This is a genomic window from Vibrio sp. 2132-1 (assembly GCF_033344315.1).
In genome coordinates, this window is sequence record NZ_JAWPON010000011.1 from 57,672 (window position 1) to 115,342 (window position 57,671).

General features: G+C 46.2%; 54 protein-coding genes (2 of these 54 cut by a window edge). 24 read left to right on the forward strand and 30 right to left on the reverse strand.

The features are described from left to right. Positions 1 to 589, forward strand: the 3' portion of a protein-coding gene (locus tag R8N47_RS13875; RefSeq protein ID WP_047103771.1) for a YicC/YloC family endoribonuclease. It extends 278 nt beyond the left edge of the window; only the last 589 of its 867 coding nucleotides appear in the window; its start codon lies beyond the left edge, outside the window; its stop codon occupies positions 587 to 589. Between the two features lie 55 nt (positions 590 to 644). Here R8N47_RS13875 and R8N47_RS13880 read toward each other — a convergent pair whose 3' ends face one another. The 6 genes from R8N47_RS13880 to R8N47_RS13905 all read right to left on the reverse strand — a co-directional run bounded on the left by R8N47_RS13880 (position 645) and on the right by R8N47_RS13905 (position 6,916). Next, positions 645 to 1,070 carry a phosphate-starvation-inducible protein PsiE gene (locus tag R8N47_RS13880; RefSeq protein WP_025768316.1) on the reverse strand — a complete coding sequence of 142 codons (426 nt, stop codon included), beginning with the start codon at positions 1,068 to 1,070 and terminating at the stop codon, positions 645 to 647. 168 nt (positions 1,071 to 1,238) lie between these two features. Beyond that, positions 1,239 to 2,078 carry an ABC transporter ATP-binding protein gene (locus tag R8N47_RS13885; RefSeq protein WP_104975751.1) on the reverse strand — a complete coding sequence of 280 codons (840 nt, stop codon included), beginning with the start codon at positions 2,076 to 2,078 and terminating at the stop codon, positions 1,239 to 1,241. Positions 2,079 to 2,113: 35 nt separating this feature from the next. Next, entirely contained in the window at positions 2,114 to 2,971 is an 858-nt protein-coding gene (locus tag R8N47_RS13890; RefSeq protein ID WP_005379371.1) for an ABC transporter ATP-binding protein, read from the reverse strand. A 9-nt stretch (positions 2,972 to 2,980) separates the two neighbouring features. Continuing rightward, positions 2,981 to 4,807: an extracellular solute-binding protein gene (locus tag R8N47_RS13895; protein WP_017634997.1), complete on the reverse strand. Its 1,827-nt coding sequence runs from the start codon at positions 4,805 to 4,807 to the stop codon at positions 2,981 to 2,983. 38 nt (positions 4,808 to 4,845) lie between these two features. Further along, complete coding sequence (locus tag R8N47_RS13900; RefSeq protein ID WP_005379369.1) at positions 4,846 to 5,889, reverse strand: ABC transporter permease; 1,044 nt, start codon at positions 5,887 to 5,889, stop codon at positions 4,846 to 4,848. A gap of 1 nt (position 5,890) precedes the next feature. Beyond that, a complete protein-coding gene (locus tag R8N47_RS13905) occupies positions 5,891 to 6,916 on the reverse strand; it encodes an ABC transporter permease subunit (RefSeq protein WP_005384771.1) in 1,026 nt (341 codons plus the stop codon). A gap of 820 nt (positions 6,917 to 7,736) precedes the next feature. On the opposite strand from R8N47_RS13905, the gene R8N47_RS13910 reads away from it, so the two are divergent. The 13 genes from R8N47_RS13910 (at position 7,737) to R8N47_RS13970 (ending at position 23,750) form a co-directional block, all read left to right on the forward strand. Continuing rightward, positions 7,737 to 10,337, forward strand: a complete 2,601-nt coding sequence (locus tag R8N47_RS13910) for a TonB-dependent receptor plug domain-containing protein (RefSeq protein WP_017634998.1) — start codon at positions 7,737 to 7,739, stop codon at positions 10,335 to 10,337. Positions 10,338 to 10,402: 65 nt separating this feature from the next. Continuing rightward, positions 10,403 to 11,167: a DUF3450 domain-containing protein gene (locus R8N47_RS13915; protein WP_005379365.1), complete on the forward strand. Its 765-nt coding sequence runs from the start codon at positions 10,403 to 10,405 to the stop codon at positions 11,165 to 11,167. Positions 11,168 to 11,170: 3 nt separating this feature from the next. After that, positions 11,171 to 12,532 (forward strand): MotA/TolQ/ExbB proton channel family protein, encoded by a 1,362-nt coding sequence (locus R8N47_RS13920; RefSeq protein ID WP_017634999.1) that lies wholly within the window; start codon positions 11,171 to 11,173, stop codon positions 12,530 to 12,532. A 9-nt stretch (positions 12,533 to 12,541) separates the two neighbouring features. Further along, entirely contained in the window at positions 12,542 to 13,069 is a 528-nt protein-coding gene (locus R8N47_RS13925) for a MotA/TolQ/ExbB proton channel family protein (RefSeq protein WP_005379363.1), read from the forward strand. 25 nt (positions 13,070 to 13,094) lie between these two features. Then, a complete protein-coding gene (locus R8N47_RS13930) occupies positions 13,095 to 13,502 on the forward strand; it encodes an ExbD/TolR family protein (RefSeq protein ID WP_005379359.1) in 408 nt (135 codons plus the stop codon). Between the two features lie 4 nt (positions 13,503 to 13,506). Then, complete coding sequence (locus R8N47_RS13935) at positions 13,507 to 14,139, forward strand: energy transducer TonB (RefSeq protein WP_005379353.1); 633 nt, start codon at positions 13,507 to 13,509, stop codon at positions 14,137 to 14,139. A 9-nt stretch (positions 14,140 to 14,148) separates the two neighbouring features. Next, the gene (locus R8N47_RS13940) at positions 14,149 to 15,372 is read left to right on the forward strand and encodes a tetratricopeptide repeat protein (RefSeq protein ID WP_064376868.1); all 1,224 of its coding nucleotides are present in this window, start codon (positions 14,149 to 14,151) and stop codon (positions 15,370 to 15,372) included. A 448-nt stretch (positions 15,373 to 15,820) separates the two neighbouring features. Beyond that, positions 15,821 to 16,444, forward strand: coding sequence for a guanylate kinase (gene gmk, locus R8N47_RS13945; RefSeq protein WP_005379347.1), 624 nt, complete (start codon positions 15,821 to 15,823; stop codon positions 16,442 to 16,444). 181 nt (positions 16,445 to 16,625) lie between these two features. Beyond that, complete coding sequence (rpoZ, locus tag R8N47_RS13950) at positions 16,626 to 16,898, forward strand: DNA-directed RNA polymerase subunit omega (RefSeq protein ID WP_005379346.1); 273 nt, start codon at positions 16,626 to 16,628, stop codon at positions 16,896 to 16,898. Between the two features lie 39 nt (positions 16,899 to 16,937). Beyond that, positions 16,938 to 19,058, forward strand: coding sequence for a bifunctional GTP diphosphokinase/guanosine-3',5'-bis pyrophosphate 3'-pyrophosphohydrolase (gene spoT / locus R8N47_RS13955; protein ID WP_225452384.1), 2,121 nt, complete (start codon positions 16,938 to 16,940; stop codon positions 19,056 to 19,058). 52 nt (positions 19,059 to 19,110) lie between these two features. Continuing rightward, complete coding sequence (trmH, locus tag R8N47_RS13960; protein WP_017820702.1) at positions 19,111 to 19,794, forward strand: tRNA (guanosine(18)-2'-O)-methyltransferase TrmH; 684 nt, start codon at positions 19,111 to 19,113, stop codon at positions 19,792 to 19,794. Positions 19,795 to 20,047: 253 nt separating this feature from the next. Continuing rightward, the gene (gene recG / locus R8N47_RS13965) at positions 20,048 to 22,129 is read left to right on the forward strand and encodes an ATP-dependent DNA helicase RecG (RefSeq protein ID WP_225452383.1); all 2,082 of its coding nucleotides are present in this window, start codon (positions 20,048 to 20,050) and stop codon (positions 22,127 to 22,129) included. A gap of 232 nt (positions 22,130 to 22,361) precedes the next feature. After that, the gene (locus R8N47_RS13970) at positions 22,362 to 23,750 is read left to right on the forward strand and encodes a uracil-xanthine permease family protein (RefSeq protein WP_318070298.1); all 1,389 of its coding nucleotides are present in this window, start codon (positions 22,362 to 22,364) and stop codon (positions 23,748 to 23,750) included. Between the two features lie 71 nt (positions 23,751 to 23,821). Here the strand turns inward: R8N47_RS13970 and envZ are convergent, their stop codons facing one another. The 5 genes from envZ to R8N47_RS13995 form a co-directional block, all read right to left on the reverse strand. After that, a complete protein-coding gene (envZ, locus tag R8N47_RS13975; protein ID WP_017820700.1) occupies positions 23,822 to 25,114 on the reverse strand; it encodes a two-component system sensor histidine kinase EnvZ in 1,293 nt (430 codons plus the stop codon). Positions 25,115 to 25,216: 102 nt separating this feature from the next. Next, positions 25,217 to 25,936 carry a two-component system response regulator OmpR gene (ompR, locus tag R8N47_RS13980; RefSeq protein WP_005379333.1) on the reverse strand — a complete coding sequence of 240 codons (720 nt, stop codon included), beginning with the start codon at positions 25,934 to 25,936 and terminating at the stop codon, positions 25,217 to 25,219. A gap of 129 nt (positions 25,937 to 26,065) precedes the next feature. Continuing rightward, positions 26,066 to 26,461 carry a DUF1090 domain-containing protein gene (locus R8N47_RS13985; protein WP_017635004.1) on the reverse strand — a complete coding sequence of 132 codons (396 nt, stop codon included), beginning with the start codon at positions 26,459 to 26,461 and terminating at the stop codon, positions 26,066 to 26,068. A gap of 105 nt (positions 26,462 to 26,566) precedes the next feature. Continuing rightward, positions 26,567 to 27,058, reverse strand: coding sequence for a transcription elongation factor GreB (gene greB, locus R8N47_RS13990; protein ID WP_053307281.1), 492 nt, complete (start codon positions 27,056 to 27,058; stop codon positions 26,567 to 26,569). A 117-nt stretch (positions 27,059 to 27,175) separates the two neighbouring features. After that, a complete protein-coding gene (locus R8N47_RS13995; RefSeq protein ID WP_115385662.1) occupies positions 27,176 to 29,056 on the reverse strand; it encodes a RimK/LysX family protein in 1,881 nt (626 codons plus the stop codon). Positions 29,057 to 29,285: 229 nt separating this feature from the next. Between R8N47_RS13995 and R8N47_RS14000 the strand changes: the two genes are divergently transcribed. Next, positions 29,286 to 31,607, forward strand: coding sequence for a Tex family protein (locus R8N47_RS14000; protein WP_064353523.1), 2,322 nt, complete (start codon positions 29,286 to 29,288; stop codon positions 31,605 to 31,607). A 104-nt stretch (positions 31,608 to 31,711) separates the two neighbouring features. On the opposite strand, the gene R8N47_RS14005 is transcribed toward R8N47_RS14000, so the two are convergent. Beyond that, on the reverse strand, positions 31,712 to 32,176 hold the full coding sequence (locus tag R8N47_RS14005) for a hypothetical protein (protein WP_005379316.1): 465 nt from the start codon (positions 32,174 to 32,176) through the stop codon (positions 31,712 to 31,714). 124 nt (positions 32,177 to 32,300) lie between these two features. Further along, the gene (bioH, locus tag R8N47_RS14010) at positions 32,301 to 33,068 is read right to left on the reverse strand and encodes a pimeloyl-ACP methyl ester esterase BioH (protein WP_213913878.1); all 768 of its coding nucleotides are present in this window, start codon (positions 33,066 to 33,068) and stop codon (positions 32,301 to 32,303) included. 84 nt (positions 33,069 to 33,152) lie between these two features. On the opposite strand from bioH, the gene R8N47_RS14015 reads away from it, so the two are divergent. The 4 genes from R8N47_RS14015 to cysQ all read left to right on the forward strand — a co-directional run bounded on the left by R8N47_RS14015 (position 33,153) and on the right by cysQ (position 36,178). Further along, complete coding sequence (locus R8N47_RS14015; RefSeq protein ID WP_054729114.1) at positions 33,153 to 33,878, forward strand: amidophosphoribosyltransferase; 726 nt, start codon at positions 33,153 to 33,155, stop codon at positions 33,876 to 33,878. 97 nt (positions 33,879 to 33,975) lie between these two features. Beyond that, positions 33,976 to 34,560, forward strand: coding sequence for a Fe-S biogenesis protein NfuA (nfuA, locus tag R8N47_RS14020; RefSeq protein WP_005379313.1), 585 nt, complete (start codon positions 33,976 to 33,978; stop codon positions 34,558 to 34,560). Between the two features lie 176 nt (positions 34,561 to 34,736). Beyond that, complete coding sequence (gene nudE, locus R8N47_RS14025) at positions 34,737 to 35,306, forward strand: ADP compounds hydrolase NudE (protein WP_005379309.1); 570 nt, start codon at positions 34,737 to 34,739, stop codon at positions 35,304 to 35,306. A 44-nt stretch (positions 35,307 to 35,350) separates the two neighbouring features. Next, positions 35,351 to 36,178: a 3'(2'),5'-bisphosphate nucleotidase CysQ gene (gene cysQ / locus R8N47_RS14030; RefSeq protein ID WP_064353522.1), complete on the forward strand. Its 828-nt coding sequence runs from the start codon at positions 35,351 to 35,353 to the stop codon at positions 36,176 to 36,178. A gap of 292 nt (positions 36,179 to 36,470) precedes the next feature. Here the strand turns inward: cysQ and R8N47_RS14035 are convergent, their stop codons facing one another. The 12 genes from R8N47_RS14035 to gspC are packed head-to-tail and all read right to left on the reverse strand — an operon-like array spanning position 36,471 to position 47,779. Next, positions 36,471 to 37,232: a type II secretion system protein N gene (locus R8N47_RS14035; protein WP_062730773.1), complete on the reverse strand. Its 762-nt coding sequence runs from the start codon at positions 37,230 to 37,232 to the stop codon at positions 36,471 to 36,473. 1 nt (position 37,233) lies between these two features. Further along, entirely contained in the window at positions 37,234 to 37,725 is a 492-nt protein-coding gene (locus R8N47_RS14040) for a type II secretion system protein M (protein ID WP_005383002.1), read from the reverse strand. 7 nt (positions 37,726 to 37,732) lie between these two features. Next, positions 37,733 to 38,935: a type II secretion system protein GspL gene (gspL, locus tag R8N47_RS14045; RefSeq protein WP_064353521.1), complete on the reverse strand. Its 1,203-nt coding sequence runs from the start codon at positions 38,933 to 38,935 to the stop codon at positions 37,733 to 37,735. Continuing rightward, positions 38,904 to 39,914, reverse strand: coding sequence for a type II secretion system minor pseudopilin GspK (gspK, locus tag R8N47_RS14050; protein WP_005379302.1), 1,011 nt, complete (start codon positions 39,912 to 39,914; stop codon positions 38,904 to 38,906). The genes gspL and gspK overlap by 32 nt, the downstream gene beginning before the upstream one ends. Then, positions 39,907 to 40,584, reverse strand: coding sequence for a type II secretion system minor pseudopilin GspJ (gspJ, locus tag R8N47_RS14055; RefSeq protein WP_005379301.1), 678 nt, complete (start codon positions 40,582 to 40,584; stop codon positions 39,907 to 39,909). Before gspJ ends, gspK begins: the two co-directional genes overlap by 8 nt. Next, on the reverse strand, positions 40,571 to 40,960 hold the full coding sequence (gene gspI / locus R8N47_RS14060; RefSeq protein WP_005379300.1) for a type II secretion system minor pseudopilin GspI: 390 nt from the start codon (positions 40,958 to 40,960) through the stop codon (positions 40,571 to 40,573). Before gspI ends, gspJ begins: the two co-directional genes overlap by 14 nt. After that, the gene (locus tag R8N47_RS14065) at positions 40,947 to 41,546 is read right to left on the reverse strand and encodes a prepilin-type N-terminal cleavage/methylation domain-containing protein (RefSeq protein ID WP_031779019.1); all 600 of its coding nucleotides are present in this window, start codon (positions 41,544 to 41,546) and stop codon (positions 40,947 to 40,949) included. Before R8N47_RS14065 ends, gspI begins: the two co-directional genes overlap by 14 nt. 29 nt (positions 41,547 to 41,575) lie before the next feature. After that, positions 41,576 to 42,019, reverse strand: coding sequence for a type II secretion system major pseudopilin GspG (gspG, locus tag R8N47_RS14070; protein ID WP_054579411.1), 444 nt, complete (start codon positions 42,017 to 42,019; stop codon positions 41,576 to 41,578). Between the two features lie 59 nt (positions 42,020 to 42,078). Further along, on the reverse strand, positions 42,079 to 43,296 hold the full coding sequence (gspF, locus tag R8N47_RS14075; protein WP_005382993.1) for a type II secretion system inner membrane protein GspF: 1,218 nt from the start codon (positions 43,294 to 43,296) through the stop codon (positions 42,079 to 42,081). Then, complete coding sequence (gene gspE, locus R8N47_RS14080; RefSeq protein ID WP_005379296.1) at positions 43,296 to 44,798, reverse strand: type II secretion system ATPase GspE; 1,503 nt, start codon at positions 44,796 to 44,798, stop codon at positions 43,296 to 43,298. Before gspE ends, gspF begins: the two co-directional genes overlap by 1 nt. Beyond that, positions 44,798 to 46,816, reverse strand: a complete 2,019-nt coding sequence (gene gspD / locus R8N47_RS14085; RefSeq protein WP_005379295.1) for a type II secretion system secretin GspD — start codon at positions 46,814 to 46,816, stop codon at positions 44,798 to 44,800. Before gspD ends, gspE begins: the two co-directional genes overlap by 1 nt. Positions 46,817 to 46,852: 36 nt before the next feature. Beyond that, complete coding sequence (gspC, locus tag R8N47_RS14090) at positions 46,853 to 47,779, reverse strand: type II secretion system protein GspC (RefSeq protein ID WP_064353520.1); 927 nt, start codon at positions 47,777 to 47,779, stop codon at positions 46,853 to 46,855. 253 nt (positions 47,780 to 48,032) lie between these two features. Here gspC and hslR point away from each other — a divergent pair, with 253 nt between their 5' ends. From hslR to R8N47_RS14110, 4 genes are all read left to right on the forward strand, one after another. Further along, a complete protein-coding gene (hslR, locus tag R8N47_RS14095; RefSeq protein WP_005379292.1) occupies positions 48,033 to 48,419 on the forward strand; it encodes a ribosome-associated heat shock protein Hsp15 in 387 nt (128 codons plus the stop codon). Positions 48,420 to 48,450: 31 nt separating this feature from the next. After that, positions 48,451 to 49,326 carry an Hsp33 family molecular chaperone HslO gene (hslO, locus tag R8N47_RS14100; protein ID WP_005379290.1) on the forward strand — a complete coding sequence of 292 codons (876 nt, stop codon included), beginning with the start codon at positions 48,451 to 48,453 and terminating at the stop codon, positions 49,324 to 49,326. Between the two features lie 336 nt (positions 49,327 to 49,662). Further along, positions 49,663 to 51,291 carry a phosphoenolpyruvate carboxykinase (ATP) gene (gene pckA / locus R8N47_RS14105; RefSeq protein WP_005379288.1) on the forward strand — a complete coding sequence of 543 codons (1,629 nt, stop codon included), beginning with the start codon at positions 49,663 to 49,665 and terminating at the stop codon, positions 51,289 to 51,291. Between the two features lie 190 nt (positions 51,292 to 51,481). After that, positions 51,482 to 53,602 carry an AsmA family protein gene (locus R8N47_RS14110; RefSeq protein WP_064353519.1) on the forward strand — a complete coding sequence of 707 codons (2,121 nt, stop codon included), beginning with the start codon at positions 51,482 to 51,484 and terminating at the stop codon, positions 53,600 to 53,602. Here the strand turns inward: R8N47_RS14110 and R8N47_RS14115 are convergent. The 3 genes from R8N47_RS14115 to R8N47_RS14125 all read right to left on the reverse strand — a co-directional run bounded on the left by R8N47_RS14115 (position 53,588) and on the right by R8N47_RS14125 (position 55,962). Beyond that, positions 53,588 to 54,505, reverse strand: a complete 918-nt coding sequence (locus R8N47_RS14115; RefSeq protein ID WP_005379283.1) for a bifunctional GNAT family N-acetyltransferase/hotdog fold thioesterase — start codon at positions 54,503 to 54,505, stop codon at positions 53,588 to 53,590. The genes R8N47_RS14110 and R8N47_RS14115 overlap by 15 nt on opposite strands. A 106-nt stretch (positions 54,506 to 54,611) precedes the next feature. Further along, complete coding sequence (gene dtd / locus R8N47_RS14120) at positions 54,612 to 55,046, reverse strand: D-aminoacyl-tRNA deacylase (RefSeq protein WP_005379282.1); 435 nt, start codon at positions 55,044 to 55,046, stop codon at positions 54,612 to 54,614. Continuing rightward, positions 55,018 to 55,962 carry a virulence factor BrkB family protein gene (locus R8N47_RS14125; protein WP_005379281.1) on the reverse strand — a complete coding sequence of 315 codons (945 nt, stop codon included), beginning with the start codon at positions 55,960 to 55,962 and terminating at the stop codon, positions 55,018 to 55,020. Before R8N47_RS14125 ends, dtd begins: the two co-directional genes overlap by 29 nt. Positions 55,963 to 55,996: 34 nt before the next feature. Between R8N47_RS14125 and R8N47_RS14130 the strand changes: the two genes are divergently transcribed. Beyond that, complete coding sequence (locus R8N47_RS14130; protein ID WP_005382972.1) at positions 55,997 to 56,638, forward strand: DUF2959 domain-containing protein; 642 nt, start codon at positions 55,997 to 55,999, stop codon at positions 56,636 to 56,638. Positions 56,639 to 56,669: 31 nt separating this feature from the next. Here the strand turns inward: R8N47_RS14130 and R8N47_RS14135 are convergent, their stop codons facing one another. Together R8N47_RS14135 and typA are read right to left on the reverse strand one after the other, a co-directional pair. Continuing rightward, positions 56,670 to 57,212 carry an AAA family ATPase gene (locus R8N47_RS14135; RefSeq protein ID WP_005382971.1) on the reverse strand — a complete coding sequence of 181 codons (543 nt, stop codon included), beginning with the start codon at positions 57,210 to 57,212 and terminating at the stop codon, positions 56,670 to 56,672. Between the two features lie 72 nt (positions 57,213 to 57,284). Continuing rightward, positions 57,285 to 57,671, reverse strand: partial view of a translational GTPase TypA gene (gene typA / locus R8N47_RS14140; protein ID WP_005379276.1) — the 3' portion only. 1,443 nt of this gene lie beyond the right edge of the window; 387 of the gene's 1,830 nt are visible here — the last part of the coding sequence; the start codon falls outside the window, past its right edge; the stop codon is at positions 57,285 to 57,287.

Below are 57,671 nucleotides of genomic sequence, written 5' to 3' on the forward strand. Positions count from 1 at the left end.
ACAAGTCATGCACATGACTGGTGAACTGAGCCGAATCAATCCATTTCAAGTCATGCAATGGCCGGGGGTAATGGAAACGCCAGAGCAAGACATGGATGCGGTAAATAAAGTGCTACTAGAAGCGTTTGATGGCGCAATGGATGAATTTATTGAAGCGCGCGCTCGTGAAGGCGAGAACATGAAGGCGCTGATTGAACAGCGTTTGAACGCCATTTCTGCAGAAGTCGTAAAAGTGCGTGCGCGCATGCCAGAAATTTTAGAATGGCAACGTGAGCGTCTGTTCTCTAAATTTGAAGATGCGAAAGTAGAGCTAGACCCATCTCGCGTTGAGCAAGAGCTTATCCTTCTGGCACAGAAATCAGACGTAGCAGAAGAGCTAGACCGTCTTGATTCTCACGTAAAAGAAACCACAAACATTCTGAAAAAAGGTGGCGCAGTCGGTCGTCGTCTGGACTTCATGATGCAAGAGTTCAACCGTGAATCGAACACGCTAGCGTCAAAATCCATCAGCACCGACATCACCGCATCGGGCGTTGAACTGAAAGTTCTAATTGAACAGATGCGTGAGCAGATCCAAAACATTGAATGATCTAAAAGTCATCGAGTATTGAAACAAAAAAGCCCCGCTAATACGGGGCTTTCTTTTATTCGTCTTTTTCCAAGGTACTGTTATCAACGTAGGGCCAATAATGATGTCCAATTCTGATCAGCAAAGTAGCCGCAGCCAAAATAAACGCAGCCAGAGATAACCACACAACCAAAACTGCATCCAGCTCTTTCATTCCGAGAGTGATATAGCGGGCGATCGCCATCATCGCGATGTAGATAGGATAGCGTACCGGAATTTTACCGTTCATCACGAACTGCTGCACCATGGCGAGCACTTCCAGATAGATAAACATCAAAAGAATATCTGTGAGTAAGACACGCTTCTCTACAAATACGTGCACAAACTCTTGCATCATGGCGTACAACGTCGCCAAGGTAATAGAGACTAATAACACCGCCTCCAAAATATGGAAGATTTTCAGGAAAGGTCGACTAAAGGATTTCGGTAAATTCGACGGCATGGTCCATTATCCAAACAAAGAAAATAGGCCTTGAGTTTAGCATGCAACGATCTTCAATCAATCAGAATAAACATCAGTGCGAATCGACTCCAAGTCCTGGCATTTGCTTATAAAAACGCTCCGCTTATTTGTCGGAGCGCTTTTGTGTTATAGGACCTGTGGCATCACTTACGCCACTTGCTGCTTTTTTTCAGCTACGCGCTTTTTCTTCCGATATTTAGGGTGAGTGATCGGAATCGCAGATAGGAGTTTTTTGGTGTATTCGTTTTGCGGGTTTGCATAAATTTCTTTAGCGCTGCCTGCTTCTACCACTTTACCAAAATACATCACGGCAACTTTGTCAGAGACATGTTTCACCACAGAGAGATCGTGAGAGATAAATATGATCGCCAAGTTCATTTCTTGTTGCAGTTGTAGCAATAGGTTCAAGATTTGCGCCTGTACCGATACATCTAACGCAGATACCGATTCATCACAAATCAGCAGTTTAGGCTTCAATGCAATCGCGCGAGCGATACCGATACGCTGCCGTTGTCCGCCTGAAAATTCATGTGGATAACGGTTTACTGCCGTTTCTGGTAATCCCACTTTGATTAAAAGCTCTTTTACCCACTGTTTACGCTCTGTTGGCGTGCCAATTTTATGAATAACAAACGGTTCTTCCAGAATCATACCGATGGTATGACGCTGATTGAGTGACTCCATTGGGTCTTGAAAGACGATTTGCATGTCTTTACGCAGCGAGCGCATCTCTTTAACAGACAGTTTAGTGATGTCTTTACCTTCAAAGAAAATCTTACCTTCTGTTGGCTCGTATAACTTTAAGATCGTGCGACCAAGGGTGCTTTTACCACAACCTGACTCACCAACTAGCCCCAGTGTTTCACCTTCAGAAACAGACAGTGAAACCCCGTCTACCGCTTTGATGGTGTAGCCTTTCTTGAACAGCCCTTTACCAGAAACAAAGTGCTGCTTAAGATTTTCAACTCTTAATACTTCTTTTGCCATAACATCCTCTTTTATGACTGGTTCACTTTGCCCAGTTAACTGGCAAACATACTGGCATCAATAGGCTTGATATCGATCATCTGCTTCGGCTCATTATCTAAGCTCGGCATCAATCCCATTAAACGCTCTGTGTAGGGGTGCTGCGGGTTATCAAACAACTCAAAAATTTCTGCTTTTTCGACAATACGCCCACCATACATCACGGCAACATCATCACACACTTCTGCCACAACTCCGAGGTCGTGAGTGATGAAGATCATTGCCATGCCTGTTTCTTCCTGAAGCTCATTCATCAGTTCAAGGATAGACGCCTGAACCGTAACATCCAACGCTGTAGTCGGTTCATCACAAATCAGAATATCCGGCTTACAGGCCAATGCCATCGCGATCATGACACGCTGGCGCATACCACCAGATAGGTTATGGGGATACTCATTCAATCGCTTCTCTGGCATTGGAATTTTTACTTTTGCCAGCATCTCAATCGAGTACGCCTCCCGCTCCTTTTTGTCGAGCTCAGGTCGATGGAGCTCAAGCACTTCACATATTTGACGACCAATGGTGTGCACTGGGTTGAGCGCCGTCATCGGGTCTTGGAAGATGATCGAAATACGATCGCCACGCATGGCGTACATCTCTTCCGCAGGCAAATCAACTAGGTTGGTGCCGCGATAATTCACTTCACCTTTAATGATGTTGCCATATGGCTTAGGTAATAGCCCCATGATCGACATTGAAGTTACGCTCTTGCCACTACCTGACTCTCCCACCAGGCCGAGTGTACGTCCAGCTCTCACATCAAAGTTCACACCATGCAGAACCTTCACTGGCCCATCATCGGTGGTAAATTCAACTTCGAGATCTTTAACACTTAGGATTACATCGTTTTCCATAACCAATCCTTACAGCTTATAAGTGTCATCTACGACAACAACAGGTTCAAAAGCTTTGCCTGATTTCATCGCTTGTTTCGTTTCTTTTTTGATATCACTATCAATCCAGTAAGTGCCATCGCCTATGATTGCACCACTGAACAGCGCCTCTGTCATGCGATTCATTGGCTTATCTGGAAACTTTAACCAGCGCCAGTGACCATAGCGGACATAAGGAACCATGTAGCCTGGGACGATAACGTGAGCATCAATGATGTCACGCTGAATCTCATGACCTAGCTGGATCTTTTTATCCATATCCATGCCAAAACGATACTCGATGATCTTTTCATCCAGTTCAGGCGTGCTGTAGTTTGTGAAAGAGTTAGTTTGCGGCTTGTTCGCATTGACTGAATGGAAGTACTCCCAATACGTTGGGATCTCAGACGTACCCATATCTAAGAAAGCCAAATCGTGCTTTTTCTCACGTACGTATTTGAACATGGATGAGCCATCAACTAACTTGAGCTCAATATCCAGCCCTGCTAGCTTGGCTTGCTCACGCAAAAAGGCAATACGAGGAGTATGAACAGGTGTTCCGTAGGTCAGCTCGAAGCTTAAGCGCTCACCTTTATCATTGACACGAATACCATCAGAACCAATTTTGTTAAAGCCTGCGGCTTCGAATGCCTCGGCCGCTTTTGCGGGATCAAACTTCGGTGCCTTAGCATCTGGTAGGGTGTATTTACCATGACCATAACCGGTCGGGTTCGGTTTACGGGAGTAGTCGCCACGCATGACATTCTCTATCATGCCATCAAAGTCAATCGCGTAAGTAATGCCCTTGCGAATGTTTAAATCATCCAGCAAAGGCATCGCGGTGTTCATCCATACACCACCAGCCCCAACTGGGAATTGGTTGTAACCCCAGAACTTTTGAATGTATCCCTTTTGGTAAGGTTCCGTATTCGATTTATCATGCCACAAGCTTGGTAAAACAAGACCAAATGCGTCCAGCTTCCCTTTCTCAAAGTGCTTCATCGCGATATCACTGTCGCGAATCACTGTGATGCGGATTTTGTCGACATTATAGCGATGTTGATAATACTTATTGCTGTAACCCCACCAGTCTTCACCGACATGTTTGAAGGTCACACTTTTACCTTTTTTAATGTCATCTAGGTAGTATGCACTGGTCGTTGGTTCACTTTTAAAATTGTAGTAGCGGACAAAGTTGTCATGTATACCGTCACCATTTTCATCTTTTGAAGGGTTAGCATAAAAATGTGCGGGACGTGGGCGCAGAGCCCCCATTCGTAACAGCAATTCTTCCGGATTAAACTCTTTCGCCGCCTTAACAGCAAACGTATGAGTGTCGTACTTGATAACATCCGCAATCGTTTTGTTGTAGTAATCGTTGTACCAAGGTTCCAAGATGTCTTTGGAACGATAAAACTTCAGCATGAACACGAAATCGTCGGCAGTCACAGGTTTGCCGTCCGACCATTTGGCTTCAGGGTTGAGTTTGAAATAGACCGTTTTGTTGTCACCTGCTAACGCCCACTCGTTAGCAAGCTCAGGGATGAACTCTAAAGTATCTGGGTGGCGGACCACCAAGCCTGGTGTTTCATCTAAGATAAAAGAACGTAGCCCTGCATTAGCGTCTGGACCAACACTACGTAACGTCTGCGGGAAACTTGACATAAAGGTGCGATAAGTCCCTCCACGTTTCGCTTCTGGCGAACCATATTGAGGCTCATCCCAGTTTGTTTGCCAGTTTAAGTCGGTCGGAAGCGTTGCTGACATTGCACCAAAACTCAGGGCGCTCAGCGTGGACGCTAAAAATAATTTCTTCATAAAACTTCCCTTTTTTATGTTTTGCTCACAATGCTCGCTTAAACATAGCGTGTGAATTTTTTCGGGTCGAAAGCCGCTCGAATGGCTTCACCAATAAAGGTCACCATTACCAGAACCAGAACAATAGAAGTCACTACTGACGCAACAATCCATGGCGAATCTAAGTTTGACTTACCTTGTTGCAGTAGTTCACCCCAACTTGGCGTTGGTGGCATCAAGCCTAAGCCTAGGTAATCGAGAGCAGTCAGTGCTGTGATGTTAGCTGCAATAGTGAAAGGCGCTAGGGTTACAATCATCACCATCGTATTTGGCAAGATGTGATTAAACAAGATACGTCCAGTCGATGCCCCTAAAGCACGAGCCGCCATTACATATTCTCGTGCCGCTTCTTTATAGGTCATGGTCCGCATGTACCATGTCATACCCATCCAAGTGAAAAGCACGTTAATAGCGACAAAGAGAGCAAACGTCGGCTGAACGATTGAGACAAGAATCATAATGACGTACAAAAACGGGACCATTGACCAGATTTCGATAAGTCGCTGTACAAACAAGTCAAATTTACCGCCCCAAAAACCCATAGCACAACCGACTGCAGTACCGATCGCGTAGGAAATGGCCATCGTAAGCAACGCAAATCCCATCGCCGTTCTGAATCCGTAGACGAGTCGCGCCAAAATATCGCGACCTATCACATCTGTACCTAAATAATGCTTATTTTCGGCACTAGGTGCTGTTGGCGGGAAATCACCACTAAAATCTTGTTCATATGGGTTCCACGGCACAAGCGGCAAAATAACAAAGTTGTCGCCCCCTTCAGCCTCAAACGCTTTTTGCAGTACACGATAATCGGCTTCACTGGATGACTCTTGGCCGAATTCGCTACCTAAACGTACGTCACTGACAACAGGAAAATAGTAGCTACCATCGTACTTGACGACTAGCGCTTTACTGTTGATCAAAAGTTCGGCGAATAAAGAAAGGATCAACATGATAGAAAGAGCAACAAACGACCAATAGCCTCGTTTGATCTCTTTAAAGTGACGAATTTTCTTTTGAGTTAATGGACTAACTTTAATCATGTTACGCTCCAAACTTCACACGTGGGTCGACTAAAGCAACACAAATATCTGAAATGATGTTACCAATGAGCAGTAACAACGCATTAATGGCGACAATACCCATAACAACAGGGTAATCACGCTCCATGATTGATTCGTAACCTAATAAGCCAATGCCATCAATATTGAAGATAACTTCAATCAGGAAGGCACCGGTCATGAAGAACAACAAAGAGTTACCAAAGTGACTCGCGATTGGAATTAAGCTGTTACGCAACGCGTGCTTACGAACTGCTTTTTTGAAAGGTAATCCTTTCGCAATTGCGGTGCGGATGTAATCTGAGGAAAGGTTTTCCATCAGGTTATTTTTCATTGTCATCGTCAGCGTGGCAAAATCACCAATGAGGTAACAGATCAAAGGCAACACCGCATGCCACATAATGTCTTTAGCGCGTTCAAAGAAGGTTTCGTAATCGTCGAAGTCATCGCCGACAAAGCCTCCCATCGGAAACCATTCCAAGTGATAACTAAATAACGTGATCAGCAATACACCCACCACATAACCTGGTAGCGCGTAGCCTACGAAAATGAGTACTGAAGAAGCGGAATCAAACACAGAACCGTGCTTGAGTGCCTTATAGTAACCAAGAGGAATCGAGATAAAATAACTAATAAAGAAGGTCATGCCGCCATAAAACAACGACACTGGCAAACGCTCTGCGATCATGTCCGAGACAGGCTCGTAGTAACGCGTCGACTCGCCAAGATCTAGCATTACCAAACGACTTAACCACTCGACGTACGCTTCCGTTACAGGTTTATCCAGGCCATAAAACGCATTCAGCTCCGCGATTTGATCGTCAGAAAGGGCCGTATTACCACCCGCAGACGTCATTGATGCGGCGCCATCTCCCTGAGACTGCATTTGTGACAACATGCGTTCAACAGGTCCGCCAGGCACGAAACGAGTGATAGCAAAGATGAGAATAGTTATCCCGAGAAACGTTGGGATAACCAACGCCAAACGGCGTAAAAAGTACGACAGCATATACAACTTGCTCCTTGTCTACTGTCCAGTTCAAACGGAGTGAAAGAGGATATTTTCCGCCCAAAATGGTGCATATTTATCTCGTAGTAACTAAAACTGTTGAAGCACACTCCCTGCGCCTCAAGAGCTAGACTTTTCTACTACTGCAATAATTTCAGCGTCATATTTATCTTGAATCCACATCAGCTTCAAGTGTTTGAAACCAAAACATGACAAACTTCCTTCGATGTCGAAAAACAGAAATGTTTTTGTAAAAAATTATAAAAAACCACAAAAATAATTCATACAGAATATCAATCTAGGCTGTTTAGAGCCAAAACCCTACATAAAAATGCACCCTACACACATAAATAGACACATAATCCAAGGTTATATTTGACCTAAAAATACGAGTGAGCCCTTTAACAGCAATGGGTATCATATTTTGATACCACCTAATAAGTTCGAGCTAACAAAGTATGGATTCGATATAAAACTCATCTCAGAACAATTCACTGGAAAAATATCTTTTTCCAGATTCAATTACCCACTAAAAAACCATAGGCAAGATAAGTCATTAAAGTTTATAAGAAACACAAAATACGGTGTTTTATTGAAATTTAATCTCGATTCATAAACCTTATTCGGTTTTTTATTCCGCCTTTTAAATAAAGCCTGGTTATTTACATCTTTTTTACATTTAAGCATCCCCGTTTACCACTGGTTTGACTTCCTTTTTTCATCTCGGTTATACATTGGCCGAACGTTAACGAAATATTAACGTCACATTTGGCCGCTATGCGGCCAGACATAGGAAATAATAATAATCGGAGCAACAAGGATGTATAAAAACACAACCGCTTTATCTGTTGCGATAAGCCTTGCTTTGGGGACAGCAGCAGTTGCAGCCCCAGCAACAGCACTGGCAGAAGAGCAGCAAGTTGAAAAACTTCAAAAGATGAAAGTTACTGGTTCGCGTATCTCCACGACGGATATGGAAGGTCCTTCACCAGTTACTGTTATTAATAGTAAAGACATTGAGTCTAAAGGCTTTAACAGCGCGCAAGACGTATTGAACAGTTTGACCCAAAACACAGGTGGTGTAATGGCTCAAACAGACTCTTTCTCGTTTACACCAGCAGCGCAGTCAGTCAACTTACGTGGCCTTGGCGCGTCACGCACATTGATTCTTATTGATGGCCGTCGTCTTCCTCAATACCCGCTAGCACAAGATGGTACATCTAACTTCCAAGATATCGGCCAAATCCCTGTCGCCGCTATTGAGCGTGTTGAAGTAATGACCGACTCAGGTTCTGCTATCTACGGCTCCGACGCAATCGGTGGTGTCGTAAACTTCATTTTAAAGAAAGACTTTGATGGCGTTTCTGTAAAAGTACGCGCGGGTGACGCGACGGATGGTGGTTACCAAAATGGTCGTTTAGACGTTGTAGCTGGCAAAAACTTTGACGACAAACGTATTCTCTTCGTTGGCCAATTTGCGGGCAACGAAATGCTAAAGCAATCTGACCGAGATGATTGGGCTGGCGATGACGGTTCTAGCCGTTCTCAGCTAAGTGGCTACTCTAGCTACGGTGCAAACTTTGAAGGCGCCAACGGAACACTTCTAACACCAGCTGATGCTGGTTCTTCCTGTAAAGAAGTCGTTGGTGATGCCGCGATTGAACGAGCGGATGGAAAGTGTGGTGTTAACCGCTCTGCATACCGAACATTAAAACCAGAAAACAAACAAGTAGACCTACTTTTACGTGGTGAAATGGACATTAACGACAATGTCACTGCCATGGCAGAAGCCCGTTTTGGCTACAAGTCTACAGAATCTGAATTCGAACCTAACCCTTACAGCGTTGAAGTTGATGCCACTCACTTCCGCGGCGAAGGCGAATACACTCGCCGTATGGTCGAATTTGGACCACGCGAAAGTAACACTGAAGCCGATTCTTTTGGCTTAACCTTAGGCTTGAACGGCCTGCTTGCTGATACGTATGATTGGGACCTATCCGCTGGTTACTCTGAGCAAAGCGTTGAAACAAGCAACCCAGCAATCTTCCTAACTCTCGACCAAGCTGTACAAAATGGTGATGTCGATCTTCTAGGGCCTATCTCTCAAGACGTTGTAGACAAATACAGCGGCACTTCAAGCAAAGAAGCTTACTCAAAGCTTTACTCTGTTAACGGCTCACTGGCTGGTGATTTGGTTGAACTTCCTGCAGGTATGTCTGGCTTTGCTGTTTATGGTGAATGGAACCGTACTGACTACAATGAGACGATTGATGCGACAACAGCAGCTGGTGGTTTCTCTGGTCTAGGTGGAACATCAGGCGGCGGTGACCGCGATCAGATTGGTCTTGGTGTTGAAGCTCTTATTCCTATCATTGAAGATTTAGAAATGACTGTCGCTGGTCGTTACGACCACTACTTCGACGACTCGGCAACTGGCGGCGCATTCACTCCTAAAGTAGCCCTAGCATACCGTCCTACTGACACCCTATTGCTACGTGGTAGCTACGGTCTAGGCTTCCGAGCTCCAGACTTGAAGCGACTATTTGGTGATCAAACTCGAGGCTTTGGTTCTGGTTTTGACCCTGTGCTTTGTGCCAACGCTGGTGGTAGCGGCCCACAAGATAAAGACAAGTACCCAGAGTGTGATACTCAGTACTTCGATACGCTTAATGGCCCTAACTCTGAGCTGAAAGAAGAAACAAGTACAAACATTAACTTGGGCCTAGCGTGGGAGCCTGTGGATGATCTTGGTGTAACTGTTGACTGGTACCACATCAAGATGGAAGACGTCGTAACAGCACCAACTTACCAAGACGTAATTAACGATCCAGGTAAATACCCAGGTACTGAAGTCGTTCGTAACCCAGATGGCACCATCAAGTCGGTATCCTATGGTCCAGTGAACCAGTCGTATGAAGAGCGTTCTGGTATTGACCTAGCGATCAAATACGCATACGACACTAATGAGTTCGGTTCATTTAACACGCGTGTTGCTGTAACGAAGATCTTGATTGCTGAATATCAAGAAAACGACAGCGAGCCTGTAACGGATGAAAGAGATTTCATGCCTGAATACACCGCAACGTTAAATCTTGGCTGGGCATATGAAGATGTCGCTATCAACCTATTTGGTAAATACCGCGACCGTATGTGTTCAAGCTACGCAAACCGTTACTACTTTGATGACTGTGATTCTGCTAAAAAAGCGGGTTACAAAGCAGAAATCGCTAGTATGACAACGTGGAACCTAACGGCTTCTTACCAATTCAACGAGAGTGGTCGTGTAACTCTTGGTGCTATCAACATGTTTGACAAAGTACCGCCTGCAGATCCTCTAAGCGATACCTCTCCATTCTATGCAACTGGGTATGACGATCCAATCGGACGTCAGCTATACGTCGAGGCATCATACGACTTCTAAAAAATATTTGGCGCGGGTTTTCCGCGCCCTTTTCGACTGACTAAAACACTGACAAGGATGCAACCATGAAATTCAAGGAATTTGGTCTCAGTGCCATAGCTGCAGCATTGCTTACTATCAGTAGTAGCTCTATAGCGGCCAACTCTGGTGCTGTCGTTTCCACACAAGCAAAAGCAAATCAATCTTCAGAAGCTTCGCAACAAAAAATCGACAATTATGCCGAAAGTACTGAAGGCATGTTGGCAGAATACAAAGGCTTACTACGTCAAATCGACAGCATGAAAGTCTACAACGAGCAAATTAATCGTATGGTTCAATCACAGCAAGGTGAATTGGACTCATTAAATAACCAAATTGCTCAGATCGATCAAACGGCAACAGAAGTAGTGCCACTAACACTTAAAATGATCGATGCACTCGATGAGTTTGTGACTCTCGATCTGCCTTTCCAGAAAAAAGAACGTAATAAACGTGTCCAAGAACTTCGTCGTCTCATGGATCGCGCCGACGTAACGACTTCTGAGAAATTCCGTAAAGTGATGGAAGCCTACCAAATTGAAGAAGGCTTCTCTCGCTCAATTGAATCTTACAAAGCTAGCCTAGATAGAAATGGGGAAACCGTGACTTACGATTTCCTACGTATTGGTCGCACGGCGCTTTTATTCCAATCTCCAGACGGTGGTGAGACAGGTATGTGGAACCAACAAACACGTCAATGGGAAACATTACCGGAAAGCTACCGCATAGCGGTACAGCAAGGCCTTCGTATCGCGAAGAAGCAAGCGCCACCAGCGCTAATCAAATTGCCTGTATATGCTGGGGAGGAATAAGAGATGAAAGGATTCAAAACTCTAGCCGCTGGTCTACTAGCGAGCTTATTTATGGCTTCAGGCGTACAAGCAGAAACGCCTAAAAACCTATCTGAACTACTCAAAAACGTAAAATCAGAAAGCATCGTTGAGTCAAAAGAGAATAAAGCCCGTGAAGCTGAGTTCAAGAACAACCGAGATAAGCAAGCGGCATTATTGCAACAGGCTCGTGAAGAGCTAGCTTCACAGCAAGCACTGGGCGATCAACTTAAAGCGACATTTGATGAAAACGATAAGCAGCTGACTGAACTAACAGAAACCTTACGTGTTCGCTCTGGTACTTTGGGCGAAATGTTTGGTGTGGTCCGCCAATATGCGGGCGAGTTTAAAGGCTTATTTGCAGCCTCTCAAAACGCAGTTCAGTTCCCAGAGCGTGACGCGCTACTAACGAAACTGGCTGAAAGCAAAGAACTGCCATCAACACAAGAGCTAGAAGCATTCTGGCATACCATTCTTCAACAAGTGGTTGCCTCAGGCGAGACAGCAACAACCCAAGCCACGGTTGTTTATGGCGAAGGTAAAGAAGCGGTTCGCGATGTTACTCTTGTCGGTGAATTTAACGCGATTGCCGATGGTAAGTACGTTACTTATGTACCTCAAACAGGTAAGTTCGAAGAACTCTCTCGACAGCCTCGCACCAATATTACGCGTCATGTTGCAGGCTTTGAGTCAGCGTCAAACAGCTATGAGCCACTGTTTATTGACCCATCCCGTGGTGTAATTCTGTCTCTACTTGTACAAAGCCCTACCGTTCAAGAACGTATTGATCAAGGTGGCATTGTAGGTTACGTCATCCTTGGTATGGGTGCAGTTGGCGCTATCATTGCTCTAGTTTGCTTCCTACGCCTTCAAGTGATTGGCGGTAAAATGCGTAAGCAAGCGAAATCAGAAACCGTGATTCCTGGTAACCCTCTGGGTGAAGTTATCCAAGCTTACCAAGAGCACAAAGGTGACAACCTTGAAGATCTGGAAGCGAAACTGGACGAAATCATCCTACGTAACGCACCGAGCATTGAACGCTTTATCAGCTCAATCAAACTGTTCGCTTCTGTAGCACCACTTCTAGGTCTACTGGGTACGGTTATGGGTATGATCGGTACGTTCCAAGCAATCACACTATTTGGTACAGGTGATCCTAAGCTAATGGCTGGCGGTATCTCTGAAGCACTTGTTACTACGATGCTTGGTCTGGTTGTCGCAATTCCTCTACTGTTCCTGTACACCATCGTACACAGTAAAGGTCGTCGTTTGGTTCAAACTCTTGAAGAACAGAGTGCAGGCTTCATCGCTCGCTATCAGGAAAAACTACATAAAGCCGAAAGCTAAGGAGGCGTTATGTGGTGGTTAGTTGGAGAACTTGAATCAATTAGGCGCTTCTTGGGAATGGGTGGCGATGTACTCGTCGCCATCTTCATCCTCAGCTTTATGCTTTGGGCAGTATTGTTAGAACGTTGGTTCTATTTTGCTGCCGTCGCTCCAAAAGCCATGAAAAAAGCCGTTGGCTCATGGCAGGGGCGATCAGAGCACCAGAGCTGGAACGCTAAGATGATCCGACAAGAAATTGTTTCTCGTCAGGACATTGAGAATAAAAAGGGCCTGCCAATCGTGAAAGTGTTGATTGCGCTTTGTCCCTTACTGGGTTTGCTCGGCACCGTTGTTGGCATGATCCAAGTATTCGACATCTTAGCGGTAACAGGAACAGGAAGCCCTCGAGCAATGGCCTCGGGGATCTCAAAGGCAACAATCCCAACGTTAGCCGGGATGGTGGCTTCTCTATCAGGACTGTTCTTTAGTTCACGTCTTGATCATTTAGCCAAAGTCACAACGCAAAAGCTGGAAGATAAGCTAAAGCATATTGCCTGAGTAAATGGAATTAGAGGTATAGGTCATGAAAAGACGCTATAGCAGTGATAGCAGTGATGAAACCGCTATCGATATGACACCGATGCTCGACATCGTATTCATCATGTTGATCTTCTTTATCGTAACAACATCGTTCGTAAAAGAAGCTGGTCTAGAAGTAAACCGCCCGACGGCAAGCTCTGCGCAAACCGTGAAAAAAGGTAACATCATGGTCGCAGTTGGTGCGGCGGGTGATGTTTGGGTTGATAAACGCCGCATCGAAGTGGACGCGGTTCGCGCGAATATTGAACGTCTTCGTGCAGAAAGCCCTGATGGCGCAGTTGTTATCCAAGCCGACACAGAAGCAAATGCTGGCGTAGTCGTGAAGGTTATGGACCAGATCAAAATGGCAGGTGTAGAAAGCATCTCCATTGCCGCAACCAATAAGGATTAAGCTTATGCGGTATCTGGCCTCAATTGCACTGGCGCTCATTGTCTCCCTCGGGTTGTTCTGGGGGATGGACAAGCTAGTAAACAAAGAGCGCCACGAGTTAGTGTCGAATGATGACCTGCGTATGGTCGAGTTTATTCGCATTAAACCAGACGAAAAAATACAGGAGAAAAAACGCGAACTTCCAAAGCCACCACCGCCTAAGCGTCCGCCGCCGCCGCCAGAAATGAAAGTGACAGCGACAGTAAAACCGGTGATGGAGCAGACCCCAATGGATATGCCAAAGCTTGACCTACCCGTAAATGTTACAGGTGGTTCGGTGCTTGGACATTATAGCCAGGGTGGAGGTGCGCAACTCGCGGGTAGCGGAGGTCCAACACCTCTAGCGACATTCCAACCTCAAATGCCTAGGAAAGCTGCGAAAGCAGGAATAGAAAAAGGGGTCGTCTTATTAGAGTTTACTGTCAACGCACGTGGTGCCGTAGAGGACATCAAAGTTCTTAAAGAGCAACCACGACGCTTAGGCCTCGGTCGAGCGGCAAGAAAAACAGTCTCTAAATGGACATTTAAACCAAAATTGGTTGACGGGAAACCTGTTAGCTCGCGCCTATCGCAAGAAATAGAGTTCTCAACCAATTAAGGAGTCACGATGAAAAGTTTATGGAAAAGCAAAGTGGCTTCTTTAATTCTCTTCGTAGGAGTGGCAATGGCCGCTCCTACGATGGCAAAAGAAGCTCCTCAGTTATCAGATCGGACATTTCGAACCGTTAACAAAGTGCAAGAGTTGATCGCAACTGAAAAATATTCAGCAGCGAAAGAAAAACTAGCAAGCGCTTTAGAAAGCACAAGTTCGAAAAAATACGACCGAGCAGTTTTACTTCAGCAGACTGGCTTTTTGTATTCGCTACAAGACAATTATGTGCAAGCAGCAAAATACTTTGCCGAAGCATTACAGCTCGACGCACTTCCCGTTCCTGTTGCTCAACAAGTTCGCTACAGCTTGGCTCAGCTTTACCTAGCTGAAGAAAAGTATACGTTGTCTGTAAAAACGATGAAGGAATGGTTCAAGGTTGCAGAAACAACCAAAGAGAAGCCTCAAGCTCATGCTTATATCACGTTAGCGAGCGCTTATGTTCAGTTGGAAGATTACAAAAATGCAATCCCGCCAACCAAAAAAGCCATCGCGATGAGCAAGAGCCCAAGTGAGTCTTGGTACTTAATTCTCGTTGCATCTCACTACGAGTTAGGCCAGCTGAAAAGCGTTGCCAGTGTACTCAAAACTCTGACTTCAAAGTACCCTCAGAAAAAGCGTTACTGGATGCAACTTTCTGGTGTCTACATGGAGCTAGGTCAAGAACGCAACTCTCTAGCCACCCTAGAAATGGTTTACAAAATGGGGAAACTAGAAGGAGAGAAGGAATATTTACGCTTTGTAAACTTCTTGGCTTATCAAGGTATTCCATATAAAGCAGCCAAAACTCTTGACAAGGAAATGGCAGCTGGAAACATTGAAAAGACGAAGGAAAACTATGACCGCCTAGCCAGTTTCTGGCAGCAAGCTAAAGAGCTAGATAAATCAATTCTCGCTTATAAAAAGTCATATAACCTCGCTCCTTCTGCTAAAACGCAAATTCAGATTGCTCGCTTAATGATACAAGACAAGCAGTATTCTGAAGCAACTCGTTTTGTAGAAAGCGCGGCATCCAGTGCCTCTAAAGAGCAAAAGGCAGAACTTGAATACATTCGCGGGATGGCCTATTTCGAGCTTAAGCAACCACAAAAGGCCTTGCAGGCGATGAAAGGCGCTGCTCAATCGCCAAAATTCAGGTCAACCGTTAGCCCTTGGATAAATTTCCTAGAGTCTCAAGGATAATTCGAAGATTAAGTGTGAGTCAGTCGCACGCCTGGGGAAGTGAAAGCTTCCCCTTTTTTCCGTTTTATCTTTATTAACCCCTATTTTTAACCAGAGTCACTCACGCAAGCCAAATCGGGACTCTAAACCTAAAATCAGCACACTAAACGGTTGTAGAAATGGTTTTAATAACAGAGTGCGCGGATGGTAAGTCCTGTATCACGCTCCTTCTTCGCTGTTTAGGAACACTCTGGCGTAAGTAACTATTTCATCTGAGACGATCACAGACAGAAAGATCAACTGGTAACAAAATAGAGATCATGATACTCTTCGCCTCCATTTTTCTGGCGGGATTATCACCAATATCCACCCCTTTGGTGGTTGATTTCTCAATGCCAGTGCTATCGTTATAAGAATGTCGAACTTTCCTTCGGCACTCAATCAATCCAATCAAAAGTGGAACAGTACAATGGGCAAAGGTACTCTCTATATCGTATCTGCACCTAGCGGCGCAGGTAAATCTAGCTTGATCTCAGCGATGTTGGAACGCAACCCAACCTACGCAATGAAAGTGTCTGTGTCTCACACCACGCGCAACATGCGACCTGGTGAAGAAAATGGTGTCCACTACCATTTTGTAGCGAAAGATGAGTTTGAAGCCCTGATCGCTAAAGGTGACTTCCTAGAATACGCAGAAGTGTTTGGTAATTATTACGGCACATCTCGTGTATGGATTGAAGAAACACTAAATAAAGGTATCGACGTTTTTCTAGATATCGACTGGCAAGGCGCACGCCAAATCCGTGAACAAATGCCAGAAGCCAAAAGCATCTTCATCCTGCCACCATCAAACGGTGAGTTAGAGCGTCGCTTGAACACTCGTGGTCAAGATAGCGATGAAGTGATCGCAAAGCGTATGGCTGAAGCCAAGTCGGAAATCTCTCATTACAACGAGTACGACTACGTGATCGTAAACGACGATTTTGATACCGCTTTGATGGATTTTAAAGCTATCTTGCGTGCTGAAAGATTGAAGGAAGAAAAGCAAGCTGCTAAATATAAAGGTATGCTTGACGCGTTGTTAGCAGAGTAACTTCAAAAAAGTCACGCTGTAAAACATAAAGAATTTCCCGTTTTTTGCCCAGTGCGAAAAACACAATAAACTACCTGAGAAAGTCCACAAACGGTGGCTTGTCTAATTGCTAGTAAATAAAGTAGTTAGGTTGTATACTTTCTCGTCATTCTAAAATTTTAGTTAACTATTTGGAGTCCTCATGGCACGCGTAACTGTTCAAGACGCTGTTGAAAAAGTTGGCAACCGTTTCGACCTAGTACTGATTGCGGCTCGCCGCGCTCGTCAAATGCAAACTGGCGGTAAAGATGCACTAGTGCCAGAAGAGAACGATAAGCCAACGGTTATCGCTCTACGCGAAATCGAAGAAGGTTTAATTACTAAAGAAGTTCTAGACGCTCGTGAACGTCAAGAACAGCAAGAGCAAGAAGCGGCAGAGCTAGCGGCAGTAAGCAGCATCGCTCACAACCGTTAATTCTGACTTTAGAATTCAACAACCTCCCGGGCCTATAATTTGTATCTATTCGATAGCCTCAAAGACGTTGCCCAAGAATACCTAACAGAGCCTCAGATTGAGGCTCTGCGTCAATCTTATGTGGTAGCGAGAGATGCCCATGAAGGGCAAACCCGCTCTAGCGGTGAACCATACATCATCCACCCTGTCGCTGTGGCTCGTATCTTGGCCGAAATGCGCCTTGATATCGAAACCCTCCAAGCTGCTTTGCTGCATGACGTCATTGAAGACTGTGATGTAACTAAAGAAGATCTCGAAGAGAAATTCGGCAACACTGTCGCAGAATTGGTTGATGGTGTATCTAAACTGGACAAACTCAAATTCCGCGATAGGAAAGAGGCTCAGGCTGAGAACTTTCGTAAGATGGTTCTGGCCATGGTGCAAGATATCCGCGTCATTCTGATCAAACTGGCTGACCGCACGCACAACATGCGTACGCTTGGCGCGCTTCGACCAGATAAAAAGCGTCGTATTGCTCGTGAAACGTTAGAAATTTACGCGCCCCTCGCTCATCGTCTTGGTATTCACAATATCAAAACCGAACTCGAAGAGTTGGGCTTTGAGGCGCTATATCCCAACCGCTACCGCGTACTGAAAGAAGTGGTTAAAGCCGCACGTGGTAATCGTAAAGAGATGATCCAACGCATTCACAGCGAAATAGAAGGCCGTCTGCAAGATTTCGGCTTGAATGCTCGCGTCGTTGGTCGTGAGAAAAACCTGTTCTCTATCTATAACAAGATGAAAACCAAAGAACAGCGCTTTCACACCATCATGGATATCTATGCGTTCCGAGTCGTTGTTGATACCGCTGATACTTGTTATCGCGTTTTAGGCCAAGTACACAGCTTGTATAAGCCACGTCCTGGTCGCATGAAAGATTACATCGCGGTACCAAAGGCGAACGGCTATCAATCGCTACACACTTCCATGGTTGGCCCACACGGCGTACCTGTTGAAGTTCAGGTCCGTACTGAAGATATGGATCAAATGGCGGACAAAGGTGTCGCGGCACACTGGTCTTACAAAGACAAAGGCGACAAGTCTGGTACCACTGCGCAAGTGAAAGCTCAGCGTTGGATGCAAAGCCTGTTAGAGCTACAACAAAGCGCGGGTAACTCATTCGAATTCATTGAAAACGTAAAATCCGATCTTTTCCCAGATGAGATTTACGTCTTCACACCAAAAGGTCGTATCGTTGAATTACCTTTAGGCGCAACGGCTGTCGACTTTGCCTATGCCGTACATACCGATGTAGGCAACTCTTGTGTTGGTGCTCGTGTTGATCGTAACCCTTACCCATTGAGTAAGGCATTGAAAAACGGTCAGACGGTGGAAATTATCAGTGCCCCTGGTGCGCGTCCGAATGCGGCATGGCTAAACTATGTCGTGACTTCTCGTGCCCGCACTAAGATTCGACAAGTACTGAAAACGATGCGTCGTGAAGAGTCGATTACTTTAGGTCGTCGCCTACTTAATCACGCACTTGGCCGTCACTCGATTGATTCAATTTATCCAGAAAATATCCAAGAAGTCTTGAATGATCTTCGCCTAGAAAGCATCGATGATTTATTGGCTGCTATTGGATTGGGTGAGTTGATGAGCATTGTGATCGCACGTCGTCTCCTTGGTGATACCGAAGAGCTCACGACAACAAGCTCAATCCCAACGGACTCGAAGAAGAAGCTTCCGATTCGTGGCGCAGAAGGCTTATTGCTGACGTTTGCAAATTGTTGTCATCCTATCCCAGATGATCACATTATTGCTCACGTATCGCCTGGTCGTGGTTTGGTTGTTCACCGAGAAACATGTCCGAACGTTCGTGGTTATCAGAAAGAGCCAGACCGTTATATGGCTGTCGCTTGGTCTGAAGACTACGATAAAGAGTTCATTGCTGAACTTAAAGTCGACATGCTTAACAACCAAGGTGCTCTTGCAGAACTGACCAACGTGATCTCGAAAACAGGATCAAACATTCATGGCCTTTCAACGGAAGAACGTGATGGTCGTCTATACACTGTGACTGTGCTGTTGACGACGAAAGATCGTGTCCACCTTGCTGGTATCATGCGTAAGATTAAGGCAATGCCTCAAGCAACCCGAGTCAGACGCAGAAAGAACTAACCTCTATCGCCACCTACTCTGTTAGGTGGCGATTTTTTATACCTCAATAAATATGAACCTAGAACGTTACAACCGTATTCACCAAGTCCTAAAAACTCGCCAAACTGATCTGACACTTTGTCTCGAAGAAGTACATAAGCCAAACAACGTCTCTGCCGTGATCCGCACCGCTGACGCGACAGGCTTACACAAAGTTCACGCAATTTGGCCAGACAAAATGCGTACGCTGAGCCATACCTCAGCAGGCGCGCGTAACTGGGTTGAAGTGGATACTCACGATTCGATTGAAACTGCGATTACCGAACTCAAAGCGCAAGGTATGCAGGTTTTGGTGACCAATCTTTCGGACACCGCCGTCGATTTTCGCGAGATCGACTACACCAAACCAACGGCAATCATTTTAGGCAGCGAAAAGGTTGGCGCTTCAGAGCAAGCCAAACAGCTTGCTGATCAAGACATTATTATCCCGATGGTGGGCATGGTGCAGTCACTAAACGTATCGGTTGCCAGTGCCGTAATTTTGTATGAAGCGCAACGTCAACGTGAAGCCGCAGGCATGTACGACCGAGAAGAAAGCGCTCTGCCTAAAGAGACAATCAACCGTATTCTCTTTGAACGTGGTCACCCAGTGCTGGCAAAGGTCGCGAAACGAAAAGGGCTCGTTTACCCACCACTCGATGAAGAAGGTCAAATCATCGCCGATGACGCGTGGTGGCAAGAGATGCAAAGCAAGTAACAGACTTTCGTCATCCTGAACGGCGGCGAAGGAGCGTGGTTCAGGATCTAATTCTCAAATATACAGATGCTGATAGTGTTAACTTCAGCGACATACTTGTTGAAAATAGAATCCTGATGTCGCTAAAGCTCCTCGGAATGATAGGTTATCAGTCAAATCATGACACTAACTAAAGCATGACTATTTTTTCCTGTACAAAAACACAGCTCCATGGTTAACATACTGCTATGTTAACCATTTTCTTGAGCCCTCTATGTCCGCCCAAATGTTATCTGCCGTCCCATTAACCTCCCTTTCTGGAGTTGGCGCGAAAGTCGCAGAAAAACTCGCCAAAGTTGGCTTACATAGCGTTCAAGATTTGCTGTTTCACCTTCCGTTACGCTACGAAGATCGTACTCGTATTTACCCTATTGCCAAACTGCATGCTGGCCTTTGGGCGGCAGTGCAAGGTAAGGTCATGGCAGTCGACACCATCTTCGGTAAGCGCAAAATGCTAACGGTAAAAATCAGCGACGGTAATGGCACTATCACGCTGCGCTTTTTCAACTTTACCGCAGCCATGAAGAACAATTTCACGCAAGGTAAGTTAGTACATGCTTACGGTGAAATTAAGCGCGGTGGCATGGGTTTGGAAATTGTTCATCCTGACTACAAGTTTTACGTCAGCGAGCAAAAGCCCGATGTAGAACAGAGCTTAACTCCTGTTTATCCCACTACAGAAGGTTTACGCCAAATCACATTGCGCAACCTTACCGAACAAGCTTTAGCCCTGCTTGATAAAACCGCAGTGCAGGAATTACTTCCAGCGGGGTTGTATGACCATCAAATCACGATGTCGCAAGCGCTGCACACCATTCATCGCCCACCACCAACCATTAATTTAGATGAGTTTGACGAAGGCAAACATCCTGCCCAAATCCGCTTGATCATGGAAGAATTGCTCGCACAAAACTTATCGATGCTAGCGGTGCGTAGCAAAGGTCAGAAGGATTCAGCGCTACCTCTCGGTCCTTGTAATAAACTAAAAACGCAGCTTTTAGCCCAACTGCCTTTCTCTCCTACAAACGCTCAAACCCGAGTAGTACAAGAGATTGAAGCCGATCTAGAAAAACCGCACCCAATGATGCGATTAGTGCAAGGCGATGTTGGTTCGGGGAAAACGTTGGTTGCCGCTTTGGCCGCTGTTAGAGCCATTGAGCATGGCCATCAGGTGGCACTCATGGCGCCAACCGAACTATTGGCCGAGCAACACGCTATCAACTTCGCAAACTGGTTTGAAACAATGGGTATTCAAGTCGGTTGGTTAGCGGGCAAACTCAAAGGTAAGGCAAAGGAAGCCGAGCTGGCTCGTATTGCCAGTGGTGAAGCAAAAATGGTAGTGGGTACTCACGCGCTATTCCAAGAGCACGTTGAATTTCATCACCTTGCTTTGGTCATCATTGATGAACAGCACCGCTTCGGTGTCCATCAGCGATTAGAATTGCGTGAAAAAGGTGCAAAACAAGGCGCTTATCCACATCAGTTGATCATGACGGCGACGCCTATTCCTCGCACCTTAGCGATGACCGCTTACGCCGATCTGGAAACTTCCGTGATTGACGAGCTACCACCGGGTCGAACGCCGATTCAAACCGTTGCCATTCCAGATACAAAACGTGACGACATCGTCGAGCGTGTCCGAAATGCCTGCTTAAACGAAGGCAAGCAGGCATATTGGGTGTGTACCCTGATTGATGAGTCGGAAGTATTAGAAGCGCAAGCCGCGGCAGATACCGCAGAAGAGCTTCAACGTAAACTGCCGGACGTAAAAATTGGTCTAGTGCACGGACGAATGAAGCCGGCAGAGAAACAAGCGGTGATGCAAGATTTCAAAGACAATAAACTGCATTTGCTGGTCGCAACGACAGTGATTGAAGTTGGTGTGGATGTACCAAACTCTAGCTTGATGATCATAGAAAACCCTGAACGTCTTGGTTTGGCACAATTACACCAGTTAAGAGGTCGCGTGGGCCGAGGTTCCGTTGCTAGCCATTGTGTACTGCTGTACCACTCTCCGCTGTCAAAAACCGCGCAAAAACGTCTCGGAGTACTACGTGAAAGTAACGATGGCTTCGTCATTGCGCAGAAAGACCTAGAAATTCGTGGCCCTGGAGAACTATTGGGTACAAAGCAGACAGGTCTTGCTGATTTCAAAATCGCAGACTTAGTTCGAGATCAACGCCTGATTCCCGAAGTTCAGCGTATTGCGCGTCATATTCATGACAATTACCCGACTAACGCAACAGCGATTATCGATCGCTGGTTGGGTGAGCGGGATATTTACTCCAAAGCGTAATGATTGAAAGCGAGCCAAATGGCTCGTTTTTTAATACGCCAAAAACAAAGCAAACGTTTGCTTTTTGAGTAAATCTCTCTATAATCGCGCACAAATTTTTAAGTGTGTTAGATCACACTCCACCAACCTGAGTTGACTCTGATTAACAGCAATCACAGGTAACGACGTCAACTCCACCCTGCTCTCCCATTCAGCGAGAACTAGGGAAATATTGCGACTAGCGAGACAAACAATGACAACTTCAAACCGATCTTCGGAACTGGTCTATCAACTCAACGATCGACCACCTTTGCCTCAAACCATTTTTGCCGCACTTCAGCACTTATTGGCGATGTTCGTCGCGGTTATCACTCCGTCACTGATCATCTGTCAGTCTTTGGGTGTACTAGCAGACCAAACGAATACCATCATCAGCATGTCTTTGTTTGCGTCAGGCGTGTCTTCGTTTATTCAAATTCGCACCATTGGCCCAATTGGCTCTGGTTTGCTCTCTGTTCAAGGTACCAGCTTTAACTTTTTAGGTCCTATTATTGGAGCAGGCCTATCGCTGAAAGCCGGTGGAGCAGACATCAGCACCATGATGGCTGCCATTTTTGGTACGATTTTAGTCGCATCATTTGCAGAAATTTTCCTATCTCGCGTGTTGGAGCATGCCCGCCGAATCATCACTCCGCTTGTTTCAGGCATCGTCGTCACTCTTATCGGTCTCACACTGATTCAAGTCGGCTTAGTATCAATGGGCGGTGGCTACGCAGCATTAAATGAAGGAACCTTCGGCAGCTTAGACAAACTTGCTCTGGCTGGGACGGTACTTGGGTTAATTGTGATTTTAAACCGCTCGAAAAACCCATACATCCGTGTGGCTTCAATCGTGATTGCGATGCTAGTGGGTTACATCATGGCGTATTTTATGGGGATGGTAGATACTTCTCAGCTAGGCGCAACCGAGATCGTAGCACTGCCCGTACCAATGCAATATGGCTTATCGTTTGACTGGTCTCTGTTCATTCCGCTGGTACTGATTTTCTTTATTACCGCACTAGAGGCCATCGGTGATATTACCGCAACATCTGAAGTGTCTGGTGAGCCAGTAAAAGGCCCAGTGTACATGAAACGCATTAAGGGCGGTGTGTTAGCAGACGGCTTAAACTCTGCAATCGCAGCCGTTTTCAACAGCTTCCCGAACTCAACGTTTAGCCAGAATAACGGCATCATCATGCTAACAGGAGTCGCGAGCCGCTACGTGGGTTACTTTATTTCTGGCATGTTAGTGATTCTTGGCTTGTTTCCTGGCGTCGCTAGCTTTGTTCAGCTGATTCCTGAGCCAGTACTTGGCGGCGCAACGATTGTCATGTTTGGTACGATTGCTGCCGCTGGTGTGCGTATTATCTCTCGTGTTGAGCTCGATCGCCGCGCAATTCTGATCATGGCCTTATCCTTCTCAATGGGACTTGGTATCGCACAAAAACCAGAGATCCTGCAATTTATGCCAGAATTTATTAAGAGTATTTTCTCAACTGGTGTTGCAGCAGGTGGCATCACAGCGATCATTTTAAATCTACTTCTGCCAGAGAAACTGGAAGACGAAGATGAACTTCCTCAGGAAGTGAAAGAGTCTTAAGATTATTGAGAATAAGAAAAGCCCAACCTATTTAGGTTGGGCTTTTTGTTTAAAGGGTGCAGGCCATCGACTTACTTGGTAGGAAAGCTGATTTGAGCGATTAAACCGCCTTCACTACGATTACGCATCACCACAGAGCCTGAATGTTGGCTGATTATACGCTTCACAATCGCCAACCCTAGCCCAGTGCCTTCACTACCGCGAGCGGTGTCACCACGCGTAAAGGGTTCAAATAACCTCGCGATTTGGGAATGCTCGATACCCGGTCCGTTGTCCTCTACTGAAATCCACACTAGCTGCTTATCTGCTGTCACACCAGTGCTGATTTTGACCCAGCCATTGCCATAACGTAGCGCATTCACAACTAAGTTACTGATCGCCCGCTTAATCGCAATCGCGCTTCCTTTGGCTGGCGGCAAGTTAAGATTAAGATCTGTTTCAATTTCAACCTCATAACCACCTTCAGAACTGGCGACGTCACTGGCAATCGTACTGATATCAACCGCTTCAAACGATTCTTGGTTCACCGGTTTGAGATAATCCATAAACTGACTGATGATCTCATTACATTCTTCCGTATCGCTAATGATCCCCTCCGCAAGATAGCTGTCCTCAGGAGACATCATTTCTGTCGCTAGGCGAATACGCGTCAGAGGCGTTCGTAAGTCATGGCTAATCCCCGCCATTAATAAGGCTCGGTCTTCTTCTAGCTCTTGAATACCTTTCGACATTTGATTAAAGGCTCGAGTTACAGAGCGAATCTCCGATGCGCCTTTCTCTGCTAAGGGGGGCGGGATCTCACCTCGACCGACGTCTTTCGCGGCTCTCTCTAAAGCCAAAAGTGGACGGTTTTGCAAACGAATAAACAACCAACCACCTGCAATGATCAGCAGCGCCATAATCAAACTGTTACGAAACAGCGGTGCAAAATCTTCTTCTTGCAGCTCAGATAACGGAATACGAATGATGGAGTTCGGCAACTTTTCGATGTGCATCCACAAAATGTAACTTTCATCGCCAAGCAATAAGCGTACTTCTGTAGGCGAACCCAGCTCTTGGCTCATTTCTTCAGACATCAAATCAATCGACATTGCGTGATGAAATTCAATCGCCTTATCGCTGTCAAGGCTGTGAACCGTCACCCCTAATCTTTCTAATAATTGACGCCTTAACGGTGCATCAGACTTTAAAGGTCCTTCATCATCAAGCACCAAATTGAGCTCATGGGCGAGAATTTTATTGAACTGCTGCAAACTCGGCATCAACGCGTAGTTAAAAACGGCGTAGTAAGAGAAAACTTGGCTCGCGAGAAGCAAAGAGATGAACAGCAGAATAGATTGTGTCAGTGAACTTCGGATGCGCATGGAACGTTCCTAGTGGTCCTAATCGCGAAATTTCAGCCTTCAAAGGGAAGGTAATGAAGGCTGAAGTTGCTATAGCCAAGTGCTGGCTATGGAGTGAAGAGGTTACACCTCTTTGCCGTCTGGGACGAAAACATAACCTAGGCCCCATACGGTTTGAATGTAGCGCGGCTTGCTCGGATCGTCTTCTAACATGCGACGTAAACGTGAGATTTGTACGTCAATAGAACGTTCCATTGCAGAATATTCACGGCCACGCGCCATGTTCATCAATTTGTCTCGTGACATTGGCTCACGTGCATTCATCACGAGCGCCTTTAGAACAGCAAACTCTCCAGAGGTGAGTGGCATTGCCTCGTCACCGCGGAACATCTCGCGAGTGCCTAGATTGAGTCGGAACTCCCCGAACTCCACCACTTTTTCTTCCGTGCTTGGTGCACCCGGCAACTCTACAGTTTGGCGGCGTAATACGGCCTTGATGCGAGCCAACAATTCGCGTGGGTTAAACGGTTTTGGCAAATAATCATCCGCCCCTACCTCAAGACCTACGATGCGGTCCACTTCATCACCTTTCGCGGTGAGCATTAAGATTGGCAACATATTGTTCGCGTGGCGTAGACGACGACAAATTGACAAACCGTCTTCACCTGGCAACATTAGGTCCAGCACCATTAAGTGAAAGTTTTCGCGCGTTAGTAGGCGATCCATCTGTTCGCCATTGGCGACACTTCGTACCTGAAAACCTTGCTCAGAAAGGTAACGCTCCAATAGAGCACGTAAACGAGCATCGTCATCAACCACTAAAATTTTATGATTTTCTTGCATTGAAACATCCTTTCAGAAGCGTCTATTGTCGAAAATGTATCACTGTTTTTCCTAACGTGCTCAAGCAAATTGTTACTCTTTTTATCTTAAGCGCTTTATTCTCTCTCTAGCAGGTATTTTCAGCACCTACTATTGACCATAATTCCATTCCAGTTCACGCTTGGCCTCAAGCAGCTCTTGCTGTGCCTCAGCCAGCTTGTGACGTTTTTTCTCAATTTTGTCTGCTTTCCCTGAATGCTGAGCTTCGACTAATTCTTCCTCTCGCTCCTCAACTTCTTTAGTCTTTTCTTCCACTTCTGCTTGCAGCTCTTGCCGCAGCTCACCTTCCGAGCATTCATTCTGGATAGCGGAAAGTGCTTGCTCCAAGCCTTTAATGCGATGCTCATTACCTTGCGCTTTTGCATACTCGAGCTGCTGCTCTACCGCTAACTCTTTAGCGTCACAGCCTTTCACTTCATCTTGAGCAAAAACTGAAAGTGAGAAACCTATTGTTAGTGCAGCACTACACATGACTGCTTTGTTCATTTTACTTCTCCGAGAAAGGCACCATGCCTTTATACCAAATATTCTGACGTTGAGACCCAAGTCACTCCTAGTGAACTTCATGAGACTTGAATCGGTGATAAAGCCTCAGTCTTCCGAGGCCGGTTGAATATATTCAATTGAGTTGATGAACCACTCTTTTTCACCTTCTGGGGTGCGTACCGTGAACTCTTCATCCACTTGTTTTTTCAACATCGCTCGCGCCATAGGTGAATCGATAGAGATGTAGTCTTTCGCATCGCCATAAATCTCTTCAGGCCCGACAATACGAAACTTTTTCACTTCTCCTGCCTCATTTTCTATTTCCACCCATGCACCAAAAAAGACTTTGCCTTCTTGTTGCGGAGAATAGTCAACGATCGTGACTTCTGGCAGGAATTTACGAAGGAAGCGGACACGACGGTCGATCTGACGGAGTAAACGTTTATTGAAGGTGTAATCCGCATTTTCTGAGCGATCGCCCAGGCTCGCCGCCCAAGTAACGATCTTGGTGATTTCCGGGCGCTTTTCATTCCAAAGGTAATCATGCTCTTGTTTGAGTTTGTTGTAACCTTCTCGTGTAATCAGCTTAGTTTTCAAATTAACTCCTATCTCAACTAAAAAATGCTGCTCTTTGGCAGCATTAAGGAGATGATATACCCAAAGGTCCAATGTTGTTCAGGCTTTGGGTATCAAGGTGATAAGGCGGCCAGAGTGTTACTTTTCGTAATCCGGTTTTTGCGTCACGATGTAATTCGTATCACTCGAAACAACCGCGCCATGTTTTAGGAAGTTTTTACCTAAAATCATGCTGTAATGGAAGCGACCTCGGTCCTGTAAGTTGACTCGGATCTTCTTCTCTAATTCGCCAAGCTTAACATGCATTTCAACCACAGGGCGTACGTTCGCTTTCTCGCCTTTCTTCGCTTTAATACGCATGACATCAACAACAGGCTTAGTAAACGCCTGTTTCATGCCAAGATCGTTCTCATAGATAAAGCTCACCATGTCTTTGCCGTCTTTCTTAAACTGCTTGATGTTCTTAGCATTGATTGAGCTTACATCTGCACCCGTGTCTAACTTCACAGGGAAAGACATCCCCTCAACTTCAGCCACTTCGATATGGCCAGCTTTGAAAAGTGGTCTTGCATCTAGTAGATGGTCTGCGCGAGTGTTCAGCAACACACCACCCTTGGCTATGTCATGACCAAACACGAAAAAGGGTTGAGTGTCACCCTCATCAAGCACATCGAGCGCAAACTTCATTGATGTGTCTTTCCTACCGAGAAGAAAGTCTCCTTCAACAACAGGGCGCACCGCGCTGCCAACCTTGAGCTTTTTCAACACTGGTTTGGTGATTTTTTCTTCTTTTCCCTCATCGTTCATTAAATAAAACGTGACGGACTCATCCTTACCTTTTTCTGTTACTTCAAACCCATTTACACGCAGTAATGGCGTTTTCACAGTAAAAGTGGGGTAAGCAGGGACGGTATAACCATCAATGGTGACCTGTTCTTCTGGTGAAACGACAAGAGGTTTTGATTTGAGTGCGCTTTTGAACGTTTTTTCTACGCCACCCAATAGATTTTCTCTGTCCGTATCAATAACAAAGTGCTGACTCGCGACGTCCCGACCTAAGCGAATTTGCGAACTGAACTTACTGCGATCACGCAGATACACCAACCAACGTTGAGTTTCATTTTCGCCGACTTTGACGGGTAAATAGACTAAAGGGCGCTCGCTTTTGGTCGTTTTCAGCATTCGTACCAAGGGTAATGTCATTGGATGACGCTTGCCATTCTCGCCCTCTAACATAAAAGAGACTTCGTTATGCTTTTTGTCTACCTTGATGTCCAGTGCATGGACGTTGGTATAACGGCTAGAAGTTGAGATGCTGATCTTATATGGCACACCTTCGACTTCAACCGTCTCTTTTTTGCCAATCATTTTTGCGCGTGGCTGTTCTTGAAGGTAATCGTAACCAGCGAAGACCCATGCGTTATCATCGAGATAGGTTTTACCAATCAAGATAGGAGAAGAGAATTGCGTACGCTTGGTCAGGTTCACTTCCGTATCAACGGTGTGACCAGCGATTGTCATCGGCATTTTTATTGTCGGGCGTAGGATGGGCTTTTTGCTTGTTCGACTGCGAATCGCGCTCACTCTTTCCAGATCATCGGTAATCTGTATTTCCTTCCCTGTATAAGGGTGAGGAACCGTAAAGCTAACCTTTACTTGATATGGCTTAAAGCTGTCGGCGTCCCACTTTGCCTTCGTACCACCTAAGTCATCGACAATCGCCCAAAGTAACTCGTTATCTTTCAAATCTTGGTAATCTGGGTGTGAGCTACTGACATGGATATTCTCCGCATGCATCGATGTCGTATCTGCACCAGTATCAATCTTGCCAATAAATGGCACCGCTTTTAGTTCCGGAATGTCACTGTAGTAGACGCTCTCCACACGCCCTAGTACCAATTTGTTATCGAGCTGATAAACGGGAGCTTGTGTGGTTCCTGAGATAGACTGCGCCCAACTAAGCGGGGCGACAAGTAAGGCACTCGTAAGCGCTAACGCCAAAGACATTTTTTTCATCATGATTATCCGTATAAGCCGAGGTACATTTAGTGATATCAACAACCGTGGAATTAGGTTAGTCGATAACTGCGGATATAAGTTCTCAATTTAATTACAGTTTTGACATAAATCTGACTGATGTCCACCAGCGCCCGGTAAATTTTTGCCTCGTTAATTTAAAACATTGCAAATTCTTCGAACGACCCCAATGTTCTATACAACCAAAACCGAATTAAAAGAGAAAACACGGATGAGCCAAGCTATCTGTCGCATGATTGCTCAAGAACTGAATGTTCGCCCAGAGCAAGTCAACGCCGCTGTCACCCTAATTGATGATGGCAACACTGTCCCTTTTATTGCACGTTACCGCAAAGAGGTGACAGGGGGCCTTGATGATACCCAGCTTCGTACTTTGGACAGTCGTCTGTCTTACCTTCGTGAAATGGATGATCGCCGTCAAACCATCCTCAAATCAATCCAAGAGCAAGGCAAACTGACGCCAGAGCTAGAACAAGAGATCGCGCAGGCAGACAGCAAAACTCGTCTTGAAGACTTATACCTACCTTACAAACCCAAGCGTCGTACGAAAGGTCAGATCGCGATTGAGGCTGGTCTTGAGCCGCTCGCAGATCAGCTTTGGAATCACCCACAAACCGAGCCAGAAAGCGAAGCAAGCAAATACCTTGATGCAGACAAAGGCATCGCAGACACCAAAGCTGCATTGGATGGCGCTCGCGCGATCATCATGGAGCGCATCGCAGAAGACGCAAACTTACTGGAAAAAATTCGCAACCACTTAAATCGCAATGCGGAACTGGTCTCACGAGTCGTTGAAGGCAAAGAGCAAGAAGGCGAGAAGTTTAAAGATTACTTCAACCACAACGAGCCCCTAAGCAAAGTGCCATCGCACCGCGCACTGGCGATGCTACGCGGCCGTAACGAAGGCTTCCTGACATTGGCAATGAACGCTGATCCAGAACAGGAAGAAGGCGCTCATCAGTCTTACTGCGAAACGATTATCGCCGATCATTATGGCGTGACGCTAAGCAGCGCACCGGCGGATACCTGGCGTAAGCAAGTGATCAGCTGGGCATGGCGCATCAAAGTATCGATGCACATGGAAACCGAGCTAATGGGCGCAATGAAAGAGCGCGCTGAAATCGAAGCGATTGAAGTATTCGCCACTAACCTAAAAGACTTGTTGATGGCAGCACCGGCTGGCCCTCGTGCAACACTTGGCCTAGATCCGGGTCTGCGTACAGGTTCAAAAATCGCGGTTGTCGACTCAACAGGTAAAGTGCTTGCCACCGAAACCATCTACCCTCACCCACCACAAAAACAATACGACAAGTCAGCACAAATCGTTGATCAGTTGGTGCGTAAGTACAATGTGGATTTGATTGCGATTGGTAACGGTACGGCTTCACGTGAAACCGACAGCTTTGTCGCAGACGTCATCAAACGTGGCAACCTGAAAGTTCAGAAGATCATCGTAAGTGAAGCGGGGGCTTCGGTTTACTCAGCGTCTGAGCTTGCAGCAAAAGAGTTCCCGAATATGGACGTATCACTGCGTGGTGCAGTGTCGATTGCACGTCGTTTGCAAGATCCATTGGCTGAACTCGTGAAAATTGATCCGAAATCTATTGGTGTGGGTCAATACCAGCACGATGTAAGCCAATCTATGTTAGCAAAACGCCTAGATGCGATTGTGGAAGACTGTGTAAACGCGGTTGGTGTTGATGTGAACACCGCTTCTGCCGCACTATTAACACGCGTAGCAGGCTTGTCGAGCACTATCGCGCAAAACATTGTCGACTTCCGCGATGAAAACGGTCGTTTCGAAGCTCGTACAACCTTGAAAAAAGTACCTCGCTTGGGTCCTAAGGCATTCGAGCAGTGTGCGGGCTTCCTGCGTATTATGGATGGTAAGAACCCACTTGATGCGTCTGCGGTTCACCCAGAAGCGTACCCAGTAGTCAAAGCGATTTCTGAGAAGAACAACAAAGATATCAAAGCACTGATTGGTGATTCAAGCTTCCTTAAAGGTCTGCATGCGGTCGATTACACCGACGATAACTTTGGCGTTCCAACCATTACAGACATCATCAAAGAGCTGGATAAGCCGGGTCGTGACCCACGTCCAGAATTCAAAACGGCGACGTTTGCAGAAGGTGTAAACTCGGTATCTGACTTGGAACCGGGCATGATTCTAGAAGGCGTGGTGTCTAACGTAGCCAACTTCGGTGCCTTCGTTGATATCGGCGTTCACCAAGATGGTCTTGTGCATATTTCTGCACTGACAGATCGTTATGTGTCTGACCCACGTGAAGTGGTGAAAGCGGGCGACATCGTCAAAGTGAAAGTGATGGAAGTTGACGTGCAGCGTAAGCGCATTGGTCTATCGATGCGTATGAACGACGAACCGGGTCAAGACAACCGCAGCCAACGCTCATCAGCAGCGCCACGTCGTAATGACCAACCGCAGCGTCGTCAGCCTCGCCGTGATGATTCGTCATCGAACAGCGCGATGGGCGGTGCGTTTGCTGCAGCGTTTGCTAAAGCGAAAAAGTAACCTTACCTAGGCTTCACCGCTAACGAGCTTTCATAACTAAAAAGAAAACGCTCCAATCAGTCAACCTGCTTGGAGCGTTTTTGTTTGAGTAGGATATTGAGTCGTCATAATACTGCTATCACTTCTGACGGGGTATGGGGAGCGACTGCATGACCATAATGAAACTTGATCACCTTCCTGCGCTTTTCCATTAATCCTTCATTGATCGCAGCATCCAAAATGCGCTTTGGTAAGCGAAAGCGGATCGCGTAGCCTTTCCCCTGGTCTTCACTATACGATTTGAGCGCAAGCAAACTAAAAAGCCGTTCTAGTGTATCTTCCGGCTCTTCTTGATAACGCGTGTCGACTTCCGTTTCCATATCATAATCAGGATGCTCTGAAGGATCCCAAGAAGACTGACGTCGGCGCTTGTCATCACCTTTTACTTTTCGCTCTGCATTGGTTTTGGCCAATGCGACCGTTGGCGTTACAGGCTCTCGGACTTTATTGTCGCGAGCTGCTTGTTCCGTCTGCACATTCACGGATGGGGCGATCAGTGGCACACTTACGTTGGTCGGTGACACAATCATTGCGAACCCTCCTCAGAGTCGCCCAACTCGTCAATATGGCTTAGCTTTATTGGCTAATAAAACCTCACCAGCCTTTATATCGACCACTTTTTAAACAACTTGAGGTGTTTCCGCTCGCACTTGCTCAATCGTGAGCAAACTCTCGGATTTGAACACAAAATTCGTCATGTTCGGTGATAAAAGGCGCATGAGAGGACTGATTAAAAACAAACTGCTGGGTACGAGGCAACTGTTCACTTAAATCGTTAGCTACTTTAATTGGCACCAACCCATCTAAACGGCCATAAAGACGCAACATTGGAACAGAAAGAGACGTCAACGCATCGCGCAGATCCACATCAGCAAGGATGTTTAGCCCAACCAACAGCGATTCAGGGTTTGGCTGAGGGCGCGATAGTATCGCTTGCTTGAGCTGTTTAACGTCTTTACGCGCTGATGGGCTGCCCATCGCTTGCAACGCCATAAAGCGCTCAATGGTCAGTGAGAAATCTTCTAGCAACTGAGAGGTGAACGCACTCAGTACATTCGGTTGAATGCCGCGCCACGGTTTTTCTGCGGCAAATTTTGGTGAGCTGGCAACCGTAATCAACTTAGCCACGCGCTCGGGCATATTTAATGCCACATGCGTCGCCACTAAACCTCCGAGGGACCAACCAAGCCAAATCGCTTTCTCTGGCGCACCTTGCACCACCAAGTTAGCAATATGGTCTAAATCTTCGGCATGAGATTCGGCGCTATGTCCGTACCCCGGAAGGTCAACCACATGAACTCGGAAATAAGGTTGAAGAGACTCGACTGTCTGCTGCCATACCGCACCATTCATGCCCCACCCATGAAGTAACACCAAATCTGGTCCCTGACCAAATGACTGCCAGTGTAATTTCGTGCTCATGCTCTCAATCTCTCCCACTTATTTTATTCCCTACGGCTTCAGCCAAGCGTTAGGCTGAGTAAAATATCACCATGAATAAACGCTATGTTATCTCATCACTGGCAAAACATCATGCATCGCGTATTGAGCAGTCAATGCGGCCTGTGTCGGTTCCCTATTCAAACACCAAGCCACACAAATACTCTGCGCTGGTGCGAGCACTGTTTAAAATACCTAACTCCGGTGAAACGATGTCAACGCTGCGGTTTATCATTACAGAAAGAAGAAATGAGTACGGATAGTATTTGTGGTGAATGTCTTTCAAAGCCACCGCCATGGCAAAGGCTATACACGTTAGGCGATTACGACTTTCCCCTTTCACGGGAAGTACAACGCTTTAAAGATCACGGAGAGTCTTGGCATGTAAAAGCATTAACCGAGCAACTGGCACAGCGCATCACCACGCCAGCTCCAATCATTACCAGTGTGCCATTGCACTGGCAGCGTTACCTGCGCCGGGGTTTTAATCAAAGTGATGTTTTAGCCCGACACCTCGCCAAGCAATTGCAGACTAATTTTGATGCGAAGGTCTTTCGTCGAGTAAAGCTCGCCCAATCACAGCGTGGTAATACCAAAACAAGCCGTGAACAAAACTTAAAAGGCGCGTTTATTCTCAATAAGCGCCCTCACTCTTCCCATGTTGCCATCGTCGATGATGTAGTCACCACAGGCAGTACCGTCCGACAATTATGTCATTTACTACTTGAAGTTGGCGTAGAAAGCATCGATATTTACTGCATCTGCAGAACACCTGCTCCTCGTTCTCTCTAGATCGCTTCGCCATGCCTTAGCATCAAAAAGACTAGACCCATACGTCAACAAGAGTAGAATAGCAGCAGTAACCTACAAATTTACTCGGGTATTCGTCGTGTCAAATATTACTATTACAGAAACTGCGCAAACGCATTTCGCTAACCTTTTAGGTCAACAACCTGAAGGCACTAACATTCGTATTTTCGTTGTGAACCCAGGTACACAAAACGCTGAGTGTGGCGTGTCTTACTGCCCACCAGAAGCAGTAGAATCGACCGACACTGAACTCTCTTACAGCGGTTTTTCAGCTTACGTGGATGAGCTAAGCCTGCCATTCCTTGAAGACGCTGAAATCGATTTTGTTACCGATAAAATGGGCTCTCAGCTAACGCTAAAAGCACCTAACGCTAAAATGCGTAAAGTTGCGGACGACGCACCACTGGTTGAGCGCGTTGAGTACGTTATCCAAACTCAAGTCAACCCACAGCTTGCTGGCCACGGTGGTCACGTAAACTTGGTTGAGATCACTGAAGACGGTGTTGCGATTGTTGCATTTGGTGGCGGTTGTAATGGCTGTTCTATGGTTGACGTAACACTAAAAGAAGGCATCGAGAAAGAACTGCTAAACCAGTTCATTGGTGAACTAACCGCTGTTCGTGATGCAACAGAACATGACCGTGGTGATCACTCTTACTACTAAGAGTAAACACTGTCAGAAAATGGGAGGCTTCGGTCTCCCATTTTTGTATCGATACTGAGGTGATGCTGAGATGCTTAGCTCGACTCGTAAAATCCGCTAGAAACTCAGGCGGAGTTCTCATATATTAAGAATCTTACGCATCTCGTAAACGCCAACGACACCAAGGAGCCAGCGTCATGCCGAAACGAACCCCACCAGAGATACTCTCATGCCAGACGGTTGCAAAATCCAAACTGTTTGCTGTGGAAGCGCTCGACCTTCGTTTTTCCAATGGTGAGCATCGTACTTATGAGCGTATGAAGCCAAGTGGACGAGATGCTGTAATGGTGGTTCCTGTAACAGAACAAGGCGATTTATTACTGGTGCGTGAATACGCCGCTGGAACTGAACGTTACGAGCTAGGTTTCCCAAAAGGGCTGATTGACCCAGGAGAAACACCACACCAAGCTGCGGATCGTGAGTTAAAAGAAGAAATCGGCTTTGGCTGCAATCAGTTAACCCCGTTGAAACAAGTTATCCTCGCGCCATCTTACTTTTCGAGCAAAATGACTCTATTTTTAGGACAGGCGCTTTATCCAGAGAAGCAAGAAGGCGATGAGCCTGAACCACTGGAAATTGTGCGTTGGCCACTTGCGCAAGCCGAAGAGTTATTAACTCACATGGATTTCTGTGAAGCACGAAGCATCACAGCGCTAATGTTGGCACTGAAACACTTACCAAACACCACTCACAAGCATAACCAATAACGGTCATTAGAACCGAATAACACTGTGAGTAAGGACTATCACTTATGCCAATGACAAAAGATCTATCTCACCTACTTCCTCAAGTCATCGACATTGCCCGCAGTGCTGGGCAAATGATCCTCGAAATATATGAAAAGAAGCAATACGAGGCCTACACCAAAAGTGACGAAACTCCCGTAACAAGTGCGGATATTGCAGCTCACAAGTTCATCACTGAACGCTTGAGTGATCTGACGCCTGACATTCCCGTGTTGTCAGAAGAAGACGCAGACATAAGCTTAGAGCAACGCGCTCAGTGGGAACGTTATTGGTTAGTCGACCCTCTTGATGGTACTCAAGAATTCATCGCTCGCAGTGGTGACTTTGCCACTATTATTGCGTTGGTCGACAACAATCGACCAACCATGGGCGTCGTTTACGGCCCTGTATCTGGCGTGACTTACTACGCTTATAATGGCAAAGGCGCCTGGAAAATTCCCGACATGTCGGACAGCGTCAAAATCCATACACACAAACACGAACAGCCAGAGCAAAGCATCGCAATTGCTATTAGTCGTCGCCAAGACATCAATCGTATTACTAACCGTATGAGCAGCGCCTGGAATTACGACTTAATACCGCTCGGTTCTGCGGCATTGAAAGCATGCCTCGTCGCGGAAGGGGCGGTAGATTGCTATCTCCGACTAGGTCCAACAGGTGAGTGGGACACCGCTGCGACACAATGCATTGTTGAAGAAGCTGGCGGACGTATTCTCAGCACGCAATTAGAACCGCTGTCATATAACGAGCGGGAAACACTAGAAAACCCGAACTTTATTGTTCTTGGTGATGCGGATTTACCTTGGAATGAGATTTTACAACGCAAAGATTAAGCGCCCTATCGGTAAAATTTAGAGCACAAAATTCTAGCAATAGAAAGGCCACGAATATCTTCGTGGCCTTTTCTTTTTGACCTTCTGTACAGCACTTGGAGTATTTGGCCTACTATGTTCCAATTGCCTGTAAAGCTGAACGAAAGAAAACAAATCAATTAAAAATCATGGCTTTAAATTTCCATTCATTCCCAATGTACAGCGAATAGAGGTTTTAGCTTACGATGATCCAAAAGCAAAAAGAGCTGCACAATAGCAGCTCTTTTAAGATATTGGATTTTGTCACGATAGGTTAGAAGCGCCCTTGGTAATTAAACTCATATTGACCTTGAGCATTCGGCTTACCCAACCATTTCAGTTGCTCCCCCATGCTGGATGGGAACTCTGCACCAGGTTTGAACCACGCTTTGGTTGAGTACCGTTGATTAGGCATCAGTTCAGCGGAAAACGCCGCAGAGACTTGTTTGCTGCTCTGCTCACCAGTTGCCGTCAATACACTATCCTGACAGTTTATATCGGCAATCACAGGACCGAGATCTAAGCTGCCAACGGGGCTTTGAATACCACTGGCATTCCATACTAAAGTGCCTTCACCGTTCTTACACCAAGGCGCAGCATAAGTCGCATGACGAATATTCAGCTCAAGCTGCCCATCAACACCAACAGGCACAGGGAGGCGCGCTTGCTCAACAACTTTTACCGCCGGAATCGAGGCAACTAAGTTTTTGGCATAAGGGCCATCACTTAAGCTATAGCCGACAAAACCGCGCCCACGAACGTCCATTTCACTACCACGACCAAAGCGCACAGCAAACTCAGCTTTACCTGTCAGTAGACTCGACCATTGGAAATCCCAATTAACTTCTCCAAGGTTCTGGCGCTGCCAACGAATACTAGAAGCTTGACCTTGCCATACCGAACCGTTGGCTCCTTGAATGTCCAGGCCTCTCACTGTTGGTGCTTGTTGTAATACCCAAGAGACTGGTAATCCCATTAAAAGACTGACTGAAAAAAAGACGATAAAGATAACAACGTAAAGTACTGCTCGCTTCACCTTAACCTCGCTTAAACTGAAGGCGGTTTACATCGATCATGCCCGCTTGCTCTGTTCGGTCGATATCTAAAAATTCGACTTCAATACCCTGTTGCTCTTTCAAGTAACGTAACCAATCCACTAGTTGATTAAACGCGAGTGGTTTGATCCACACTTGAACGCTCTCATTACGAGGTTGTACTCTAATCAACTCAACTTTATAACGACGAGCTGAAGAAGAAACTAACTGATTCAACGGTTGACTAGAGTAGCTCACACCGCTGCTTTTTCGCAGTGCAGTGATGCCATCCGCTTTATCTTGTACCCAAGCTAGCAACTGTTTTTCGCTTTGAATACGTGACTGAGCTAGCTCCGCACGTTGGCTCATTGGCTGTAATAAACCCCAATAAATAATACCGATAACGGCAATAGCGCCACATCCCATGACCAAACGCTGCTCACGCTGCGAGATGCTGCTCCACCAAACCTGAGCTTGAGAAATTAAATTTTTCATCATCACCTCACAAACGCTTCAAAGCAAAGCTGCCAACCACAACGTTATCGCTACGGTTCAACTGACCTTGCTCAACATTAAACTTCTCTGCCAATTTCACACGAGCCTGCTCAAAAGGTTGGAAGTCTGAACTACGAGCCTGAATACGTACTTCGCCACGTTGTCCGTCGTATTTAAAGCTAGTGATCTCCAAGTCGCTGACCTGACCAAGCGTCGCGGGTAATGCCGCCAACCATGACAACATTGCCTGCTGACCACTTCCACCAGATAAGCGGCGCTCTTCATCATCCATTTGTCGTTTGAGGTAACTAACGGTAGGAATGCGTCGTTTATTTGGGAACACCTGGCGGAAAATACGCTCACTCTCCTCACGATACGCTTGAGCTTGTGCTTCGTACTTATGGACCACGAGCAACTGCTGCGCAACCATAACGACGATAAGCACCCCCGCAGCAATGGTGGCTTTTTGCCAGAGCTTCCAGTATTTACCCCAAGAAGATTTCGGCTTGAAGCTCCCAGTCAGCAAATTGACTTTGCTTTCTGTCACCCCCTTCGCCAGTAAAGCCATCGTCATTTCTTCTGGTTGCGGATCCCATATTTCAGGTAACGCAGATTCCGGGACCGAGCTAAAGCAATCGAGCTTCCAACCTTCATGATTTTGTAGATAAGAAGAGAGGTAAAGGTCTAACCAAGAAGCGTCGACAACCGCGCCCTCTGTCGCAGAGTGACGAATTAGCCATTGCTCGCCAATCATTGCAGCACAGCTGTGCTCTCCACGAACCGGTAACGCAAGCACATCGGGTAAAATGCGTTTAATAGCGATACCTTGGCTTGAGAAACGTTGCAGTACAGTCTGAATCCAAGCACGTTCAACTGCGCAAATCTGCGCTTTATCCGCTTGTTTACCCAACACGCTAAAGTGCAGGCCATCAACGTCCTGAGCAACTTCGTCTTCCACTAAGTACGGTAACATCGCCTCGAATTGGCGTGTTGCACCAGGTGGTATATCCACTTGCGTCAGGACCACATCATTACTCGCCAACAGCGCCACAACTTGGCGCTGACCAGCATATGAGACCAACTCATCTAAGTGTTCCCACCCGGCGATTTCACCGCTAGCAATCACTTCCTGTTGATCTGTCGACCACACCACCCAAGGAATGGTACTTTGTTGTTCGCTACTCAGCCGAACGGTCAGAAACTCGCTCACTGATCCCTCCAAAACGACGGCGAACTACGGTCACCGTTTCTCTATTTGTACTTTGCAAAAGGCTTCGGATACGTACACGTGATTCATCCACCAACACTTGTGCATCCAATTCAAAAAAGGCGCTATCCACACCCAAATAGCCTTTGGCGTTTTTCTTTACATCTTCACTTAAGCCAGCCATTTCTGACTCTGCTAAAAATTCATCAATGCTATCCCACCCATCAAATGGGCGTTTTTCAATTAGCTGAATCGCATCACTACTGCTTAAGTTTGGTGAGAACATTGCCACCAAAATCGGAGCTTGCTCAACATCAATCGTATTCACGTTTAAACGCCAGTCATCACTTGGTAATGCACAGACCAACGGCTCCAATTTTTGGAAAATTTCACCACTCACCTGATAGACAGCCCGTAACTCGGAAGCATCTGCCATCCAACCATTTGATGCCAAATAGGAAGGCTTCATCGCTTCATATGTGCTGTCTTCAACCCCAGTAGTCGAACGGACAGAGTCATCAGCATCAATGTATTCCCAAGTAGAGTCTGCAATGATTTCTGCTTGATATGGCTCGACATCCAACTCTTCTAATAGGCGCTGCAATACATTCACTAAATATGGTCTTGTAATTTGCTGACCCGTTGGTTGCACACGACTCAATACATTTAGATTAAAGCACGCTTGCTTGTCTCTAATTCGTCCCGCCGCTTGACCATAATCTAACGGATAGACTTGCTCTTTTATCGCCCACGGTTGACTCATATTAATCGTGTCGGTGTCTTTATAACTTTGTTCGATACCCACTTTTGCTAGCGCCTCGACGCCAAGGCTGTACCAGTACGCTTGCTGGTAATTGATTTGATTAGCGCCTCGCTGAAACTGCAAGAACAAACGTTCCGACATGCTGGCGGCAACCGTCGCCATAATCGCCAGCAACATCAACACTATAATCAAAGCAACACCGCGCTGACGGTTAACCATTATTGCTGTCTCCTGAACTTTCCTCTTTCTGACTCAATGTGCCATCAGGAGTGAGATAAGTGCGGGCAATTTCTCCATAGTCTTTGAGAGTGAGAACAACAGAAACCGCTTTCGGCAGCGCTTTTTCTTCAGCCCACTCTTTTTTCCATTGCTTACCATCATAAAAACGCATATCAAATGACTCGACCTGCGTTAGCAATGGAGTAACAGTGCCTTGTTGCCCAACCGGCGTATCAGGATAGTGCCACCATACTCGCTGCAGTGTTTCTTCTTTTAAGCGATAGCCAACCTTGGTTACTTCTCCACGAGGGAACTGCTGCTGAGGGTTGTGCCAACCTAAACGGGCAAACATCAGTCCTTTGGTATCGGAGTCCAACAGGTAATCGGACCAAAAAATTAGCCGGCTAGAAGGCTCTTCACCATTAGTACGCGTTTGACGCATCGCCATTTGACGAAAATCGTTATCCATCATAACCATGGCACGCTGAATTTCGTTTAAGCGTTGGGTTCGTTCTTGTGATAGCGCATTGCTACGCTGTACTTGCGATACCACTTGGTACGCTGCGACACTTAAACTGGCAAAGATGGCAATCGATACCAACACTTCAATAAGTGTAAAACCTTTTACCCTTTGGCGCGTGTTTGCGCGGGGATGATTATTGCGCCACATAGCTTCGTACCGTTAATACAGGGCTCGCGCTTTTCTCTACCGAGACGCTCACATCAAATGCTTTCAGCAATGGCTGCGTCGTGGCGACTGGCGTGACTTTCCAGAACCAAGTGCGTCCTGCCAGCTCTTCTGTGCCGTTTTTCGCTTTGAGTTCTCCGGTATTCAACATCACATTTGCCATCTGATTATCCACAACCATGGCTGCAAACATTTTTTCTTCTAGATAACTGATTGTATTAATATGCTGGCTCACAGAGCGAATGACACTGATGGCAGCGGTAGCGAAAATTGCCAGTGCGACCAATACTTCCAGTAAGGTCATGCCTCTCGTCCGGCGATGACTCAAATTTGGGCGAGCTTGCTTAAAATTGCGCATTCTCATCCTCTTTCACTTCTTCGCCCGGAGCTAATAACAAAATTTGTCCACTTTCTTTGCCAATGACTCGCCAACCGTCATTAAAGGCATCACCATTTTGCGGAAAAAAAGACAGGGTAAATGGCGTGACTTCGGCGCTGGAAAAGATAAACACTTGCGGTGGCTGAATTTTCTTTTCGTCCTCTTCTTCTGCGAACATGTCTTCATCAAAAAGAGAACCTGGTTTGAATAAGCGCTCATCATTATCCCAAGCACCACCTCCGAGCTCGAGTTGTAGCGTAATATCTTCTTCTAGCTTGGTTTTGCTCGGAATCTGCTTTAATTTCAGAGGCTGCCAACCTTCTGAGGTTAAACTCAGTAGAGCGTAGGTCGATTTGGTATCATCCACTCGAACGCCAAAATCTTTACCGCTCAGCACCGCTTCTTCATTGAGCAGCTGTAAACGCTGAAAAAAGCTTTGAGCATACTGTTTGGAAAGATCTTTTTGGCTAGTCGGTAACGTCGAGATCACGGCCACAGCCGTAAGAGATAGCAAAACCAGCACCAATAGAATTTCTATCAATGTAAAACCGTTATGTTTTCGCATTTGTTTCATTAGTGCTGGCTTAGGCTCAATTATTGGAAGTCTTGCATGTTCCAGTTGCCAATATCTGCAGCTGGACCTTCTCCACCCTCTTGGCCATCTGCGCCTAGAGTGAAGATATCGATTGTACCGTTATCACCTGGGCTTAAGTATTGGTACTGGTTGCCCCAAGGGTCATTAGGAAGACGTTTGATGTAACCACCATTACGGTAGTTGCGTGGCTCTGGGTTAGATGGCTTGCTAACCAATGCTTCTAGACCTTGGTCCGTTGTTGGGTAAACGCTGTTATCCAACTTGTACATATCTAGGGCATTTTCCAGCGCTACGATATCCGTAATCGCTTTTTGTTGGTCAGCCTTCTCTTTGTTACCCAATAGGTTTGGAACAACAAAACTTGCCAAAATACCCAGGATAACCACAACAACCATCACTTCTAAAAGTGTAAAACCCTGTTGTTTACTACGCTTAAACTTCATTTTTTTCTCCGAAAGTTAGATTAAAGCCATGCCGTTAGTAGACACGTCTTAATTCGAAATTATCCGCTCATCAAGTTATTCATTTCTAGCATTGGCATCAAGGTCGCCATCACAATGAACAACACTAATCCAGCCATTAATGCAATCAGCGCAGGAGTAAACACACCCAGAGCAATATTGACTGTTGATTCAAAGTTTTGATCTTGGTTATCGGCTGCCCGCGTCAACATGCTCTCTAATTCACCACTTTGCTCACCACTGGCGATCATGTGTAGCATCATTGGTGGAAACAAGCGAGTTTGGTCCAACGCCTTACGCAAACTAGCGCCCTCTCGGACGTTATCCGCTGCAAGCAAGACTTGCTGCTTCACATAACGGTTAGACATAACATCTACCGCAACGCGCATACCCTCGAGAATTGGAATCGCACTGGAAGTACAGATCGAAAGTGTTCGTGCGAATCGTGCGGTATTCAAACCTCGAGAGATCTTACCTATTAGCGGTAAGCTCAAGATTTTTCTGTCCCAAGCTAAGCGAAAGTCTGGCTTTTGCAACGCCAGTTTGAGGCCATAGAAAAGCGCCACCAGCACAACGAAAATAATCAGCCCCCAATCTTGCACAAACTCACTGGCTGCCAGTAAAAATTGCGTCGATTGAGGTAACTCTTGGCCCATCTGAATGATGGGTTCAATGATTTTAGGAACAACTGTCGCCAATAAGAACGAAACGATGACAACCGCGAATACCACCAAAACTACAGGATAAATCATGGCTTGAAGCAATTTAGATCGCATCTTTTGGCGGTTTTCGACGTAGTCTGCCAAACGCTCTAATACGGTATCGAGGTGACCTGATTTTTCGCCCGCCGCAACCATGGAGCGGTACAGTTCATCAAACACGTGTGGGTAATCGGCAAAACTGTCGGCGAGCGGATAACCCTCAGTTACTTTCGAGCGAACCGCAGCCAACATAGAACGAATCCTCGGCTTTTCAGCCTGCTCAGAGACCGCACGCAAACACTCTTCCAAAGGCATTCCTGATTGGACTAGCGTAGACAATTGACGTGTGATGAGTGCTAACTCAGATGTTGAGATGCCGCGCTTAAAGCTGACTGAACCTGAAGACTTAGCCGATTTAGCTTTCGTCTCAACCACTTCAATCGGGATCATCCCTTGCTCTTTGAGTCGCTGGCGCACTTGTCGGGCGTTGTCCCCTTCTATCGTGCCTTTTTTATGCTTGCCTTTTGCATCTAGCGCTTTGTACTCAAATGCCGCCATTAGGTTTCCTTCGTCACTCGCATCACTTCTTCAAGTGACGTAATGCCACGACGCACTTTGCTTAAACCATCGCTGCGAATACTTGGCGTATGGGCGCGAACGGCTCTCTCAATTTCTTGCTCACCAGACTCTCGGTGAATCAACTCTTGTACTTGCTCATCAACCATAATGAGCTCGTGGATACCTGTTCGACCTCGGTAGCCTTTTTGGTTACACGCTTCACAGCCTTTTGCTCGGTGCAGTTCTAACGGTTCATGCGCTTCCATACCAAACAGTTTTTTCTGTTCCGCATCGGCTTCATACGGCTCTTTACAGCTTGGACAAAGCGTTCGAACTAAGCGCTGCGCTAGCACCCCTAATAACGAAGAAGAAATAAGGAATGGCTCAATACCCATATCACGTAGACGCGTAATCGCACCCACTGCGGTGTTGGTGTGGAGAGTCGACATTACCAAGTGACCCGTTAAGGACGCTTGCACTGCAATTTGTGCGGTTTCTAAGTCACGGATCTCACCGACCATCACCACATCCGGGTCCTGACGCAGAATGGCACGCAAGCCGCGCGCAAACGTCATGTCGACCTTTGGGTTCACCTGAGTTTGACCGATGCCATCAATATCAAATTCGATCGGGTCTTCAACCGTTAGAATGTTGCGTTCGTTGCTATTGATCTCTTGCAAGCCAGCGTACAAGGTGGTTGATTTACCAGAACCTGTCGGGCCCGTCACCAAGATGATACCGTGAGGGCGGCCAATCAAGTGACGGAAGTTGTCATGCACTGAAGGTGTCATGCCCAAACTATGTAAATCAAGACGAGTCGCGTTTTTATCCAACAAACGCATTACCACGCGCTCACCATGTGAGGACGGCATCGTAGATACACGCACGTCCACCGCACGACCACCGATACGCAACGAAATACGGCCATCTTGAGGCACACGCTTTTCTGCGATATCTAGTTTAGCCATAACCTTCACACGAGAAACTAGCAAAGGCGCTAGCTTACGGCTTGGAGTCAGGACTTCACGCAATACGCCATCGACACGGAAACGAATCGAAAGGGTTTTCTCGAACGTCTCAATATGAATATCCGACGCACCTTCTTTGATCGCTTCGCCCAACATGGCGTTGATCAATTTGATGATTGGCGCATCGTCTTCCGATTCTAATAAGTCTTCATCGTGCGGCAGTTCTTCAGCCAAAGAGAAGAAATCATCGCTATCAGCACCAATATCTTCCATCAACTGACGCGCTTCAGACGAGTCGCGTTGATATGCTTCGGTCAGCTTTTTATCAAAGGCTTCTTTATCGATAGGTTGCGGTACGAAGCTTTTCTTTAATACACGACGGACTTCAACCAGAGCCGCAGGGTTAAGCGGCTCGACATAGTAAAGAATAGGTGGACGCTCAGGATGCTCTGTCTCCAGCACCAGTTTAAAGCGGTTGGCAAAACTGAATGGCAGACGACGCATACTTGGCGCTGTGTCTAACATATCAACCATTAGTTGTTTTCCATTTGATCAATAAACGCTTGAATCTCTGTTGGGTGCTGACGCTCCTGGCCAAAGGCTGGCATAACCGGGATCTTCTCGTCTGCCATCAACTTCAACCCTTGATCCGCTTTATAAAGCTGTTCTGCGCGAATAAAGTTGTATTTACGCTGCGTAATACCGTCAGCCGTCACACCATCGCGAATAATCGTCGGCTTGATGAACACCATCAAGTTACGTTTTTCTGTTTGCGTGCTAGTTGACTTGAACAGGTGACCCAGTACCGGAATGTCACCCAATAGCGGCACTTTAGACTCACTTTCAAGTGCGCGTTCATCGACCAAACCACCAAGAACCAACATCTGACCATCTTGGATCATGACAGAGGTGTTTAACTGTCGTTTAGCAAAGCGAACGTCAACCGCACCGTTTGCGCCTAATACGTTGGAAACTTCTTGTTCAATGTTTAGCTGTACAGAGTCACCTTCGTTAATTTGTGGCACTACTTTGAGTTTGATACCGACTTCTTTACGGTCAACCGTTTGGAATGGGTTGTCGTTGTTTGAGCCAGCCGTAGAGCCCGTAATAACCGGAACCTCTTCACCCACAATAAATGATGCTTCGCCATTATCCATTACGGTAATACTCGGAGAAGATAGAATGTTTGAGTTGGAGTCAGAAGCAACAGCACTAATTAGCGCTGTCCAGTCACCCATGACAATACTCATTGCCGCACCATTTACTCCGCTAAGTGCTGACGCTAGCGTAGAGTAGTCACCTGATTCAGTAACATCATATGGCGTTCGTTCGCCATTAGAGTTGGTATAGTATTCAGTTCGGGTTTGATCTTTTGCTTCTTCTAGCCCAACCATCACCTGACCAATCGGGGCTCCTGAGTTACCGTACTGAATTACAGCACCCGTTTCTAATGAACCCCACTGAACACCTAGGTTAATACCATCACCTTCAGACATTTCGACAATTAACGCTTCAATAAGAACCTGAGCACGACGAATATCGAGTTGAGAAATGACGTCTTGTAATGCCATCATAATATCTGGTGGCGCTGTTAAAACTAACGAGTTAGTTGCAGCGTGAGCAGCAATGACGACCTCACCACGCGATGCTCCTGATGTTTTCTGACCGGCTTGTTTTTCAGCTTGCAGGTTATCGGAAACACCTTTCAATACATCCACCAAATCTTCAGCTTTCGCATTTTTCAGGTACACAACTCGGTTGTTACCTTTTGTCGCCATTTCAACATCAAGTTGACGAATCAAACGTTTCAAGCGGGCTCTTACTTTTGGATCACCAGAAATTAAAATCGCGTTAGTACGTTCATCGGCCACAATTTTAGGTTCAAGGAACTCTGGCGTGCTTTTCTGATTCGCACTTTTATTCAGTGCTTCAACAATGCGTACCATTTCAGCAGCAGATGCATTACGCAGCTCTACCAATTCAATTTCTTTATCACCGGCTTGGTCAACTCGCTTGATGATCTCTGCTAAGCGATTCACTACTGCCGCACGACCTGTGATCAAGATAATATTCGCTGGATCATAATGAACCACGTTACCGGCACCGGCGTTATCAATCAGCTGACGAAGTAGAGGAGACAACTCTCGAACCGACACATTACGCACCGCGACAACTCGAGTGATAACACTATCGCCTTGCGCGCTGCCATCACCTAACACAGGGATTGCTGAGGTTTTTGAGTCTTTTGCTTTGATAACCTTAAGTACCCCATTGTCCATCTCTACGACTGCGTAACCGTATACTTCAAGGACATTAAGGAAAAAGCTGTAGTATTGCTCTTCATTAAGAACGTCATAGCTGCGGACATCGATTTTACCGCGTACTGAAGGATCAACAATGATGGTCTTTTCGAGGTTACGACCCACTATGTTGATGAATTCTTGAATATCAGTGCCTTTAAAGCTCGCACTAAATTCGTTTGCCATTGCACCTGGTACGCAGAGTAAACTTCCTGCTAGTAGCCAAGCACTTTTGCTGAACCAATGTTTCACGTATGTCTCCCTGAACTTACGCCGGTTGCCTAAGTCTTACAATTGGATATAGATATCGTACTGTTGGCCGTCTCGCTCAACAGTTAAATTTAATTCTTGCGGATCGCTCATCACTTGCATCAGTTGTACTGAAGAAGACGGGTCACTTAAATCGATCCCGTTCAGTTGAACCGCAATATCGCCAGGTTGTAGTCCTACATCATTAAATAATGCGGCATCACGACCAGGTGATACTCGATAACCAACAATGTCTCCGTCTTTTTTGACGGGTGAAATGGTGATGTATTTAAAAACGCTTTGTGGATCTTTCGCAATTTCCTCGCGGATTTGCTCTAATTTCTCTCCAACGTCAGACGTCGCTGCTTCTGCTCGCTGAGCTTGCGCCCTGGCTACCTGCGGCGATTCAGATAGCTTCTTATATTCTATACCTTCCATCATTAAGGTCTCGTCTCGACCTTGGTTATCAATGATGACGCGATCCACCAATACCGCTTTTAGTGTCGCACGTGTCCCTTCGATTTCTTCACCCAAACCGTACGTAGCTTGCTTACCTCGGTTAGCAATAACAGCAAGGCTGGTGTTGGCATCACTACTTGCAACCGCACCGACCAGCGTAAGGTTAAGGCGCGTCTTAGGGGCGTCTTTAACAATGGGCTGTTCTACAACTGCCGCTTTTTGCTCAGTGTATTTACCGAATAGGTTGGCATTCTGAAGGGCATTAAAATCTATCGCGTCGCCTTTATTGCTCGCGACAACGCCACTCGCCGATGGACGCCATTGCGGCACTTCCGACGATTGAGGTATGGCTAACCACACAATTTTGCCAAGTATCCATCCGGTTATCGCAATAAACAGACAGGTAAGCAACAAGCTAAGTTTGGCTTGAATGGTATAATGATTGGACTTGATCTGAGCCAGTAGCGGTCTGCTTGATAATCCTGCACTTAGCTCTAAACGTTTCACTGAATGGATTCCTTTATTCTAACGTCCGTCATTTAAGCTATAACGATAGCTATCGACTTTAAATTGCTAAATTTGCAATAAAATTATTACTCAACAAAGAGCAGTGAACTATATCACAAGTTGTCTTTCATACCTTTTTCTTATGCAGTTTTTGCCAACTCCCTTGAAAAAAATACGCCTTGACTCCATCTGTAGGTGAATAATCCATCACTCATTGCCGTATTCGGGCAGTGATTAGATAGCGTAGTGTTCTATGAGTTCCCTAAATGAAGCCGTTAGGCTAGATAAATGGCTATGGGCCGCAAGATTTTACAAAACCCGCTCCATCGCGCGTAACATGGTCGATGGCGGTAAAGTCCACTATAATGGCCAACGAAGCAAGCCGAGTAAAATCGTTGAAGTGGGCGCTGAAGTCAGACTTCGTCAAGGCAACGAAGAAAAAATCGTGATCATCGAACAAATCTCAGATCAACGCCGAGGCGCTCCCATCGCACAAACCTTATATCGCGAAACCAATGAGAGTATCGCGAAACGTGAGGAACACGCGACTCAACGTAAGCTTAATGCCCACAACCCAAGTCCGGAACGCCGCCCAGATAAAAAGCAGCGCCGAGACATCATTAAGTTCAAACACCAATAAAAGCCGGAATTACCAACGAGGAAAGCACTCCATGGCAAATAATGTTTTAAACCGCTACCTATTCGAAGATCTTTCAGTACGTGGCGAGTTGGTACAATTAGATGAAGCGTACCAACGTGTTATCTCCAGCAAGGAATATCCGGCAGCAATAGAGAAACTGCTGGGTGAGCTACTCGTTTCAACTACTCTTTTAACTGCCACTCTTAAGTTCGAAGGTTCGATCACCATCCAGCTACAAGGCGACGGTCCTGTGTCTCTTGCCGTTATCAACGGTGACCATAACCAACGTGTTCGTGGCGTAGCTCGCTGGGAAGGCGATGTTGCCGATGACGCAAATATTCACGATCTAATGGGTAAGGGCTACCTTGTGATCACCATCGAACCGAAAAACGGCGAGCGTTACCAAGGCGTCGTTGGACTAGAAGGTGACACTTTAGCAGAAGTGCTAGAAGGCTACTTTGCAAACTCAGAGCAGTTAAAAACGCGCCTATGGATCCGCACTGGTGAGCATGAAGGCAAAGCACACGCAGCAGGTATGTTGATTCAAGTGATCCCTGACGGCACTGGCTCTCCAGATGATTTCGAACATCTAGAGCAGCTCACTGACACAGTAAAAGATGAAGAATTGTTTGGTTTAGAAGCGAACGAGTTATTGTATCGACTATATAACCAAGACAAAGTACGTCTGTACGAGCCGCAACCTGTCGAGTTCCATTGTGGCTGTTCTCGTGAGCGTAGCGGTGCAGCAATCATCACCGTTGAGAAAGCTGAAATTTATGACATTTTGGCAGAAGTTGGATCAGTTTCTTTACATTGTGATTACTGTGGCACAACTTATACGTTCGACGAATCTGAAGTCACTGAACTGTATGCACAAGCTTCTACAGACAAGAAAACCCTGCATTAATTTACATAGCTTATCAAGCACGTAATTTACCCTACAAAAGGCCAGCTTAATGCTGGCCTTTTTGTGATCAACCCCTCGTAATAACTAGCCTCAAGCGTAATAAAACAACTGCTTAATTTTAAACAATTAATAATGATTTTGCCCTAGCGCAAAGGATTGCGTGCACGATAGACTATTCCCACCAATATGTGACGGGTTACCTAAAACCTTATTGAAATCATGGGTAAATTTTGAGCTATCTCCCTGTTTTCTCCCCGCCCCGTTGCTAGCATGGTGAGCAGATTAAAATTAAAACATTCTTACAAAATCCCTACAAAATCCTTATAAGGAGCACCTATGACCGTTATGGAACATACTAAGGCTGCAACACTTGATCTAACCAAGCACGGACTGCATAACGTAAAAGAGGTTATTCGCAACCCAAGCTACGAAATGTTGTTTGAGGAAGAAACGCGTGAAGACCTAACCGGTTATGAGCGCGGCGTGGTTACTGAACTAGGTGCGGTTGCCGTTGACACTGGCATCTTTACTGGTCGCTCACCAAAAGATAAATACATCGTCAAAGACGCTACGACAGAAGAACATATGTGGTGGACGTCTGATCAAGTGAAAAATGATAACAAGCCAATCACTCCTGAAGTGTGGGACGAGCTAAAAGAACTGGTCACAAACCAGCTTTCTAACAAACGCTTGTTTGTTGTTGACGGTTACTGTGGTGCAAACCCAGATACACGTTTGAGCATTCGTGTTATCACAGAAGTCGCATGGCAAGCGCACTTCGTTAAAAACATGTTTATTCGCCCGACGGAAGAAGAGTTAGCGACATTTGAACCAGACTTCGTAGTAATGAATGGCGCAAAATGCACTAATCCAAAATGGGAAGAGCAAGGCCTGAACTCAGAAAACTTCACCGTATTTAACCTAACTGAGCGCATGCAACTTATCGGTGGTACTTGGTACGGTGGTGAAATGAAGAAAGGTATGTTCGCGATGATGAACTACTTCCTTCCACTAAAAGACATCGCATCAATGCACTGTAGCGCTAACATGGGCAAAGATGGCGATGTAGCGGTATTCTTCGGTCTATCTGGTACGGGTAAAACGACCCTGTCGACTGATCCTAAACGTGCGCTAATTGGTGATGATGAGCACGGCTGGGATGATGACGGTGTCTTCAACTTCGAAGGTGGTTGTTACGCAAAAACCATCAAACTTTCGAAAGAAGCGGAGCCGGACATCTACAACGCAATTCGTCGTGATGCACTGCTAGAAAACGTAACAGTACGTGGCGATGGTTCTATCGACTTTGATGATGGTTCGAAAACAGAAAACACACGTGTTTCTTACCCTATCTACCATATCGATAATATCGTTAAGCCAGTATCAAAAGGCGGTCACGCGAATAAAGTGATCTTCCTATCAGCCGATGCATTTGGCGTACTGCCTCCAGTATCTAAATTGACACCCGAGCAAACTAAGTACCACTTCCTGTCTGGCTTTACCGCCAAACTAGCGGGAACAGAGCGCGGTATTACTGAGCCAACACCAACTTTCTCTGCTTGTTTCGGCGCGGCGTTCCTAACGCTTCACCCAACTAAATACGCAGAAGTACTGGTTAAACGCATGGAAGCAGCAGGCGCTGAGGCTTACCTAGTGAATACTGGTTGGAACGGCACTGGCAAACGTATCTCTATTCAAGATACACGCGGAATTATTGATGCCATTCTTGATGGTTCGATTGAAGAAGCACCAACTAAGCACATTCCAATCTTCAACCTTGAAGTACCAACGTCACTACCAGGTGTGGATCCTAGCATTCTAGACCCTCGCGACACGTACGTTGACCCACTTCAGTGGGAAAGCAAAGCGAAAGATTTAGCAGCGCGCTTTATCAATAACTTTGATAAGTACACAGACAACGCTGAAGGTAAATCTCTGGTTGCGGCTGGTCCTCAGATTGATTAAATCGAGTAACAGCGACGTCGCGTAAACGCAGTGAAAAGTTGGCATTAACTTATCACCTTTACGTAGGCCAAGTTACAAAAATTGCTTCAAGCCCCTCTTTTGAGGGGCTTTTTATTGAATACCACAGAATATTGATACAAGCTAAAGCCTATCTAGTTTTATTTCATAACACACGTAGGTTCTAGCAAAGATGAAAACAGCGCGTCGAGTTCTACTTCTGTTACTGGTTATCTTAGTTGCCATTCCAGCCGCTACGATTGCGCTGCTAACAACATCTTACGCGGACGCAACCTGGCGCTTGCTGTCAAACACCTTTTCTCTTCCCTTCCGGGCCGAAAGCGTGCGTTATGGCTTTCCCTATCACCTAACTTTACAACGCGTGAACACCAGCGGAGACGATGCGTCTTACATCGAGCAAGTCGATTTATGGATGAATCCCGATGTTTATCGCGATGGTAAATGGATCGTTGATAGTTTATTGATTGATGGTATGAGCTTGCAGTATGGCGCACCAAAGCTCCCACCTTTAGATAACGTTTTATTCCATCAAATCGCGCTCAAAAATATTGATTACGCCGACGAGCAGTTCTCTGCCAATGGCATTGACCTTCAAATTCAATCACCACAATGGAATGGTCAATTAATACCATATGGCGAAGTTCAACTTGCAGCTGACCAACTCTATTGGAATGGCGAAGCCTTTAATCAAGTCTTAGTCGATATAGACTACAAACCGCAAGACAGTACGCTTTATGGCACCTCTTTTAACTGGCGTAACAGTCAAATATCTGGGCAAGGGGAGCAGTATCCTCAAGGCTGGTCTTTAGTAAATGTGACCATCAACAAGCTGAAACTGAGTAATACGCAGCGCCAGTCACTGCTTGCAAAACCTTGGCACGATCTACCATTTAACATTAATCATATTAATAGCTTAGATTTGCTTAACGCCGATATTGAATGGGGCGACTGGCACTGGCAGAACTTGGATCTTTCTGTGGAAAACGCCACACTGCCACTGTCTCTCTGGAAGACAAAAGCTCAAGTGTCATTGCAGGCGGATAGCGTTCGATTCCAGCAGCAAACCGCAATAGAGCCACGTTTGAGTGCCGCTATCGAGCCAGGAGTAATCCAGCTCAACGAGCTCAGTTTAGATTGGCAGCAAGGTCGAGTGCAAGTTTCTGGATTGTTCACGCCAACACAATGGAAGCTCAAAGAAGCCTCTATTCAAGGCCTCAAGTGGGCAACACAGCCAGAAGACAACCTAAATTGGTGGCACGCCGCCACCAGCGAGTTAGAGCATGTTGCAATCGAACGACTCGACATTGAGCGCAGCCAAATTATCCAGCTATCTCACGAACCTTATTGGCAACTTTCCGGTTTAAATATCGAAGGACAACAGCTTGATATTAAACAGTCGGCTCAACGTTGGGGCCTTTGGCAAGGCGAATTGGAAGTCAGCGTTGTCAACGCCAGCTATGACCAAATACTCACGTCTCACGCAGCACTTGCCATGCAAAGCAAAGATGGCTTTTGGCAATTGACTCGCCTTTTTGCGCCACTCGATCAAGGCTACGTAGAAGGCATCGGACAGATAGATTTGAGTACCCCAAGCCAACCTTGGGCGCTCAACGTCAATGCTGATGGTATTCCCTTATCGCTCTTCCACGATTATTTTTTACCCGACACACTGGCTATTGATGGTTTTTCCGATCTCAGCCTCGATCTACAAGGGTTATCAGGTGATCGCAACATGCTGGCCTACAGCTTATCGGGTGAAGTGGAAGCCAATCTCCGAGATACCCGCTTGAAGTCCCAAGCGGATCATTCGCTCAAAGCCATTACCTTAAGTCCACTGCGTTTAAGCGCGCAACGAGGGGAAGTTGCCATAAAGCCGGTCACCATCTCAGGAAAAGCCATAAGTGGTAAGGTTTGGGGAACATTTGATATGGCCAACAACCCGCTAAGTGGCATTACTTATCAATTGGAAGAGTCGTGCGGAAACATTGAAGGCGATCTACTAAGTGGTGAAACCCACCGTAATGAGTGCGTGAACGCATCAAAACTGGCCGAGCCTACTGATATTGAGACTCCACAGAAAAATGATCCTTCCATCAAGCAGCCAATCGTGATTGATAACATCAATTTGGAGACTCAAGAGGAAGAGCTTTACGAAGAAATTATCGAAGAAGATGAAGTACCCAACACGCATTCCGCAGCAGAAGAACAAATCCTCTCACCGACAGAGCAAGAAGGTGAAACAGATAAGCGCCCAGCAGGTCAGTCGGCGCTTAACCCATCAGCAACTGAGTAACTGCGAGTAGTTCGGTATCAGCATATAGGTACCGACAAAATCCACAGCTGGCGTGTCACCACTATAAATCACTACGTGAATAACGATGCGTGCTTTGCGTCCCGACTCCAATCGGTCTAGGTCACCACTGATCCCATCCAACGAAGTACTCGCCACGGGGTTTTGTTCGACTGGTTGACGATAACGAATCGAGCTGTCGGCCAACACAATATCACCGTGCAGCCCACGCTCTTTAAGCAGCAGCCACGTCATCCCCCACCCTGTCAGGGTTGCTAAGGTAAAAGCTGACCCGGCGAACATGGTGTTATGCGGATTAAGGTTAGGATTAAGCTGCGCACAGCATTCAAACTGGTAACCCGTGTACTGGTTAATTTTGATCCCCATTTTGTCGCTAATTGGGATTTGTTGCTCCCAGCGCTGTTGAAGCTCAGTACACCATTCAGGGCGACGTAACACATTGGCCATCGGATCCAGTTGCTTCACCATTTGCTGATGGCGCACAGGGCCACGCTCATCGGTTAGCTCGCCTCGACGCTCAAAGCCATTTTTTTCATAAAAGGCGATGGCATCTTCACGGGCATTACACACCAAGCGTTTCGCTCCTTCTTGGCGCGCTAACGACTCTAGTGCAACCAAAACCAGCGAACCCATTCCTTTGCTACGGCGATTATTTTTAACCGCCATATAGCGGATCTGGCCATCATTGTCCGGCGTAATGTATAAACGGCCAATCGCCATAGGACGACCTCGACCATCAACAATCATGCGGTGATGACTCATTTCGTCGTATTCATCGCGCTCTGAGCCGATCGGCATACGCCATGGCTCACGAAGCAGTTGCCAGCGAAACTGATAATACTTGTTTATCTGATTATCGGTTTTGGGAGTAATGAGTTTGAACATATCAATCCTTTGAAAGCACAACACTAATCAGTGTCGGAAAAATTACTCCAAGCCAATTCCATGAGCTTGGAGTTAAAGCTTAGACTATGGCGCCTGTGTTACCAGATTAGACCTGCAACCAAAACGTCACTGGACCGTCATTCACCAAGGACACTTTCATATCGGCAGCGAAGCGGCCACGCTGTGTGGGTAAGACTTCTTCACACAAGTCAGAAAAGTAATCATACAAGCGCTCTGCATCAACAGGATGCGCACCGCGAGAAAAGCCAGCTCGCGTGCCTTTTTTTGTATCCGCAGGCAGCGTAAATTGAGAAACCACCAGCACTTTACCTTCCACCTGTTTAACGTTCAGGTTCATCTTGCCTTCGTCATCTTCGAACACACGGTAGGTTGTAACACGCTCCATTAAACGCTTTGCTTTAGCTTCATCGTCGTCCTTCTCTACGCCCAATAAGACCAGCAGACCACGATCAATTTCTCCTACGACTTCACCATCCACACGGACGGCTGCTTCACTGACTCGTTGAATTAGCGCTATCACTACTCTCGCTTCCTTCATCTGTTAACTGAGATTCAGCGGTCGAGTGTATCATGTCTAAATCTTCACTCCAGTGCTCTCGCTCACCAAGCGCAGCTGTAACTTCCGCCCCCAATAACACGATCATCCAGCATAAATACACCCAAACAAATAAGATAGGAATCGCCGCTAACGCGCCGTAGATGAGCTGATAAGACGGAAACTGAGTGATGTAGAGTGCAAAGCCTTTTTTACTCAACTCGAACAGTATCGCGGCGACTGCTGCCCCCATGGCACCATGAGCGAGATGTACTTTTTTATTCGGCACTAGAATATACAAGCCAAGAAAAGCAAAAAAGGACAGCAACAACGGTAGCCAACGCAGAAATAAATTAAACGCACCAGATAATGTCTCGTTCTCTAAAATTTGCAGCGAAGTCACGTACGACGTCGCCGCAATACTCGCACCGACCATGATCGGCCCTAACGTGAGTACCATCCAATACATAGAGAATGAAAAGACTAAACGGCGCTTGTCTTTAACTCGCCAAATGTAGTTTAAGTTCTTATCAATGTTGGAAATCAGCATGACCGCTGCGATGAATAAAAACCCACCGCCAACCGCGCTCATTTTGCCCGTATTCGCCACAAATTCCTGTAATGCCGTATGTACAGCTTCTCCAGAAGCTGGCACAAAATTCTCAATAATGTAGCCTTGCAGCACCTCACCAACGTTCGCAAAAACGGGAAATTTCGACAATATTGATAACAATACCGTCAGCATTGGCACGATGGATAACAAGGTAATGTAGGCAAGATAGCCCGCGTTCACATTCACACGGTCATGCGTTAATCGCTTAAGAAGATACTTAAAAAACGCGACGCAACTTGGCAGTAGATTGATTAATCTCGCCTTGTAACTCTCTGATAACTGGTTCATAGTTCATCCCATAATTAGCGCCGAGGACATAAGAATGCCTTATTTATTAGCAATTGTACTATCAATTTTCACTTTAACAGGGTGTCAATCTGCTTATTACTCAGCAATGGAGCAGGTTGGGTATCATAAACGAGATATTATGGTCGACCGCGTCGAAGATGCCAAAGAATCTCAACAAGATGCACAAGAAGAATTCACCAGTGCACTTGAAGCCTTGTCTGCGATCACCAACTTTGATGGTGGTGAGCTAGAAAATGTCTACAACAACATCAATGACAAATACGAAGATAGCGAAAAAGCGGCTCAAGACGTACGTGACCGTATTGCTGCGATTGAAGACGTATCCGGCGCACTGTTTGATGAGTGGCAAGATGAGCTAGAGCTGTACTCGAGTGCGAAACTGCGTCGTTCAAGCGAGCAAAAGCTACGTGAAACCAAAGCCTCGTACAAAACCATGCTTAGCGCTATGAAGCGTGCAGAGAAAAAGATGACACCGGTACTGGATACGCTACGTGACAACACGTTGTACTTAAAACACAACCTTAACGCCAGTGCGATTGGTTCTTTGCAAGGTGAGTTCTCTAGCTTAGAGAAGGACATTCAGTTTGCGATCAAACAAATGAACGAAGCGATTGCAGAGTCCGATAAATTCCTACAAAAGCTCAATCAAAAGTAAATGATTCAGACCTCCTCCTAGCGAGGAGGTTTTAGTCGGCGACCTTACCGAGTAAACCGATGACTCTTCGAACAAAGCCTACCCTCTCTGGCACAGTTCCCCATGGTACTTCTATCACTTCATAACCCAACTCAGTATAGACACTCACTAACGACTGATGAATCTCCAATGCTTCTTCAAAGCTGTGCGGACGCACTTCATCTTGTACGTAAATGGATGCTTCAGGTCGACAAGTAAACACCTGACTATGGTACCCAGCGCTTTCGGTTAAGAAAGCTTGGTCAACCTTACAGCCGCCCACTTGTAGGTATGCAATGATGTCGGGGATGGCGCGATCAACAAACGCAACATCATGACAACGCGCATCACTCTTTTGTTTGTCCATCAACCCAAGGCATAACTTGGCAAACTCAGGTAAATTCGTCCACGGCAAAATACCATTTTCTAACTGGCTTTGCTGCTCAATCAAGTCGCGAGACCCTTCAGGAAACGTGGCGTAACCACACGCGTCTAGCGCATTCAGCAGTGTTGTTTTTCCCGCACCAGGCCCACCGGTGATAATAATCGGGTTCATATTCAACTCCAGAAAACAAAAAGCCCCGAGCATAACTCGAGGCTTCTTCTTAATTGAATCGCTTAACGAAAATTATTTCGCGCCACGAGAAGCACGCTTACGGTCGCTTTCCGTTAGGAACTTCTTACGGATACGGATGCTTTCAGGCGTTACTTCTACTAGCTCGTCGTCATCGATGAATTCTAGTGCTTGCTCAAGAGTCATCTTGATTGGCGGAGTAAGAACCTGTGCGTCATCGGTACCTGATGCACGAACGTTGGTTAGCTGCTTACCTTTCAGTGCGTTTACCGTTAGGTCGTTGTCACGGCTGTGAATACCGATAACCATACCTTCGTAAACTTCAACACCGTGACCGATAAATAGACGACCACGCTCTTGAAGGTTGAACAGTGCGTTAGTTAGCGCTTTACCCATCGCGTTCGCGATTAGTACACCGTTTACACGTTGACCGATGTTACC

What these genes read in the sequence shown, in the direction of transcription:
- R8N47_RS13880 (WP_025768316.1), bottom strand. Translation starts at nt 1,070, where the DNA reads ATGCCGTCGAATTTACCGAAATCCTTTAGTCGACCTTTCCTGAAAATC.
- R8N47_RS13885 (WP_104975751.1), bottom strand. Translation starts at nt 2,078, where the DNA reads ATGGCAAAAGAAGTATTAAGAGTTGAAAATCTTAAGCAGCACTTTGTT.
- R8N47_RS13890 (WP_005379371.1), bottom strand. Translation starts at nt 2,971, where the DNA reads ATGGAAAACGATGTAATCCTAAGTGTTAAAGATCTCGAAGTTGAATTT.
- R8N47_RS13895 (WP_017634997.1), bottom strand. Translation starts at nt 4,807, where the DNA reads ATGAAGAAATTATTTTTAGCGTCCACGCTGAGCGCCCTGAGTTTTGGT.
- R8N47_RS13900 (WP_005379369.1), bottom strand. Translation starts at nt 5,889, where the DNA reads ATGATTAAAGTTAGTCCATTAACTCAAAAGAAAATTCGTCACTTTAAA.
- R8N47_RS13905 (WP_005384771.1), bottom strand. Translation starts at nt 6,916, where the DNA reads ATGCTGTCGTACTTTTTACGCCGTTTGGCGTTGGTTATCCCAACGTTT.
- R8N47_RS13910 (WP_017634998.1), top strand. Translation starts at nt 7,737, where the DNA reads ATGTATAAAAACACAACCGCTTTATCTGTTGCGATAAGCCTTGCTTTG.
- R8N47_RS13915 (WP_005379365.1), top strand. Translation starts at nt 10,403, where the DNA reads ATGAAATTCAAGGAATTTGGTCTCAGTGCCATAGCTGCAGCATTGCTT.
- R8N47_RS13920 (WP_017634999.1), top strand. Translation starts at nt 11,171, where the DNA reads ATGAAAGGATTCAAAACTCTAGCCGCTGGTCTACTAGCGAGCTTATTT.
- R8N47_RS13925 (WP_005379363.1), top strand. Translation starts at nt 12,542, where the DNA reads ATGTGGTGGTTAGTTGGAGAACTTGAATCAATTAGGCGCTTCTTGGGA.
- R8N47_RS13930 (WP_005379359.1), top strand. Translation starts at nt 13,095, where the DNA reads ATGAAAAGACGCTATAGCAGTGATAGCAGTGATGAAACCGCTATCGAT.
- R8N47_RS13935 (WP_005379353.1), top strand. Translation starts at nt 13,507, where the DNA reads ATGCGGTATCTGGCCTCAATTGCACTGGCGCTCATTGTCTCCCTCGGG.
- R8N47_RS13940 (WP_064376868.1), top strand. Translation starts at nt 14,149, where the DNA reads ATGAAAAGTTTATGGAAAAGCAAAGTGGCTTCTTTAATTCTCTTCGTA.
- gmk (WP_005379347.1), top strand. Translation starts at nt 15,821, where the DNA reads ATGGGCAAAGGTACTCTCTATATCGTATCTGCACCTAGCGGCGCAGGT.
- rpoZ (WP_005379346.1), top strand. Translation starts at nt 16,626, where the DNA reads ATGGCACGCGTAACTGTTCAAGACGCTGTTGAAAAAGTTGGCAACCGT.
- trmH (WP_017820702.1), top strand. Translation starts at nt 19,111, where the DNA reads ATGAACCTAGAACGTTACAACCGTATTCACCAAGTCCTAAAAACTCGC.
- recG (WP_225452383.1), top strand. Translation starts at nt 20,048, where the DNA reads ATGTCCGCCCAAATGTTATCTGCCGTCCCATTAACCTCCCTTTCTGGA.
- R8N47_RS13970 (WP_318070298.1), top strand. Translation starts at nt 22,362, where the DNA reads ATGACAACTTCAAACCGATCTTCGGAACTGGTCTATCAACTCAACGAT.
- envZ (WP_017820700.1), bottom strand. Translation starts at nt 25,114, where the DNA reads ATGCGCATCCGAAGTTCACTGACACAATCTATTCTGCTGTTCATCTCT.
- ompR (WP_005379333.1), bottom strand. Translation starts at nt 25,936, where the DNA reads ATGCAAGAAAATCATAAAATTTTAGTGGTTGATGACGATGCTCGTTTA.
- R8N47_RS13985 (WP_017635004.1), bottom strand. Translation starts at nt 26,461, where the DNA reads ATGAACAAAGCAGTCATGTGTAGTGCTGCACTAACAATAGGTTTCTCA.
- R8N47_RS13995 (WP_115385662.1), bottom strand. Translation starts at nt 29,056, where the DNA reads ATGATGAAAAAAATGTCTTTGGCGTTAGCGCTTACGAGTGCCTTACTT.
- R8N47_RS14000 (WP_064353523.1), top strand. Translation starts at nt 29,286, where the DNA reads ATGAGCCAAGCTATCTGTCGCATGATTGCTCAAGAACTGAATGTTCGC.
- R8N47_RS14005 (WP_005379316.1), bottom strand. Translation starts at nt 32,176, where the DNA reads ATGATTGTGTCACCGACCAACGTAAGTGTGCCACTGATCGCCCCATCC.
- bioH (WP_213913878.1), bottom strand. Translation starts at nt 33,068, where the DNA reads ATGAGCACGAAATTACACTGGCAGTCATTTGGTCAGGGACCAGATTTG.
- R8N47_RS14015 (WP_054729114.1), top strand. Translation starts at nt 33,153, where the DNA reads ATGTTATCTCATCACTGGCAAAACATCATGCATCGCGTATTGAGCAGT.
- nudE (WP_005379309.1), top strand. Translation starts at nt 34,737, where the DNA reads ATGCCGAAACGAACCCCACCAGAGATACTCTCATGCCAGACGGTTGCA.
- cysQ (WP_064353522.1), top strand. Translation starts at nt 35,351, where the DNA reads ATGCCAATGACAAAAGATCTATCTCACCTACTTCCTCAAGTCATCGAC.
- R8N47_RS14040 (WP_005383002.1), bottom strand. Translation starts at nt 37,725, where the DNA reads ATGAAAAATTTAATTTCTCAAGCTCAGGTTTGGTGGAGCAGCATCTCG.
- gspK (WP_005379302.1), bottom strand. Translation starts at nt 39,914, where the DNA reads ATGGTTAACCGTCAGCGCGGTGTTGCTTTGATTATAGTGTTGATGTTG.
- gspJ (WP_005379301.1), bottom strand. Translation starts at nt 40,584, where the DNA reads ATGTGGCGCAATAATCATCCCCGCGCAAACACGCGCCAAAGGGTAAAA.
- gspI (WP_005379300.1), bottom strand. Translation starts at nt 40,960, where the DNA reads ATGCGCAATTTTAAGCAAGCTCGCCCAAATTTGAGTCATCGCCGGACG.
- R8N47_RS14065 (WP_031779019.1), bottom strand. Translation starts at nt 41,546, where the DNA reads ATGCGAAAACATAACGGTTTTACATTGATAGAAATTCTATTGGTGCTG.
- gspG (WP_054579411.1), bottom strand. Translation starts at nt 42,019, where the DNA reads ATGAAGTTTAAGCGTAGTAAACAACAGGGTTTTACACTTTTAGAAGTG.
- gspF (WP_005382993.1), bottom strand. Translation starts at nt 43,296, where the DNA reads ATGGCGGCATTTGAGTACAAAGCGCTAGATGCAAAAGGCAAGCATAAA.
- gspE (WP_005379296.1), bottom strand. Translation starts at nt 44,798, where the DNA reads ATGGTTGATATGTTAGACACAGCGCCAAGTATGCGTCGTCTGCCATTC.
- hslR (WP_005379292.1), top strand. Translation starts at nt 48,033, where the DNA reads ATGAGTTCCCTAAATGAAGCCGTTAGGCTAGATAAATGGCTATGGGCC.
- hslO (WP_005379290.1), top strand. Translation starts at nt 48,451, where the DNA reads ATGGCAAATAATGTTTTAAACCGCTACCTATTCGAAGATCTTTCAGTA.
- pckA (WP_005379288.1), top strand. Translation starts at nt 49,663, where the DNA reads ATGACCGTTATGGAACATACTAAGGCTGCAACACTTGATCTAACCAAG.
- R8N47_RS14110 (WP_064353519.1), top strand. Translation starts at nt 51,482, where the DNA reads ATGAAAACAGCGCGTCGAGTTCTACTTCTGTTACTGGTTATCTTAGTT.
- R8N47_RS14115 (WP_005379283.1), bottom strand. Translation starts at nt 54,505, where the DNA reads ATGTTCAAACTCATTACTCCCAAAACCGATAATCAGATAAACAAGTAT.
- R8N47_RS14125 (WP_005379281.1), bottom strand. Translation starts at nt 55,962, where the DNA reads ATGAACCAGTTATCAGAGAGTTACAAGGCGAGATTAATCAATCTACTG.
- R8N47_RS14130 (WP_005382972.1), top strand. Translation starts at nt 55,997, where the DNA reads ATGCCTTATTTATTAGCAATTGTACTATCAATTTTCACTTTAACAGGG.
- R8N47_RS14135 (WP_005382971.1), bottom strand. Translation starts at nt 57,212, where the DNA reads ATGAACCCGATTATTATCACCGGTGGGCCTGGTGCGGGAAAAACAACA.